Genomic DNA, 54,131 nt, shown 5'->3' on the forward strand with positions numbered 1-54,131 from the left:
GGATCACCGCGCCCACCCTGGTGATCGGCGGCCTCAAGGACGAACTGGTCGACCCGCGGGTGCCGGCGCAGGTGGCCAAGGCGATCCCGGACAGCCGGCTGCTGGTGCTGCCGGGCGTCGGCCACGTCGCCCAGATGGAGGTTCCGCGCCTGGTCGCGCGGGCTGTGGTGGGCATGCTCGCGGACGTCGGCTCGCCGGTCGGCTGGGGCGGCGAGCGCCGGGTGGCGCCCCCGGCGTGAGCAAGGTCGCCCGGAGCAACGGCCGGGCGGACAGCGCCGGTGGGGTGTGGCACGCTGGCTCACGATGATCGAGTCACGCCTCCCCGTTGCGGTTGTCGGACGGGGTGCACGCAGGCGCCGCTGGTGGCTCGTGGCCCTCGTCATCACCGGCCTGTTGCTGGCCGGCTGGCTGGCGCGGCCCTCCGATCCTCCGCCTCCCACCTCTGCCCCGTCGTCGGCGATGCCCTCGGCTGTCGTCTCGACGCCGGTTGCGCCGGCACCTTCCGTCTCAGCGACCTCGGTGGCGGTGCCGCAGGACCTGCTCGCGCTGGCCGGCGCGGTGCCGACCAGGGGCACGGGCAAGTTCACGTACGCGACCGGACGCGGCCGGGTGCTGGGCACCAAGGGCGAGCTGCGGCGCTTCCGGGTCGCGGTCGAGCGGGGCAGCAACGAGGACGTGGCGGCCTTCGCGGCGCAGGTGGAGGCGACGCTGGGGGACCGGCGCAGCTGGATCGGTGACGGCGGGCTGCGGCTGCAACGGGTGTCCGGCAGTGAGAAGGCGACCTTCACGGTCTTCCTGGCCACCCGCGACACCGCTGGGCGGATGTGCCGGATCGGTGGGGTCAACATCACGGTGAACGGGCGGCCGTACACGTCGTGCCGGTCCACCGGGCGCGTGATCATCAACCTGGACCGCTGGCGGCTGTCGGCCAAGCCGTACCGCGACGCGAAGGTGCCGATCACGGTCTACCGGCAGTACGTGATCAACCACGAGACCGGCCACGAGCTGGGCCACAGCCACGAGGGCTGCCCGAAGCGCGGCGGACCGGCGCCGGTCATGGTGCAACAGAGCCTGACCGTACGGGGGTGCGTGCCGTACGCGTGGCCCCGCCGCAACGGTCACCGCTTCACGGGCCCGTCCCTCTGAGGAGTCACGCCAAACGCCTGTGACGGGCCACTGCCTCTGGCAACGTGGCACCTGTCATGCCCATCGCGCCTCGCTACTCCACGCCGGCCGCCAGGATGCTGGCGCGCCGCCGCCGTGCTGTCGTCCTGTTCTTCCTGCTCCTCACCGTCATCGTCCTCGTGATAGGCCAGGCCATGCGTGACGAGACCGCCGACGCCGGTGCTGTGCCGGCCCCCGCCCCACCGCCGCCGGCCGCCGATCGGCAGAAGCCGGTAGCTGCCGCGGTGACCACTCCCGCGCGTGCTGAGGAGCCGCCCGACGCCGCCGACCAGGCGCCGAGCAGGCCGACCGCGGCCAGGTTCGCCTTCGCCGGTGGCTACGGGCCCGTGCTCGGCAGCTCCGGGACGTTGCGGCGGTTCAAGGTGGCGGTGGAGAAGCGGCTCGCGTCCGGTGACGGCGGGAACTTCGCCGAGGAGATCGATCGGATATTGGGTGATCCGCGGAGCTGGATCGCCGGGCGGCAGTTCCGGCTGCAGCGGGTGCCTGCCCCGGCCGCCGCCGAGTTCACCGTCTATCTGGCCTCGGCGGCCACCTCCGAGAAGATGTGCGCCGACGGCGGCCTGCGTACCGAGGGCTTCACCTCGTGCCGGCTGCCCGGTCAGGTGGTCATCAACAACGACCGCTGGCAGGCTGCGGTGCCCGGCTACGGTGCACCGCTGGCGGCGTACCGGGCGTACGCGATCAACCATGAGGTCGGCCATCAGCTGGGCCATGGTCATGAGCTCTGTCCCGGCGAGGGGAAGCTCGCGCCGGTCATGATGCAGCAGACCTACGGGCTCAAGGGGTGCGTGGCCAACCCCTGGCCGTACGTGGACGGCGAACGGTACGCCGGTAACCCCGTCGACTGATCCCGCATTCCCCCGTCCCGCATGTCGGGCCGGTGTTCCACGTCATGTCCATTCCGGCAGCCAACGAGCAACAATGGGGTCCGATCCTTACCGTCGATCCCGGGGAGTTCACCGTGTCACTGCCCCCGCTCGTCGAGCCGGCCGCCGAGCTGAGCATCGACGAGATCCGCCGCTACTCGCGTCACCTGATCATCCCCGACGTCGGGATGGACGGGCAGAAGCGGCTGAAGAACGCCAAGGTCCTGGCCGTCGGCGCGGGTGGTCTCGGCTCTCCCGCCCTGCTCTACCTGGCCGCCGCCGGGGTGGGCACGCTCGGCATCATCGACTTCGACACCGTCGACGAGTCCAATCTCCAGCGCCAGATCATCCACGGCATGTCCGACCTGGGCCGGCCCAAGGCCGAGTCCGCCGCGGACAGCATCCGGGAGATCAACCCGCTGGTGAACGTGGTCATCCACAACACCGCGCTGGACCGCGACAACGTCAAGGAGATCTTCAGCCAGTACGACCTGATCGTCGACGGCACCGACAACTTCGCGACCCGTTACATGGTCAACGACGCGGCGGTCCTGCTCGGCAAGCCGTACGTCTGGGGTTCGATCTACCGCTTCGACGGCCAGGCGTCGGTGTTCTGGGAGGAGCACGGTCCCTGCTACCGCTGCCTCTACCCGGAGCCGCCCCCGCCCGGCATGGTTCCGTCCTGCGCCGAGGGTGGCGTGCTGGGCGTGCTATGCGCGTCGATCGGTTCCATCCAGGTCAACGAGGCGATCAAGCTGATCACCGGCATCGGTGAGCCGCTGGTCGGCAAGCTGATGGTCTACGACGCCCTGGAGATGGAATACCGCAAGATCAAGGTGCGCAAGGACCCGAACTGCGCGCTCTGCGGGGAGAATCCGACCGTCACCGACCTGCTCGAGGACTACGACGACTTCTGCGGCGCGGTCTCCGAGGAGGCGCAGGAGGCCACCCTCAACGCGACGATCACGGCGCGCGAGCTCAAGGAATGGCAGGACTCCGGCAAGGACATGTTCCTGGTCGACGTCCGCGAGCCCGCCGAGTACGAGATCGTCAGCATCCCGGGGGCGACCCTGATCCCCAAGGGCGACATCCTGTCCGGTGAGGCGCTGGCGCGCTTCCCGCAGGACCGGCAGATCGTGCTGCACTGCAAGTCGGGTGTCCGCTCGGCCGAGGCGCTCGCCGCGCTGAAGGCGGCCGGGTTCAAGGACGCCGTGCACGTCCAGGGCGGCATCGTGTCCTGGGTCAACACCGTGGACCCGTCTCTCCCGTCGTACTGAGTCATCCGTCAGCGTGACGGCCGTCGATCCCTCCCGGGGTCGGCGGCCGTCGCTCTGTATACGCCGCGTCACGGAAACCGGATCGGGGCCTGCGGTTACTCCTCCTGACGGTCACTCTGCGTCAATTGAATGTGACCAAGGCGGACGGAGCGGACCTATTAGACAGTTACCGAGACACCGCAGCGGAACGAGGGGTCGAGCTGTAGCGTCACCGTCGTGGTCGACATCGATGCGGCGATCGGATACGTCGTAGCGCACGGCGACCCGGTGGAACGGGCCCGGTTGTCCTACCTGCGTACGGGCACGCCGCCGCCGGCCTCGGCGCTGGAACGGATCGAGATCGAGCAGACCCCGGCGGGCGGCTGGCCCGCGGCCGGGGACGGTTCCGTGCCCTCGGTCGACGCCACCTGCTTCCGCCTGGCCGAGCTCGACGACCTCGGTGGGCTGCACGGGCCCCCGGTCGAGCGCGCGCTGGCCTGGCTGGCCTCCGTCCAGCGCCAGGACGGCACCTGGCAGGAGGACGAGTCGCTGGCCGCCGAGGCGCCGGCCTGGGCGATGCCCGGTGACCCGGAGGCGACCCTCTACCTGACGGCGGTGGCCGGCTTCTGGCTCACCGTCGCCGAGGTCGAGGCGCACCCGCACCACGAGGCCCCGGCCCGCTATGCCGCGACGCTGCAGGCCGCCGCCCGGTTCGTGGTCGCCCAGCTGCGCCCGGACGGCACCTGGCCGTCCTTCCTGGCGACCGGCTGGCACGCCGCCGGGCTGCTGCACGAGCAGCAGTTCTTCTACGAGTCGGCGCGGGTGCAGCTGGTGCTCGGCGACCGGCTGCCCGACATGTCCCCGGCGGACGCGGCGAACATGGCGGCCGCCCTGCGCCGGGTCAATCTCGGTGACGACTGGCTGTTGCAGAGCGCCCGCAAGCGGCTGAGCGAGACGCAGCGCACGGACGGCGGCTGGGACAGCGACGAAGGGCCGCTGTTCGACGTGAACACCACGCTGACCGCCATCCGCGCGTGCCGGACCTGGTCCACCGCCCGGCGCTGAGCCTCCGCGTCAGCGGGTGTGGCCGTTGCCCGTGACGATGTACTTGGTCGAGGTCAGCTCGGGCAGGCCCATCGGGCCGCGGGCGTGCAGCTTCTGGGTGCTGATGCCGATCTCCGCGCCGAAGCCGAACTCGCCGCCGTCGGTGAAACGGGTCGAGGCGTTGATCATCACGGCGGCCGCGTCCACCCGGGCCGCGAAGCGCCGGGCCGCCACCAGGCTCTCGGTCACGATCGCCTCGGTGTGGCCGGTGCCGTAGCGGCGGATGTGGTCCAGCGCGTCGTCCAGGGAGTCGACCACCGCGACGGCGATGTCCGCCGACAGGTATTCCTTGCCCCAGTCCTCCGACGTCGCCGGCACCACGCCCTCGAAGCCGGCCACCCGGGGGTCGCCGTGCACGGTCACGCCGGCCGCCACCAGCTCCTCGATCACCAGCGGCAGGAACGACTCGGCCAGCGCGGAGTGCACCAGCAGCGACTCCGCCGTGTTGCAGGTGGACAGCCGCTGGGTCTTCGAGTTGAGCACCACGCCGAGGGCCTTCTCCAGGTCCGCACCCTCGTCGACGTACACGTGGCAGTTGCCGACGCCGGTCTCGATCACCGGGACCGTCGACTCCTCCACCACGGTCTTGATCAGCGAGGCGCCGCCGCGCGGGATCAGCACGTCGACCAGGCCGCGGGCGCGCATCAGCTCCTTGACCGAGTCGCGGGTCGTGGCGTCGAGCAGCTGGATGGTGTTGGCCGGCAGGTGCGCGTCGGCGACGGCCTTGCGCAGCACCGAGACGATCGCCGCGTTCGAGCTCTGCGCCGAGCCGGAACCGCGCAGCAGCACCGCGTTGCCGGACTTCAGGCAGATGCCCGCCGCGTCCGCCGTCACGTTGGGCCGGCCCTCGTAGATGATGCCGACCACGCCGAACGGCACCCGGACCTGACGCAGCTCCAGGCCGTTGGCCAGGGTCGAGCCGCGCACCACGTCGCCGACCGGGTCGGGCAGGGCGGCCAGCTGCCGCAGGCCGTCGGCCATCGCGGCGACCCGCTCGGCGGTCAGCGTCAGCCGGTCGATCATGGCCTCGGACAGCCCACCGGTACGGGCGTTCTGCACGTCCACCGCGTTGGCGGCGACGATGTCCTCGGTGCGCTCGACCAGCCGGTCCGCCATCAGCAGCAGCGCGGCGTCCTTCTCGGCGCGGGTGGCGGCGGCCAGCTCGATGCCGGCCACCCGGGCCTCGGCGGCCTGCTGAAGCACAGTCATGAAGACTCCTCGTTCGTTGCGCCGTGACGGACGGCGACCGCTCAATCCTGCACCGTCGGGCCCGCTAAGTCATGTCCCTGAGCGCTCACAGCAGCACGAGGTCGTCGCGGTGGACGACCTCGCGTTCGTAGCCGGGACCCAGCGCGGCGGCCAGCTCCGGGGTCGAACGGCCCAGCAGCGCCGGCAGCTCGACCGCGTCGTAGTTGACCAGGCCGCGGGCGACCGACGTGCCGGAGCCCGCGTCCACCAGGTCCACCGGGTCGCCGGAGACGAAGGAACCGTCCACTGCGGTGATCCCGGCCGGCAGCAGTGACTTCCGCCGGGCCACGACCGCGGTCACCGCGCCCGGGTCCAGGTGCAGACGCCCGCGCGGCGACGTGGCGTGGGCCAGCCAGAACAGCCGGGCCGCCGGGCGGTGCTCGACCGCGTAGAACAGCGTGCCCACCTCGTCGCCGGACAGGGCGGCGGCGGCCAGCGACGCGGCGGTCAGCACCACCGGGATGCCGAAGCCGGTGGCGATCCGGGCCGCCTCGACCTTGGTCACCATCCCGCCGGTGCCGACGCCGGACCGGCCGGCCGTGCCGACCGAGACGTCGGCCAGGTCGGCCTCGTCGCGGACCACCGTGATGCGGCGGGCGGCCGGCGACGCCGGGTCACCGGTGTAGAGCGCGTCCACGTCGGAGAGCAGCACCAGCAGATCGGCCTGGACGAGGGCGGCCACCAGGGCGGCCAGCCGGTCGTTGTCACCGAAACGGATCTCCTCGGTGGCCACCGTGTCGTTCTCGTTGACGATCGGCAGGGCGCCGAGGTCGAGCAGCTTGCGGAGCGTCCGGTACGCATTGCGGTAGTGCGCGCGCCGGGTGACGTCGTCGACGGTGAGCAGGATCTGTCCCACGGTCAGCCCGTGCCGGGCGAAGCCGGCCGCGTACCGTCCGATCAGCAGCCCTTGGCCCACGGACGCCGCGGCCTGCTGGGTGGCCAGGTCGCGCGGACGCCGGCGCAGTTTCAGCGGGGCCAGGCCGGCGGCGATGGCGCCGCTGGAGACCAGCACCATTTCCCGGCCCTGCGTGGCGAGACCGCCGATGGCGTCGACGAGGGCGTCCACCCGCTGCTCGTCTATCCCGCCGGCCGCCGTGGTCAGCGAGGACGAGCCCACCTTGACCACGATCCGTCGCGCACCCGTCACCTGTTCCCGCACCCGCCCATTCTGCGCGCCAGGCCCTGCGGCACCGAGCGGAGATCCCATATCGTGGCGTCGGTGACACCGCAGGAGTACGTCGAAGAGGTCCTCCGGCTCGTGGAGAGCATCCCGGAGGGTCACGTCATGTCCTACGGGGCTGTCGCGGACGCGCTCGCGGACATCTCGGGTCGCAACTCGGCGCGGCAGGTCGGCACGATCATGGCCCGGCACGGCGGCGGCGTGCCCTGGCACCGGGTCGTCACCAGCGCCGGCCGGATGCCGCCCGGGCACGAGCAGGAGGCACGGCAACGGCTGCTCAGCGAGGGCGTGCCGCTGAAGGGGGAGTACGTGGACATGGCCCGAGCGAGCTGGACGCCCTGATGGAGACCGGACAGCCGAGCCGCACCGCGTTCAGCGCGGCCCGTTACCGGGCGGCCCACCAGCTCATCGAGGGCGGCGAGATCTTCACCGACCCGCTGGCCGTACGCATCCTCGGGGTGCCGCCGGACGCCGAGGAGGCGCCGGGCCGCCGGGCGATGCGCCTGTTCATCGCCGCCCGCACCCGGTTCGCCGAGGACGCTCTGGCCGCGGCGGTGCGTGGCGGCACCCGTCAGGTTGTCGTGCTGGGCGCGGGGCTGGACACGTTCGCGTACCGCAACCCGTGGCCGGAGCTGCGGGTCGTCGAGGTCGACCACCCGGACACCCAGGCGTTCAAGCGGGAACGGCTGGCCGTGGCGGGCATCACGGTGCCGGAGTCGCTGACGTACCTACCGGTGGACTTCGAACGGGAGTCGCTCGCCGACCGGCTAGTTCCGGAGGAGGCGGCGTTCTTCCTGTGGCTGGGGGTGGTGCCGTATCTGAGTCGCGCGGGCTTCGACGAGACGCTCTCGCTAATCGCGGCCACGCCGAGGTCCCAGGTCGTGTTCGACTACGCGATGCCGCCCACGTCGATGTCACCCGAGCGGCAGGCCGCCCTCGAGGCGCGCGCGGCCCGGGTCGCGAGCATCGGTGAGCCCTGGCGGACGTACTTCCTGCCGGACGAGCTGGCCGCCGAACTGCGCGGGCGTGGCTTCGACGAGCTGGAGGACCTGGGGCCGGCCCAGCTGGCGGCCCGCTGGTTCGGCCGTCCCGACGTGCCGCCGGACACCCCGGGTGGTCACGTGATCCACGCCCGGCGGCGTTAGAGCGGGCGGCTGATCATGGCCGCGGCGCCGCGCATCTGGAGCTCGAAGAACTCGCGGCGGGCCTCGATCGTGTTGTTGAGCCGCCCGAAGAGCTCTGCACTGACCGCGCCGCAGAGGTGGATCCAGGCTCCGATGGCCCGGGCGACCAGCTGCGGCGGGGTGCCCGGTGCGGCCTGCTCGGCCACGTACGCCAGGTCGTCGCCGAGCTTGCCGGTGATCGGCTCGCCGGCTGCGGCCTCGCCCGCGGCGGACGCCTCGCCCACGATCCGGCCGATCACGAGGATGACCCGGATGGCCGGGCCGACCGTGTCGCGGGGCGCCTGGTAGCCCGGGACCGGGCTGCCGTAGATCAGCGCCCACTCGTGCGGATTGGCCAGCGCCCAGTCCCGGACCGAGTGACACACGCTCAGGAACCGGTCGGTGAAGCCGCTGCCGCTCACCGCTGCCTCGGCGGTAGCGCCCAGGGCGTCGTACGCGTCGATGATCATGGCCGTGAGCAGCTCGTCCCGGCTGGCGAAGTAGCGGTAGACGGCGGACGAGGCCATGCCCAGGTCCCGGGCGACCGCGCGCAGCGACAGGTTCGCCCCGTCGGTGGCGAGGTGTCTCCGGGCCACAGCTTTGATCTCGTCGGTCATCTCGGCGCGTACGCGGGCCCGGATCGATGCGGCGGTCATGCCGGCAAGTCTGCCACAAAAGAGAGCACTGCTCTTGCCAAGGTAGGGATGGAGTGAGATTGTTGTTCTCAACGGAGAGCAGTGCTCACAAAGGAGATCGCAATGTCGAGGCACGTGATCGTCGGTTCCGGCCCGGTCGGTTCCTCGGTGGCCCGCCTGCTCGCCGAGCGCGGCGAGTCCGTACGCGTCGTCACCCGCAGCGGCACCGGCCCCGCGCACCCGCTGATCGAGCGGATCGCCGCCGACGCCACCGACGCGGACCGGCTCACCGAGCTCACCCGCGACGCGGTTGCCCTCTACAACTGCGCCAACCCGACGTACACCCGGTGGGAGGCGCTCTGGCCGCCGCTGGCCGGAGCCATGCTGACCGCCGCCCAGCGCACCGGCGCGGTCCTCGCCATCACCGGCAACCTGTACGTCTACGGCCCGGTCCCCGGCGGCCGGATGACCGAGGACAGCCCGCTGGCCGCGACCGGTCGCAAGGGCCGGGTGCGGATCAAGATGTGGCAGGACGCCCTGGCCGGCGGGGTCCGCACGGTCGAGGTCCGCGGGTCCGACTACATCGGGGCCGGTGCGTCGTCGATCTTCTCCCAGGTGCTGCTGCCGGCGATCGCCAAGGGCCGGACGGCGTGGATGCCGGGCGACGTCGACGCGCCGCACACCTTCACCTACACCGGCGACATGGCCCGGGCCCTGGTGGCGCTGGCCGCCGACGACCGGGCGTACGGCCGGGCGTGGCACGTGCCGTCCGTCCCGGCGATCAGCGTCCGCGCCCTGGCCGACCGCTACTTCACGCTGACCGGCACCAGGCCCGTCGCGATCCGGCAGCTGCCCCGCTTCGTGATGCGCACCGCGGGCCTGGCGGTGCCGATGGCCCGCGAGCTGGCCGAGATGGACTACCAGTTCTACGCGCCGTTCATCATGGACAGCGCGCTGACCGAGCGCACCTTCGGCCTCACCGCCACCGACCTGGACGTGTCGCTGGCCGAGGTCGCGGCCCACTCGGAGGCCACCCTGGCCCGCACGATGTGACGCCGGTCAGAGCAGCAACCCGACGCCGTCGCGGCGGGGGTCGCCGGCCGCACCGCCGACACCCACCGCCGTGACGCCGCCGAAGTAGTGGTTCAGCTCCGGCCATTCATTGATCCGCCAGCCCGCCCCGGCCAGCGCGGCCAGCTCGTCGCGCGGATAGCCCGGCTCGGCGTGGACCGTGTCGTCCACGACGTGGAAGCGCGGCCGGGCGATCGCGGTGGGCATGTCCACCCCGTCGACCAGCACCCCGAGCAGCGTGTCGACCAGCGCCGTACGGATCCTTGAGGCACCCGCCGAGCCGGCCGCGACCGCCAGCGCGCCCTCGTCGTCGATGACCACCAGCGGGCACATGTTGGAGGACATCCGTACGCCGGGCCCGAGGTCCTCGGTGATCAGCTCACCCTCGCCGAGCATGGAGTTGAGGTTGACGCCCAGCCCGGGCAGCCACACCGCGGCGCCCAGCCCCATCGTCGTGGTGATCACGCAGGCGTTGCCGTCGCGGTCGACCACCGAGACGTTGGTGGTGTCGCCGATCTTCTGCCGCCCCCGGTCACGCAGGGCCGCGGCCACCGCCACCGCGCGGGCCGGCCGGGGCAGCACGGCCAGGTCCGGGGGCAGAGCCGCGATGGTGTCGACGGTCCGGTTGAGATCGTGCCGGGCCCGGACCTGGTGCCCGGCGAGCGTGGCCCGATCGACCGGCGTCTCCAGCACCCGGTAGTCGGCCAGGTCGCGCGGGCCGAGCGCCCCGCCGGCCGCGCGGACCGTCTCGACCAGCAGCGGCGCGTAGGAACCGGTGTGGAACAGCCCGGGCCCCTCGGCCGCGAGCACCGCCATCGCCGTCGCCAGCCCGGGGTGGAAGAGCAGGTCCCCGCCCTGCAGCAGCTTGCCCTGCGGTGCGTAGATGGCCGCACCCTCGCCGTGGGCCAGCGCCGGGGCGCAGGATTCGAGAGTCCGGGAGTGGGCGGCCGGCAGCGGGACCCCGGCGCGGGCCAGTTCCAACGCCGGCGCGACCAGTTCCGCCCAGGGCAGCCGGCCCCAGCGCCGGTGCACCTCGCCGCAGCCGACCGGCACACCCGGCACGGCCACGCTGGCCCCGCCGATCGAGTACACCTGCGGCACCCCGCCGAAGAACACGTCGACCGCGAGCATCGGCCCGGCCACCCGGTCGCCGTCCGTGCCGGGCACCGAGACGAAGAAGTCCAGGCAGGTCACCGAGCCGGTGGCGGCGTCGAAGTAGGTGGCGAAACCGCCCCCGCCCAGCCCGGTGTAGACCGTCTCGGCGACACAGGTGGCGAGCACGGCGGCGACGGCGGCATCGGCGGCCGTACCTCCGGCGCGCAGCACCCGCAGGCCGGCCTCGGCCGTCGCGGGATGGCTCGCTGCGACCCCGGCGGCGACCCGGGACGGCGGTGCGGAAATCTCCATTCGGCGAAGCGTAGGCGCAGCGGCCCACCGATGGTTACCATCCGCGTCCATGACGGTCGCCGGTCCCTCGCACGACGTACGGCTCTCCCGCCGCGTCGTCGCCGGATATTCGCTGGGCTCACTGGTGACCGGACCTTTCGGGACAGTGCCCGGTTTGCTCCTGCTGCCCTATCTGACCGACACGCTCGGCGTCGCGGCCGGCGTGGCGGGACTGCTGGTGCTGCTGCCGAAGGCCTGGGACGTGCTGGTGAACCCGGTCGCGGGCCGGATCTCCGACCGCAGCGGTGACCGGCGCGGCTTCCTGCTCGGCGCCGGCCTGGCACTGGGCGTGCTGTTCGCGGCCATCTTCGCCGGGCCGTTCGCCGCCGGCGCGGCGGCGGGCGCCTACGTCGCGGTCGCCTTCCTGGCCGCGGCCACCGCGTTCGCGTTCTTCCAGGTGCCCTACGTCGCCATGCCGGCCGAGCTGACCTCCGGCCGGGCCGAGCGCACCCGCCTGATGACCTGGCGGGTCGCGGTCCTGGCCCTGGCCATCCTGATCTCCGGCGCGCTGGCCCCGCTGGTCGTCGACCTGGGCGGCGGCGGCCTGACCGGCCACCGATGGTCCGGCGCGTTCGTCGGCGCGCTCATCGTCGTGGGCACCCTGGGTGCCTTTTTCGGTACGCGCACAGCGGAGTCCCGCACCGCAGCCGACCAGGAGCCGAGCCTGCGCGCCCAGTTGCGGATCGCGGCGGCCAACGCGTCGTTCCGCTCCCTGCTGCTCTGCTACGTGATCCAGGCGGCCGGCATCGGCACGATGCTCGCCGGCGTGCAGTACTTCGCCGACCACGTCATCGGCCAGAAGTCCGGCGCGACCTTCCTGTTCGCCGCCTTCGTCGGCCCGGCGCTGCTGGTCATGCCGCTGTGGAGCCGGGTCGGCGCCCGCCACGGCAAGCTCCGCGGCCTGATCGCCGCCTCCCTGCTCTTCGCGACCGGTGCCCTGGTCCTGCTGGCCTCACCCACGCTGCCCGCGGTGGTGATCTACCTGGTCGTGGCCCTGATCGGCTGCGGGTACGCCGGCCAGCAGGTCTTCGCCCTGGCGATGCTTCCCGACCTGATCGAGCGCGACACCGTCCGCACCGGGCGCCGTCAGGCCGGCGTGTTCACCGGATTGTGGACCGCGGGGGAGACGCTGGGCCTGGCCCTGGGCCCGGGCATCTACGCGCTGATCCTGCAGCTCTTCGGCTACGCGTCGTCGTCGACCGGCGAGGCGGCGGCCCAGGACCCGACGGCCCGCCTCGGCGTCCTGCTGGGCTTCACCGTGGTCCCGGCCCTGCTGGTCGGGGCGGCGGTCGCCCTGCTGCGCCGCTACCAGGATTAGCGTGGGGGCCATGATCGAGGCGTTGCCGGGCACCGGCGTTCCGGGTGAGCAGGTGCTTGCCGAGTTGCGTGAGTTGCGGGCCGCGGACCTGCCCACGCACGGCGGGCGGCTGTTCGCCTATGTCTATGACCCGGCCGTCGCCGGGCTCGACGAGCTCGCCCGGGCCGCGTACGCGATCTCCGCGCACGTCAACGGCCTGGACCCGACCGCCTTCCCGTCGCTGCTGGCGATGGAGAACGCGCTGGTCGCCGCGGCCGGCAGGCTGCTCGGCGGTGGCCCCGGCACGGACGCGCCGGAGGTGGTCGGCAGCGTCACGAGCGGCGGCACCGAGTCGCTGATCCTGGCCGTGAAGGCGGCCCGGGACGCGCATCCGGAGATCGAGCGGCCGCGGCTGGTGGTCCCGTCCACCGCGCACGCCGCGTTCGCCAAGGCGGCGCACTACCTGCGGGTCGCTCTTGATGTCGTGCCGGTCGGTCCGGACCTGCGCGCCGACCCCGCCGCCACGGCAGCGGCGATCGGGCCGGAGACGGTGCTGGTGGTGGCCTCGGCGCCGAGCTACGCGCACGGTGTCGTCGACCCGATCACCGAGCTCGCCGCCCTGGCCGCCGAGCGCGGCGTGCGGTTCCACGTCGACGCGTGCTTCGGTGGCTGGGTGCTGCCCTACCTGCGGCGGCTCGGCGCCGGCCTGCCGGCCTTCGACTTCACCGTGCCCGGCGTCACCAGCATCTCGGTCGACCTGCACAAATACGCGTACGCGCCGAAGGGCGTCTCCGTGCTGCTGCACCGGGACGCGGGCCTGCGGCTGCCGCAGTTCTTCGCGTACGCGGACTGGCCCGGCTACACGATGGTCAACCCGGTGATCTCGTCCACCCGGTCCGGCGGCCCGATCGCGGCGGCCCTGGCCACGCTGCGGCACCTGGGCGACGACGGTTACCTGCGCCTGGCCGGGCATACCCGGGACGCGGTCGCCGTGCTCGCCGCTGCGGTCGAGGCCACTGCCGGCGTTCGCCTGTTCGCCCCGCCCGAGACCACCGTCGTGTGCCTGGCCGCCGAGCCGGACGTCGACCTTTTCGTGCTCGCCGACGAGCTGGCCGCGCGGGGCTGGCACACCCAGCCTCAGCTCGCGTACGCGGAGCTGCCCGCGACCATCCACCTCACGGTGACCGCCGCGGTCGCCGGGACCGCCGCCGAGTTCGAGCCCGACCTCGCCGCCGCGGTGGCCGCGACCCGCGCCCGCGGCCCGGTCGAGCTGCCGCCCGCGTTGCTCGAGGCCGCCGGCGCGCTGACCCCGCAGATGGTGACGCCGGAGCTGATCGAGGGGCTGGCCGCCGGCCTCGGGCTGGGCGAGGACATCGGTAAGAGCATGGCCGCGGTCAACTCGCTGCTGAACGTGGCCCCGCCCGCCCTGCGCGAGGCTCTGCTGGCCGGCTTCCTGAGCCAGCTCCAGCGTCCCGCGTGGTGAGGGGTAGGTTGACGACTGTGTCCGCCTTGCCAGGAGTCCTCGGGGATCCCATCAAGTTTGTGCTGAACTGGGGTCGTCGCTACTCGCTGTGGGTCTTCAACTTCGGCCTGGCCTGCTGCGCGATCGAGTTCATCGCGACCAGCATGGGCCGGCACGACTTCATGCGGCTCGGCGTGATCCCGTTCGCGCACGGCCCGCGCCAGGCCGACCTGATGGTGGTCTCCGGCACGGTCACCGACAAGATGGCCCCCGCGATCCGCCGGCTGTACGACCAGATGCCCGAGCCCAAGTACGTGATCTCGTTCGGCTCCTGCTCCAACTGCGGCGGGCCGTACTGGGACTCGTACTCGGTGACCAAGGGCGTCGACCAGCTCATCCCCGTCGACGTCTACGTGCCCGGCTGCCCGCCGCGGCCGGAGGCGCTGCTGCACGGCATCCTGCGCCTGCAGGAGCAGATCGCCGCCGAGCAGTCCGGCCCCGGCGGGGTGTCACGGCCCGACCCGCTGGTCCCGGGCCCGCCCCCGGCGCGACCCCGGGACGCCGGCTCGCTGACCGCGCCGACGGTCAAGCGCCCCGTTTGATGGTGCGGTCCAGCTAGTCTGCCCATCATGAGCGAGCAGTCCCGGGCGGACTTCATCATCGACGTATTGACCAGGGAGTTCGGCGACCTGATGGCGCTGGACCCGGCTGCCTTCCGGCGCAAGTTCCGCAAGATGGCCGCGTCGCCGTTCGCGTTCTACCGGGGCAGCGCCTCGCTGTTCTACGCCGACCAGACCGGTGCCTACCGCGACGACGCGTTCCTCGACGAGCGGACCAGCCGGGTGTGGATCCACGGCGACCTGCACGCGGAGAACTTCGGCACCTACATGAACTCGTCCGGCCAGCTCGTCTTCAACGTCAACGACTTCGACGAGGCGTACGTCGGCCCGTTCATCTGGGACCTCAAGCGGTTCTGCGCCAGCGTGGCCCTGATCGGCTACAGCAAGGCCCTGTCCGACAGGGTCATCAGCGACCTCGTCGGCGCGTTCGCCCGGGGCTACCTGACCGAACTGCGGGCGATCGCAGCCGGTGGCGACGACGCGATCGGCTCGATCACCCTGGACAACGCCGACGGGGTGCTGCGGCGGGTGCTCCAGGAGGCCCGGCTCAACACCCGGGTCGACCTGCTGGCGGGGCAGACCACGATCGACGATTACGAGCGGCGCTTCTCCCTCGGCGACGGCGTCTACGACGTGGACGAGCCGACCGCCGCCACCGTCCGGGCCGCCTTCTCCGACTATCTGGACACGCTGCCCTCGCACGGTCACGGCATCTCCACCGGGATCAAGGACATCAAGCTGCGCAAGGGCGTGGGCATCGGCTCGGCCGGTCTGCCGTCGTACAACCTGCTGCTGGAGGGGCACACCCAGGCGCTGGAGAACGACGTCATCATCTACATGAAGCAGGCCCAGGTGCCGGCCGTCGCCCGGTGGATCGACGACGAGCGGGTCCGGTCCTACTTCCGGCACCAGGGACACCGCACGGCCGAGTCGCAGCGGGCCCTGCAGGCGCACGCCGACCCGTGGCTGGGCTACACCGAGCTCAACGGCGTCGGCCAGCTCGTCGCCGAGGTGTCGCCGTACGCGGCCGACCTGGACTGGGCCGACGTGAACGAGTCCGAGGAGCTCAGCGGTGTCGTCGCCGACCTGGGCCGCGCGGTGGCCCGGATGCACTCGGTGGCCGACGACGAGTCCAGCCACGACCTGGTCGACTTCTCCACCGAGGAGGCCATCGTGGCCGCGGTCGACAAGGACGAGGCGGGCTTCCTCACGCTGCTGGTCAACTTCGCCCACCAGTACGGCGACCAGGCCCGCGAGGACCACCAGGACTTCGTCGACCTGTTCCGCAACGGCCGCCTCCCCGGTCTCTGATCAGCGCGGCAGGAACTGGTACGCGGCGTCCCCGGGCGCCGGTGACGTGCTCTCGTAGCTCAGCGACAGATCGACCTGCCGGTTGCGGATGACACCGACAACGAGGTCCTGCCGCCGCGGCGGATACTGGCACGGCGCCGTCCAGGTCTTCGTCGCGAGCACCGTGCCCTCCGGATCGGCGGCGCTGCGGGCCTGCCGGAGCCGGATCCGCAACGTGCCGGTGCCGGCGCAGGCCACAGCCAGCCGGAAGTCGCCGTCCAGCCGTTGCCAGTCGACGTGGATCCGCCGGCCCCCCACCTCGCCACCACCGCCCCAGCCCGAGCCCGGCGGCAGGTCCTGGGGCAGGACGCCGTTCGGATTGTTCGCCTCGCTCCGGGCCGCGGGCTGGCCGGTGTCGCTGGTCGCCCGGTAGGCGAAGCCCGCCCGCCCGCGCGCGCTCTCGGCGTCCACCAGCTCGACCGTGATGTCGATGAACTGGCCCAGCACGAAGGTGGTGCCCGCGGGCACCGGCGCGGCCGAGCACCGGGCGGTGATCCGGGCCACCTCCACCGGTGCGGTCGAACCGCTCTCGCTGCCGGGCCTGCCCCGGACCAGCAGGGTCACCGAACCGGTGCCCGCGCAGGCGATCTGCAGATCGATCTCGCCCAGATAGATCTGCTGGGTCGCGGACATGATGCCGGCGACCGGTCCCCGGCGGGAGAACACGGCGGCCCCGGGATTACCGGCCGTCACCGCCCGGTCCGCCACGCCGGTGAGGCGGTCCAGCTCGGCCTGCGTCAGCGAGTCACGGTTGGCGGGGGTGGTGGGCCGGGACGGGAAACCGAGCAGGGCCACGGTGCCGCTCAGCGCCAGAAGCAGGACACCGGCAAAGGCTGCGGTGGCGGTGCGGCGGCGTCGCACGGTACGGCGTACGCGATCAGCCCCGGGCGGCCGTACCTGCCACACGGTGTCGGCGCGGAACTCCGCGAAGAGGTCCTCGAATTTCTCAGCCACCGTGCACCTCCGCGGAATCGGCGCCGAGCTGGACGGCGAGTGCGGCCCGGCCCCGGTGCAGCCAGGACTTGACCGTGCCCTCGGCGACGCCCTCCCGGTCGGCGATCTCGGCGACGCTCAGGTCGGCCAGGTGCCGCAGCACCACGGCCCGCCGATGGGTGGCCGGCAACGTGGCCAGGGCGGCGACCAGCGCTACCCGGTCCGGGCCGGGCCCATCGAGCTGAGCCTCGTCGCGCCGCTGTTTGCGCAGGAAGTTCAGCGCCGTACGGGAACGGCGCCAGCGGCTGACGGCCAGATTCCAGGCCACCCGCCGGATCCAGGCCACCGGGTCGTCGTACCGGCTTACTGTCTTCCACCGGCTGTAGGCGCGGCAGAAGGCTTCCTGAACGACGTCCTGCGCCTCCTGGCGGTCCCCGAAGTAGGCGTAGAGCTGGACAGTCAGATCCCCGAAGTGCACGGCGTACACCTCGTCGAAGGTCGGCGGGTCGTCGGGCACGGCTGCTGGCGTCTCCGGTCGGGATCTGGCGCCCAGGGTGATTGCCTGCGCTGTCACGGGCACTACACGTGCCACCGGGGCGATGGGTTGCGGCGCACCCTGCCACAGATCGGCGTGGGTCGTTGCCCCGGACAACCGGCGACTCCCAAGATCACTCAAGAGGATTAGACCGTCCGGGGTACGGTGCCCGCCCGCCGGTGATGCGCATTGTTCCGTTCGTCGACACGGGCGCACACAACGGCTGTCGCTCTTTCAGGAGCTGCCCGAAGCCGCGAATTCCAATTAAGGTTCTGCGGTGTCCGGGGTTTTTGCGTGCCACTGAGGAGTTTGTTTTGCCGACCATTTCCCGACGACCTGCCACCGTGGCCCGGGCCGCTGCGACCGTCGCTGCTCTCGCCGCGTCGATGCTGGCCGCAGTGGCCTCGCCGGCCCTGGCTGACAATGCGCACATGAACTGGCCCACCTCCGGTCCCATTACCGGAATTGTCGGTGACAAGCGCACGGGCCATAGCCATCAGGGCGTCGACGTCGGCGCGCCGACGGGCTCGCCGGTCTATGCCACCTACGACGGAAAGGTCACCAACGCCTTCAAGGACTCCTGCGGCGGGCAGACCATTTATATTGCGCACGCCTACGGTTACCAGTCCCGTTATCTGCACCTGAGCAGCTTCTCGGTCGGCGTCGGCCAGCAGGTCAGCCAGGGGCAGAAGATCGCGGTCTCCGGCAACACGGGCACTTGCACCACGGGTGCCCACCTGCACTTCGAGATCCGGCAGAACGGCTCGTCGGTCTCCTTCGCCCCGGCGACCGCCCGCAACTCCCGGGTGTCTGCCGGCGCGGCGATCAGCTATGCGTTCGCCGGACTGGGCAACGGCGGCCCGGCGGCGGCACCACCGGACGTCGCGATCGCCCGGACGGCTGCCGGACAGGGCTACTGGCTCGCGGCCGCGGACGGCGGCGTCTTCTCATACGGTGACGCCCAGTTCTACGGCAGCATGGGCGGCAAGCCACTCGCCGCGCCAGTGGTCGGTATCGCGGCGACCCCGTCCGGCAAGGGCTACTGGCTTGTCGCGAAGGACGGTGGCATCTTCGCGTTCGGTGATGCGCAGTTCTACGGCAGCATGGGTGGCAAGCCGCTGAACGCCGCGATGGTCGGCATCACGCCGACGGCGACCGGGCGCGGGTACTGGACGGTGGCCCGCGACGGCGGGATCTTCGCGTTCGGTGATGCGCAGTTCTACGGCAGCATGGGTGGCAAGCCGCTGAACGCCCCGGTGGTCGGCCTGGCGGCGACCCCGTCCGGCAAGGGCTACTGGATGGTGGCGGCTGACGGCGGCATCTTCGCCTTCGGTGACGCGCCGTTCTACGGCAGCATGGGCGGCAAGCCGCTGAACGCGCCGATGGTCGGCATCACGCCCACCGCGAACGGCAAGGGGTACCGGCTGGTGGCGGCTGACGGCGGGATCTTCGCTTTCGGTGACGCGCCGTTCTACGGCAGCATGGGCGGCAAGCCGCTGAACGCGCCGATGGTCGGCATCGCCTCGACCACCACCGGCGCCGGCTACTGGATGGTCGCCAGGGACGGCGGAGTGTTCACCTTCGGGGACGCGACGTTCTTCGGCGGCGGACAGGACTGACCGAGCTCATTGAGCTCAGCTGGGTGAGACGCCGTCGATCCACCGGCGTCTCACCCAGCGTCTGTTTGCCGGCCGCGGCTTTCCGGGCGCGGGCCGGGAACGGAACCAGGCCGGATCATAGGATGTGCGGCATGACCCCCGAAGAGGTCGGCGAGCGGATGATCGCCCTGCTGACGGCAGACGCGGACGACGCCCCCGCCGAGGGCACGATCGTCGCCGGAGTCTCCGGTGGCGGTCCCGGCCACGAGCGGGCCGTGATCGACGTGCCGGCCGCGCTGTGGTGGACCGCGGTCGGCGCCGCCCGCGACCCCGGCGCGCTGGGCTGCGACTTCTTCGACTGGCTGTCAGCGGTCGACGAGCTGGACGAGGGCTTCACGGTCGTCGCGCACCTGTGGTCCACCCGCCGCAAGTACGGGCTGCTGCTGCGCGCCCGGGTGACCCGGGACAACCCGGTGGTCGAATCGGTGATCGACCTGTTCCCGGGCGCGGCGTGGCACGAGCGGGAGACCCACGAGATGTTCGGGATCGGCTTCACCCGCCACCCGGACCTGCGGCCGCTGCTGCTGCCGCCGGGCTTCGAGGGCAACCCGCTGCGCAAGGAGTTCGTGCTGGCGTCCCGGGTGGCCAAGGCCTGGCCGGGCGCGAAGGAGCCGGGGGAGTCGGAGGCGGGCACGGCCAAGCGGGCCCCGATGCGGCCGCCGGGCGTACCTGATCCGAACGAGTGGGGTCCGATGAAGGGCAAGGTCCCGCCGCCGGAGACCCCGGCCCGTCGCGCCCCGGGCGACCGGCCCGTGCGCGCGGGCGGAGCCGTCCCCGGCGGAGACCGCCCGGCCCGCCCGGCGGGAGACCGTCCGGCCCGCCCGGCGGGAGACCGTCCGGCCCGCCCGGCGGGAGACCGTCCGGCCCGCCCGGCGGGAGACCGTCCGGCCCGCCCGGCGGGAGACCGTCCGGCCCGCCCGGCAGGCGACCGTCCGGCCCGGCCGGAACGCCGGGCAGCTCCGGCGACCGAGTCGGGAACGGCCCCGCAGGCGGTCCAGGACGAGACCGGGGAGCAGGCGCCGCCCGGACCCGGCGGGCAGGCAGCGCCCGGACACGCAGCACCACCCACCGTGGATCCCGCAGCGGCCGGACCGGCTGAGACGATCGGTGCCGGCCAGGCCGACGCAGCCGAGGCCGCCGACCAGGCCGGTGCGGCAAAGGCCGCCGCGGATGCCACGCCGCCTCCGGAGACCCCCGGCACGCCGCCGGAGACGGGGACCGCGCCGGAGACCAGTGACGGGAAGGACGCCTGATGCCGCTCTGGCTCGATCTGGGAGTCCGGGTCGTCGCCGTGGTCGCCGCGTTCCTGGTGGTGCCGCTGGTCGTCGGCCAGATGGAACACAAGGTCATGGCCCACATGCAGAGCCGGCTCGGCCCGATGTACGCGGGCGCCTTCCACGGCTGGGCGCAACTCATCGCCGACGGTGTCAAGTTCGTGCAGAAGGAGGACATCACCCCGCGTGACGCCGACCGCCGGGTGTTCCAGCTGGCCCCGATCGTGGCGCTGTTCCCGTACCTCATCGTCCTGCTGGCCATCCCGCTCGGGCCCGGCGGCCTGGTCGCCCAGCCGATGGACATCGGGTTGTTCTTCGTTCTCGCCGTCCTCGGCGTCGGTGTGGTCGCCGTCCTGATGTCGGCGTGGGCGTCGGCGAACAAGTACAGCCTGCTCGGCGGCCTGCGCGGCGCGGCCCAGCTGCTCGGTTACGAGCTGCCGCTGGTGCTGTCGGCCGCGAGTGTCGCGATGGCCGCGGGCACGCTGAGCCTGCCCGGCATCGTCGAGGCCTGGTCCCCGTGGTGGTTGATCTGGCAGGCGCCGGCCGCGCTGGTCTTCTTCATCTCCGGGCTGGCCGAGATCCGCCGGCCGCCGTTCGACATGCCGATCGCCGACTCGGAGCTGGTCTTCGGCTACATGACCGAGTATTCCGGGCTGCGTTTCGCGTTCTTCCTGCTCGCCGAGTACGTCGGCATCGTCGTCATCGCGGCCCTGACCACCGTGCTGTTCCTGGGGGGCTGGCACGGCCCGGACCCGGCCCACTTCGGCTGGCTGTGGACGCTGGTGAAGGTGTTCGCGGTGTCCTTCGTGGTCATCTGGCTGCGGGTCAGCTATCCGCGGCTGCGCGAGGACCAGCTGCAGCGGCTGTGCTGGCTGGTGCTGGTCCCGGTGGCGTTGGCCCAGCTCGTGCTGACCGCGGTGGTGAAACTCGCACTGTAGGGGTGGGGCTGGCCCCACCCCCGGTTGGGTGGCTGGCCGGCTCGTCCCGGCGGGCCGTCTCCGAAAGGCTTGAGGGGTCCCAGCAACCCCAGCCGAGGAGCTCTCACCGATGTCCCTCCGTCATGTCGCAGCAGCCGTCCTGACCACCGGCGCTCTGGTCGCCGGCGTCGCCCAGCCGGTCAGTGCCACCCCGCGTGATCCGGTCCGTCACCAGTTGCAGCAGCTCGTCGGGGACGGCGGCGCCCCAGGGGCGCTGGCCGCCGTGCAGGGCCGGGACGGCACCCGTGATCTCACCGCCGGGGTGGGTGACCTGCGCACCGGCGCCCGCGTCCCGGCCGACGGCCAGGTCCGGATCGGCAGCAACACCAAGACGTTCGTGGCCGTGGCGGTCCTGCAGCTCGTGGCCGAGAAGAAGGTCGCCCTGGACTCGCCGATCGACACCTACCTGCCGGGCCTGGTGCGGGGCGAGGGGATCGACGGCCGGCACATCACCGTCCGGCAGTTGCTGCAGCACACCAGCGGTCTGCCCAACTACACGGACCACCTCGACGTGGACGGCTCGTTCGCGTTGCAGCACACCTACATGGAGCCGCGTGAGCTGCTCGACCTCGCGCTGGCGCATCCGGCCGACTTCGCGCCCGGGGCCAAGTGGGCGTACAGCAACACCAACTACGTGGTGGCCGGCCTGCTGATCCAGAAGGTGACCGGGCGCCCGCTGGCCGAGGTGCTCACCGAGCGGGTGATCCGCCGGGCCGGGCTGCGGCACACCTACTTCCCGGCCGTCGGCGAGCAGGGCATCCGGGAACGGCACCCGCAGGGCTACCACCCGGACGCGGCGGGCAAGCCGCGTGACGTCACCACGCTCGACCCGTCCTGGGGCTGGGCCGCCGGGCAGATGATCGCCACCCCGACGGACCTGAACAAGTTCTTCGGTGCGCTGCTGGCCGGCCGCCTGCTGCCGGCGGCGCAGCTGAAGGAGATGCGCAAGACCGTCCCGGCGGACATGTGGCCCGGCACCCGGTACGGCCTGGGCCTGCTGAGCTACCCGCTCAGCTGCGGCGGTCTGGCCTGGGGCCACGGTGGTGACATCCCGGGTTACGAGACCCGCGGCGGCGTCACCGAGGACGGTCGCGCGGCGACGGTGGCCGTGACCTCGATGCCGGTCGACGAGGCATCGGCCGACAAGGTGCTGAAGGCAGTGGACACCGCCCTCTGCGCATAGCCCGAGAGTGCGGCCGGGCGCCCTCAGGACGCCCGGCCGCAACCCGTCGGACAACAGAAGCGGGGGTGTGCTCGCCTACGCCGGTGGGACCGGGCAGGATATGCCCTTATGAGCGAGCAGGGAGATCGGCACATGCCGGGCCAGGGCCTGATCAACGGTCTGGCCGTCACGCTCAAGACGATGACCAAGCGCAGCAGCACCCAGCAGTATCCGGACGTCGAGCCGGACCTGCCGCCGCGCTCCCGCGGGGTCATCGCCCTGCTCGAGGAGAACTGCACGGTCTGCATGCTGTGCGCCCGCGAGTGCCCGGACTGGTGCATCTACATCGACTCGCACAAGGAGGAGGTCGTCGTTCCCGGTGCCGCCCGGGCCCGGCAGCGCAACGTCCTCGACAAGTTCGACATCGACTTCTCCCTGTGCATGTACTGCGGCATCTGCATCGAGGTCTGCCCGTTCGACGCGCTGCACTGGACCCCTGAGTTCGAGTACGCGGAGACCGACGTGCTGAACCTGCTGCACGACAAGAACCGCCTCGGCGACTGGATGCAGACGGTTCCGCCGCCGCCGGCCCACGACGTGCTCGGCGAGCCGTCGAAGGAGGAGGCCACCGCCGCGCGCAAGGCCGCCGGCCCCGGTGCGGCGACCCCGGCCAAGACCGCGCGTCCCGCCGCACGCCCGGAGCCGGAGAAGTGACGGTCGCCGACGTGCTGCTGCTCGCGCTCGGAGCTGTGGCGGTGGGTTCGGGCGCGGCGGTCGTCACCAGCACCCACCTGGTCCGTTCCGGGCTCTACCTGGTGATCAGCCTGGGCGCGGTCGCCGGGCTCTACCTGGTCCTCGGGGCCGAGCTGGTCGCCTGGGTGCAGATCCTGGTCTACGTCGGCGCGGTGGTCGTGCTGCTGCTGTTCGCGGTCATGCTGACCCGCGCGCCGATCGGCCCCTCCCGCGACCTGGATCGCCCGGCCTGGCCGGCGCTGATCGTCGGCGGCGGGGTCGGGCTGGGCCTGGCGGCGCTGCTGGCCGACGCGTTCCGCTGGACGCTCTACGACCGGCCCGCCCCGGGCACCGCGGAGCGGATGGGCACCCAGATCTTCGGCCAGTGGGTGCTGCCGTTCGAGGTGCTGTCCATCCTGCTGCTCGCCGCCCTGGTGGGTGCGATCGTGCTGTCGCGTCCGGACATCGGCGCCCGCAAGGGGGATGAGGCCTGATGCATGCCGTGATCCCGTACGTGACGGGTGCGCTGCTGTTCGGGCTCGGCGTCTACGGCGTATTGCGTCGGCGCAATGCGATCCTGGTGCTGATGGCGGTCGAGCTGATGCTCAACGCGGTCAACCTGATCTTCGTGACCGCTGACGCCGCGGTCCGGGCCTCCCTGGTCGGCGTGCAGATCGAGTCCTGGGCGTATCCCAACGGCAGGCCCGGTCACTCCGGCGGGGTGTTCGCCCTGTTCGTGATCGTGCTGGCCGCCGCCGAGGTGGGCGTGGGCCTGGCCATCGTGCTGCAGTACTACCGGATGCGCCGGGCGGTGCACGTCGACGAGGTCGCCCTGCACCACGAGGACGAGCAGGTCAGCCGGTGATCGCGGAGGTCTTCGGGACGGCGCTGTTCGGCGTACCGGTGCTGGCCGGGCTCCTGGGTCTGTTGCTGCCGGCCGGCGACGGCGGCCGCGCGCGACGCCGCCGGGCCGCCGGGCTCGGCATCGCGGGCGCCGCGCTCGCCCTTGCCGACGCGGTCTTCCTGCTGGTGGTCGCGGACGATCCGGTCGAGTTCGGGGTGCAGGCGGTGCGCTTCGGCGATCTGCCGATCACCTTCGGCGTCTCGCTCGGCCCGGCCGCCCTCTACGTCGCGCTCGCTGTCACCGTGGTCGCGCTCTTCGTGCAGATCTACTCGGTCGGCTACCTGCACGATGACCCGCGCTACGCGCCCTACGCCGCGCAGATCAGCATCTTCACCGGGGCGATGCTGCTGGTCGTGTCGGCCAATGACCTGATCATGCTGCTGGTCGGCTGGGAGGTGATGGGCGTCTGCTCGTATCTGCTCATCGGCCACGACCGGCGGCTGCCCGAGGCGCCCCGGGCCGCGGTCAAGGCGTTCCTGGTGACCCGGGTCGGCGACGTCGGCTTCCTGCTCGGCATCGCGCTGCTCGGCGTCTCGGCCGGCAGCTTCGAGATCTCCGCCGTGCTGGCGAGCTCACCGGCCCATCTGACCGTGGCGCTGCTGCTCATCCTGGCCGGCGTGGCGGGCAAGAGCGCCCAGTTCCCGCTGCACACCTGGCTGCCGGACGCGATGGCCGGCCCGACGCCGATCTCCGCCCTGATCCACGCGGCCACGATGGTCGCCGCAGGCGTGTACGTGGTCTTCCGCCTCTTCCCGCTCTTCGCCCGCTCGCCCGGCGCGCTGGCGACGCTCGGTGTCATGGCGGCGATCACCCTGCTGCTCGGCGCGCTCGCCGCGACCGCCCAGGACGACCTCAAGCGGGTGCTGGCCTGGTCCACGGTCTCGCAGATCGGCTACATGACCGGCGCCCTGGCCGTCGGCTCGCCCGCCGCGGCCCTGTTCCACCTGCTCACCCACGCCGCGTTCAAAGCGCTGCTGTTCCTCGCGGCCGGCGCGGTGATCCACGCGGTCGGCACCAACCTGATATCGCGGATGGGCGGCCTGCGCACGCATCTGCCCCGCACCTTCTGGGCGTTCGTGATCGGGCTCGGCGCGCTGGCCGGGCTGCCGCCCCTGGCCGGCTTCTGGTCCAAGGAGAACGTTCTGGTCGCCGCCGCACACGCGGCCGACGGCCAGGGCCCGGCCCCGGCCTGGGTCGGCTGGATGGTCTGGGTGGCCGGGCTGCTCGGCGTCGCGATCACCGCCTGGTACGCGACCCGCCTGCTGCTGCGCACCTTCTTCGGCCACGCCCGGTCCCGCACCGACGAGTGGCACGTCGGCTTCGACGACGCCCGCTACGAGCGTGGCCCCGGCGCCGCGCACGATCCGCCCGGCCTGATGCTGTGGCCGGTGCAGCTCCTCGCGATCCCCGCGGCGCTGCTCGGGCTGGCCGCCTTCCTGCCCGGCTTCCGCAGCGCGCTGGAGCTCGAGGCCCCGCACCTGGAGATCAGCATCGTGCTGCCGCTGGTCCTGCTCGCGCTCGGCGCCGGCAGCTCGTGGTGGCTGTGGCACACCGCGCCCGGCGTGGATCCGGCGCAGGCCCTGGGCCGGTTGCGGCCGTTGTTCGCCGCCGGCTTCCGGCTCGACGACGTGCAGGACCGCCTGGTGGTACGCCCGGTACGCGCCCTCGCCACCGCCCTGCGCCTGCTCGACGAGCGGGTGGTCGACGCGGCCGTGGAGGGCACCGGCTCATCCACCACCCGGCTCGGCGTCGTGCTGGCGAACGCCCACCGCGCGGCGCTGCCCCGGGCGGTGGTCGCGGTCTTCGCCGGCGCGCTCGTGCTCGGGGTCGTCGCGGCGATCTACGGAGCAGCCTCATGACCACGCTCGCGCAGGTGCTGCTCGTCTCGGTGCTGGCGGTGCCGGCCCTCGGTGCGGCGGTCGTCGCGCTGCTGCCGGCCCGCCACGACCGCGGCGCCCGGATCGTGGCGACCCTGTTCGCGGCGGTCACCTTCGTGCTGACCGTGCTGCTCGTGGTGCCGGATGCGGATTACGGCTTGTCCGCGTACACGGGTGGGCCGCCGGCTCTGGTGCCGTGGATCGACGTGTCCGCGTCGTGGGTGCCGTCGCTCGGGGTCGACTTCCATCTCGGCGTCGACGGGATCTCGTACCCGCTGGTGGTGCTGACCGGGCTGCTGACGTTGCTCTGCTGCGCGTACACGGTGGCCAAGGTGCCCGACGGCGGTCGCGGCCGGACGCTGGCGGCGCTGCTGCTGGTGCTCGAGGTGGGCATCCTCGGCACCTTCCTGGCCCTGGACCTCGTGCTGTTCTTCATCTTCTTCGAGGTCGTCCTCCTGCCGATGTACGCGGTCATCGCCGGCTGGGGTGGCCCGGACCGCCGCCGCGCGGCCCGCAAGTTCGTGCTCTACACCCTGTTCGGCTCGCTGCTGCTCCTGCTGGGCGTCTTCACCGTCGTCATCGCGGCCGGCACCGGCGACCTGCTGGCGTTGACCGGCGGCACCGGCCTGTCCCGCACAGTGCAGTACACAGCGTTCGCCCTGTTCGCCGTCGCGTTCGCGGTGAAGGCGCCGCTCTGGCCGCTGCACACCTGGCTGCCGGACGCGCACACCGAGGCGCCCACGGTCGGCAGCGTGATCCTCGCCGGCGTGCTGCTGAAGATGGGCACGTACGGCCTGATCCGGGTCGGCGTGGGAGTGGCCCCGCTCGGCGCGGCCTGGGCCGCCCCGGTGCTCGGGGTCCTCGCCGTTGCCGCAATCCTCGTCGGGTCGTTGGTGTGCCTGCGCCAGACCGAGCTGAAGCGGCTGATCGCCTACTCAAGCGTCGGGCACATGGGTTTCGTGCTGCTGGGCATCGCGACGCTGACCGCGACCGGCCTGCAGGCCGCGCTGGTCGGCAACGTGGCCCACGGCGTCATCACCGGCCTGTTGTTCTTCCTGGCCGGCGCGATCAAGGACCGGGCCCACACCGGCGCCCTGGCCGACCTCGGCGGGTTGCGGGAGACCGCGCCGCGGCTGGCCGGCCTGCTCGCCTTCGCGTCGATCGCTTCGCTCGGGCTGCCCGGCCTGGCCGGCTTCTGGGGCGAGGCGTTCGCCGTGGTGGCCGCCACCGAACGCGGCGGCCCCTTGTGGATCACGCTGGCCGTGCTGGCGGCGATCGGCGGTGCCCTGACCGCGGCGTACTTCCTGCGGCTGCTGCGCCGGGTCACCCACGGCCCGGCGAGCCCGGCGGTGGCCGGCTTCGCGGGCATCACCCGCCCCGAATGGCTGGCGTGGTCGCCGCTGGTGCTGCTCGCCCTGGCCATCGGGCTGGTGCCGGCGCTGGTGCTCGCCGCGACCGCCGACCCGGTGGCCGCCCTGACCGGAGCCCTGCCATGACCCAGACCGTGAACCACTTCGCCCTGCTGCCGCTCTACGCGGCGGGCGGCACCGCGCTGCTCGTCCTGGTGCTGGAGCTGGCCTTCGGCCGGTTCGTGCTGCCGGCGGGCATCGTCGGCGGGCTCGCCACGATCGGCGGGGCGGTCGCGCTCGGGCTGCGCCCGGCCTCGACCTTCTGCGGCGCCGAGCACTGCTCCTGGGTGAGCGGCCCGCAGGCGGCGGTGGTGGCGGTGCTGTTCGCGGCGCTGACGATCGGGGTGCTCGCGCTGTCGGCCCCGGCGCTGCGCGCGGGCATCGCCCCGGCCGGCGAGTTCTGCTTCCTGCTGACCAGTTCGATGGCCGGGGGAGTGGTCATCGCGTACGCGGGCGACCTGATCACCCTGATCGTCGGGCTGGAGACGCTGACCCTGCCGCTGTACGTGCTCGTGGGCCTGCGCCGCTTCGCTTGCCGCGAGCGGGTGACGACCACCGGCGCCTCGGCCGCGGTCACTTTCTTCCTGGTCAGCGTGATCTCCACGGCGATCGCCCTGCTAGGCGCGGCCCTGCTGTTCGCGTCCACCGGCGTGCTGCACCTGGCCGTGCTCACCGAGGGGTCGGGCCCGCTCGCGCCGCTGGGGGCGGTCGGCGCTGCGCTGCTGGTGATCGGTTTCGCGTTCAAGGTGGCGGCGGTCCCGTTGCACGCCTGGGCGCCGGCCACCTACGACGGCTCACCGGTGCCGGTGGCGGCGTACCTGTCGACGGCCTCGAAGCTCGGCGGCGTGGTGGCCCTGGCCGCGGTCGTGCAGCGGCTGGACACCGGGCCGCTGGTGGCGGTCCTGGCCGTGCTGACCATGACGGTGGGCAACCTGGTCGCCCTGCGCCAGACCCGGACGGTACGGCTGCTGGCCTGGTCGTCGGTGGCCCAGGCGGGCTACATCCTGGCGGCGCTGGCGGTGGGCTCGGCCGGGGTGCCGGCGGCGATCGCGTACGCGGTCTTCTTCGTCGTGCTCGAGTTCGTGGCGTTCGCCGTGGTGGTGGCCCTGCGCGGGCCGTCCGCCGACGGTGGCGAGCTGGCGGATCTTCGCGGCCTGGCTCGTCGTCAGCCCTGGCTGGGCGCGGCGCTCGTGCTGGCCCTCGCGGGTCTGGCCGGCCTGCCACCGGGCCTGGCCGGTCTGTTCGCCAAGGTGACCGTGATCGCCGCCCTGATCAACGCGGGCTGGGGCTGGCTGGCTGCGGTGGTGGCCCTGAACGCCCTCATCGCCCTGGCCTACTACGTCCGGGTGGCCGCCCTGCTCTACACCCGCCCCGCGCCGATGGGCGTCCACTTCGCCGACCTCCCCGCCGCCGAGCCGGCGGCGACCGGATCCACCGTGACCGCGATCGCCGACCCGGAGCTGCTCCAGGCGGCCACCCACCCTCGGGTGCCGGTGCCCCGCCCAGTGGCCGCGGCGGTCGCGGTGGCTGTCACGGTCACCGTCGTCCTGGGCTTCGCACCACAGTGGATCTTCGACGCCCTGCTCGGTTGACCCGGGTGTATCGATGATCACCTACAGCGAACTCACAGCTACAGCTGGATGAATCCACACCCTTCCGATGTTCCATGAGACGTGGGCCCACCGGCCCCAACGTCGAAGGAGCACCATCGTGCACAGCCATCACAACGGCCTCAAGACGGCCGCTCTGCTGGGCTTGCTCACCGCCATGATCCTGGCCGTCGGCTACTGGCTCGGAGGAAGCGGCGGGCTGGTTTTCGCCGTCGTCCTGTCGCTGGCGCTCAACGCCGGCAGCTACTTCTTCTCCGACAAGATCGCCCTACGGTCCATGCGGGCCCGCCCGGTCTCCGAGGCCGAGTTCCCCGCGCTGCACCAGATCGTGCGCGAGCTCGCCACGGAGGCGGGCCAGCCGATGCCACGCCTGTACGTGAGCCCGGCGATGCAGCCGAACGCGTTCGCGACCGGCCGCAACCCGCAGCACGCCGCCGTGGCGGTCACCGTCGGCATCACCCAGCTGCTGGACCGGCGTGAGCTGCGCGGCGTCATCGGCCACGAGCTCTCCCACGTCTACAACCGGGACATCCTGATCTCCAGCGTCGCCGCGGCGCTGGCCGGCATCATCACCATGGCCGCCCAGCTGGCGATCTTCCTGCCGTTCGGCGGCTCGGACGACGAGGACGGCCCGAACCCCGCGTCGCTGCTGCTCATGCTGATCCTCGGCCCGCTGGCCGCGTCGGTGATCCAGCTCGCCATCAGCCGCAACCGGGAGTACCAGGCCGACGCGTCCGGCGCGACCCTGACCCGGGACCCGCTGGCCCTGGCCAGCGCGCTGGAGAAGATCCAGTACGGCGCGCAGCGGCTGCCGCTGCCGGCCGACGGTCAGCTCGCCACCTCGGCGCACCTGATGATCGCCAACCCGCTGCGCGGCGGCGGCATCGCGTCGCTGTTCTCGACGCACCCGCCGATGGCCGAGCGGATCAAGCGGCTGCACCAGCTGGCCGCGATCACCGGCACCGGGCCGGTGCAGTTCCAGCGCTGACCCCGCACCACCGTCACCCCCGTCTCGCGTGCCGAGGCGGGGGTGACGTCTGTGACACCCAGCTGTATTTCACGTGTGTTAAGCGCTCGGGGCCGGTTACGTTCGGGGCTCGCGACGAAGGAGGTAGGACCTGATGACCGCACTGCGTCAGTACCTTGGCGTGTGGCAGATGCCGGGCGGCCGGGTCCTGTTGATCGTCGGCATCCTCGCCCGCCTGGGCATCGGCATGACCCCGCTCGCCCTGCTGCTGCTCGTCCAGGAGACCACCGGCCGGTACGCCGCCGCGGGCCTGGCCGGCGGCATGTACGCGCTGGCCGGCGCCGCGATCAGCCCGGTCGCCGGGCGCCTGGCCGACCGGATCGGCCCGTCCCCGGTGCTGTGGACGACCGCGGTGCTGCATCCGCTCGCCCTGGTCGGCCTGCTGCTGGTCAGCCGGGGTGGCGAGGCGGCGCTGCCGGGCATCTTCGTGGCGTCGGCGCTGGCCGGTGCGACGTACCCGCCGCTGACCGCGGCGATCCGCCGGGCCTGGACCGACGCCACCGCGGTGGGCAGCGGGCGGCACGGCCTGCGGGAGGCCGCGATGGCCGCCGAGACGTCGCTGTTCGAGCTGGTCTTCGTGCTGGGCCCGATGCTGGTCGCGGCGCTGCTCGTGGTCACCCACGACCCGGCGACCGCGCTGGCCACCTCGGCCGTGGCGACCTTCGCCGGCACCCTGTGGATCGCGTCGCTGCCGATCATGCGGCACTGGGTGCGCCACGTGGACGCCGACACGACCCGGGGCCTGGGCCCGCTCAAGGTGGGCGGTTTCGGCGCCCTGCTGGTCTGTGTCGCCGCGCTCGGTACGGCCTTCGGCGCCGCCGGCGTGATCGTGCCCGCGTACGCCGGCCAGCACGGCGGCGGTGACAGCCTCGGCGGTGTCCTGCTCGGTGTCTGGGGCGTGGGCAGCGCGATCGGCGGCATCTGGTTCGGCACCCGGCGGCCCGCGATGGCCCTGCCCCGGCAGTTCGCCTGGCTGCTCGGCGCGGTCGCCCTGAGTTTCCTGGTGCTCGCCGCCATGCCGAATCCGCTGTCTCTGGGCATCGCCCTGGTCGTGGGCGGCGCGACGATCGCCCCGGCCCTGACCGTGGAGAACAACCTGGTCGGCCGGATCGCCCCGGCCGGCATGCTGAACGAGGCGTACACCTGGGTGGTCACCGTGTCCGTGGCGGGCAGCGCGGCCGGTGGCGCGGTGGCGGGGGCCATCGTGGACCAGCCGGGCGGGCTGCCGTGGGCCTTCGTCTTCGCAGCCGCGGTGCTGGTCCTGGCCTCGCTGGTGGCCGCCGTGCCGACCGGACCCATGGCCCGGGCGGACCGGCGCGCGGCCGAGCGCCTGGAGCAGGCGATGGCGGCGGCGCACTGACGCCTGTCGGATTGTCGTCATCACCCCTTTAGCCTGATAGACGGCGGGATTGCCGCTCCGCGCCGTTACGTTCCGGTGATGGCAGCAGGTCGTTATCGGACGGTATGGCGGATTCCGTACGCCCCCACGCTCCTGGTGGCCGGGATGGTGTCGCGGCTCGGCATCGCCATGACCCCGCTCGCCCTGCTGCTGCTCGTCGAGGAGGCCACCGGCCGGTACGCCGCCGGTGGCCTCGCCGCGGGTTGCTACGCGCTCGCCGGCGCAGTGGTCAACCCGCTGACCGCACGCGTCGCCGACCGGATCGGCCCCGCACCGGTGCTGCGCCTCTGCGCGCTGGCCCACGCCCTCGTCCTGAGCGCGCTGGCCCTGCTGACCGGCGCGGCGTTACCGCTGCTGCTGGTCGTCTCGGCGATCGCGGGGGCCACCTATCCGCCGCTGACCGGGGCGATCCGCGGAGCCTGGACAACCATGACCGGAGGCCTCGTCGGGCCACGCGTACGGCAGGCCTCGCTGGCGGCCGAGACGTCGCTGTTCGAGCTGATCTACGTCATCGGCCCGCTGCTGGTCGCCGCGCTGACCGTGCTCCGGCTCGGCTACGGCCCGGCTCTGCTGGTCGCGGCGGCGGTCACGCTGCTCGGCGGCTTGGCGGTCGCCCGGGTGCCGGTGCTGCGGTTCCCCCGGCGGATGACCCGTCGCCCGATGCGCCGGACTCCCGGGTTCGGCACGCTCTTGCTCTGCACTGGGCTGCTGGGAGGCGGCTTCGGCGCGGTCACCGTCGGCGTGCCCGCCTTCGCCGCTGCCCACGGCGGTGGCGCCGGCCTCGGCGGGGTGCTGCTGGGCGTGTGGGCGCTGGGCAGCACCTGCGGCGGCGTGTACTTCGGGACCCGCCGCCCGGCCACGGAACCGAGCCGCCGGTACGCCCTCCTGCTGGCGGCGATCGGGATCGGCTTCCTGGCGCTGATCGCCGCGCCGGGACCCTGGTGGCTGGCGGTGGTGCTGGTCGTCGGCGGCATCGCGATGGCACCCGCGCTGACCGTGGAGAACAACCTGGTCAGCCGGATCGCCCCGGGCGAGGTGCTGAACGAGGCCTACACCTGGGTGATCACCATGGCGGTCACCGCCAGCGCGGTCGGCAGTGCCGCCGCGGGGACGGTCGTCGACCGGTCGGGTGACGCGCGGTGGGCGTTCGCGCTGGCCGGCGTCCTGGCTCTCGCCGCGGCCGCGGTCGCGGGCCGGCCGGGCGGCGCGCTCGGACGGGCCGACGAGATGGTCGCCGCGCGGTCCCGCGCCGCGCAGGACGTGGCCCGGCTGCTGCCGGCCATGCGGGAGCAGCCGCCCGGCCGCGGGGCGGCTGACCCCTTGGACGGCTCGACCGCGCACCTGGAGCGGCTGCCCTGAGTCGTCAGTGCTCCGCGCCGGGCTGAGGAAACGCCCGCAGGGCCAGCTCGGTCGACTGCTCCAGCTGCTCCCGGCCGATGCCGGCGGCGGCGTGCACCGCCTGGCCCTCCGCCACGATCATCACGAAGCGGGCCAGCCCAGCTGGGTCCGTGGCGGCGGGCAGGTCATGCTCGTCCACCGCGCGGGCGAAGCGGGCGGCCAGCGCGGCCTCGCCGGCGAGCCGGCTGTGGGCCAGGTACGCGGAGATGTCGGCGTTGCCGGCACCGCAGGCCGTGCCGCCCTGGATCGACAGGCAGCCGGGCGGAGTGCCCTCCCGGGTCACCGCGCGGACGTTGTCGCGCAGCAGCGCCGCCGCCACCTCGTACGCGGTCGGCTGCTCGAGGGCGTCCCGGGTGTACGCCATGTCCTGCTCCGCGTAGAGCCGGTGGGCCTGCTTGAACAGCTCTTCCTTGCTGCCGAAGGCCGCGTACAGGCTGGGCTTGCTGATGCCCATCGCCGCGGTGAGCTCGGCCATCGAGGCGCCCTCGTAGCCGTACTTCCAGAAGACCTCCTTGGCGCGCATCAAAGCGACCGCGGTGTCGAACCCGCGTGGCCGCCCGCGCTCCGGTGCAGTGCTCATCACATTACTGTACCGCTCGGTACGGAACGGTGTAGCGTTCTTTCTGTACCGAGCGGTACATTATTCGGAGGGAACATCATGGGACAGCTCGACGGCAAGACGGCCCTGGTCACCGGCGGCACCAGCGGCATCGGCCTGGCCACCGCGAAGCGCTTCGCCGCGGAGGGGGCGCGGGTCGTGATCACCGGCCGCCGCAAGCGGGAGCTCGACGACGCCGTGGCCCAGCTCGGCCCGAACGCGACCGGCGTGCAGGGCGACGCGAGCGACCCCGACGACCTGGACCGCCTCTTCGCCGGGATCACCTCGCTGGACGTGGTCTTCGCCAACGCCGGTGGCGGCGAGTTCGCCACCCTGGAGCAGACGACGCCGGAGCACCTGGCCGGCTCGTTCGACCGCAACGTCCGGGGCACGATCTTCACGGTGCAGAAGGCGCTGCCCCTGCTCAAGGACGGTTCCTCGATCATCCTGACCGGGTCCACCTCGGCCGCCGGGGGCTCGCCGGCCTTCGGCGCGTACGCCGCGGGCAAGGCCGCCATCCGTTCCTTCGGCCGCACCTGGGCCGCGGAGCTGGCCGGCCGCGGCATCCGGGTCAACACGCTGACGCCGGGCCCGACCGACACCCCCGGGCTCAGCGGGCTCGCGGCCGACGCCACCCAGGTCGCCGCCCTGCACGAGCAGCTCACGGCGGACGTGCCGATGGGCCGGATGGGTCACCCGGACGAGATCGCGAACGCCGCGCTCTTCCTCGCCTCGTCGCAGAGCAGCTTCATGACCGGCAGTGAGGTCTTTGTGGACGGCGGGCAGGTTCAGGTCTAGAGCAGGGCGTGCAGCTCCACTAACCTGCTGTCATGGCCAAGGACGTCGTGCCGCACCGTGATGCCGAGACGTTGCGGGCGGCCGACGCCGACCGGCACAAGATCGCTGACCAGCTGAAGACGGCTCTCGACGAGGGCCGTCTCTCGCTGGACGAGTACGACGACCGGGTGCGCCAGGCGTACGCCGCCCGGACCTACGCCGAGCTGCTGATCATCGTCGCCGACCTGCCGCGGCCCGGGGTGAGTGCGGCCGAGGTGAGCGCTCGCAAGGCCGCCGACGTGCGCCGCGCGGAACGCAAGCTGCCGATGGCGCTGCTCGTGCTGTGGACGATCTGGGGCGCGGTCGCCGCCGTCAACCTGATGGTCTGGTTCCTGGTCGCGGTCACCGTCGACGGGTACGTCTATCCGTGGCCGATCTGGCTGCTGGTGCCGGGGGCGGCCCTGGGCGCCTCCACTGTCGGCGTGCAGGCGATCCGGCGGCAGCAGCGCCGGCGCTGACCCTGGCGGGTGTGGCGCAGTTCATGCACCGAGTGCAAGTTGCACCGAGTGCAACCGGCGTACGGTCGGGATTGTGGTCCTTTCCAGTCCCGTCCGCGAGCGTAAGAAACGCGAGACCTGGCGTCTCGTGCACGCGGTCGCGCTGCGGCTGATGACCGAGCGCGGCTTCGACGCCGTGTCGGTCGACGACATCGTGGCCGCCGCCGGCATCTCCCGGCGCACGTTCTTCAACTACTTCGCGGGCAAGGAGTCGGTCGTCTTCGACCCGGACCCCGACGACCCCGCCCTCTGGGCCATGCTGCTGGCCGAGCGCCCGGCCGGCGAGCCGCTCTGGTCGTCGCTGCGCGAGGTCCTGATCGGCTACACCACGGCCGTGGCCGACCGGATGCTGCTGCAGCGCCGGGTCCGGCTCGCCTCGCCCGAGCTGGCCGGCTGCTCCCGGGAACTGGCCGACCAGTTCTGGGTCGCGGTCCGGGACTGGGCCGCCGGCCACGCCGACCTGGACAACCTGCGGCTCGACCTGACCATCAACGCCGCCCGCACGGTGCTGAACACCTCCTGCCCGCACTGGGACGCCGACACCGGCATCACCGGCCTGCACGAGCTGGTCCGCGCCGGTTTCGCCTTCGTCACCCCATCTCTTCCGGAACGGATCACCTCATGAGTCGCGTACCCCTGTCCGTGCTCGATCTCGCCACCGTCCGCGAGGGTCACGACAGCACCGACGCCCTGCGCGGGACCACCGAGATCGCCCAGGCCGCCGACGACCTCGGCTACTCGCGGTTCTGGGTCGCCGAGCACCACAACATGCCGGCCGTCGCGTCCACCTCGCCGCCGGTGCTGATCGCCCATCTCGCGGCGAACACCCGGCGGATCAAGGTCGGCTCCGGCGGCGTCATGCTGCCCAACCACATGCCGTTCGTGGTGGCCGAGCAGTTCGCGCTGCTGGAGGCCCTGCACCCGAACCGCATCGACCTCGGCATCGGCCGCGCGCCCGGCACCGACCAGGCCACGGCGGCCGCCCTGCGCGGGGTGTCGCCGCACCTGACCGTCGAGCAGTTCCCCGACCACCTCGGCATGGTGCTCGCGCTGCTCGGCGACGACCGGGTCGCCCCCGAGCGGATCGAGAGGCTGCGGGCGACGCCGGCCCCGACGACCTACCCCGAGGTGTGGATGCTCGGCTCGTCGACGTACGGCGCCCAGGTGGCGGCGGCGCTCGGGCTGCCGTTCTGTTACGCGTACCACTTCGCCATGAGTTCCGACGTGGACACCGCCGCCCGGCTGTACATCGACGGTTTCAAGCCGTCGCCGCGCTTCCCCGAGCCACACCTGATGGTCAGCGCCTCGGTGATCGCTGCCGAGACGCACGAGGAGGCGCAGTTCCTGGCCGGCCCCAGCCGGATCATGGCGCTGAGCCTGCGCACCGGCCGGCTCGGCCCGATCGTCTCGCCCGAGCAGGCCGCGACCCGCGAGCTGTCCGACCTCGACCGCCAGGTGCTCGACCAGCTCCCCGGCACCCAGTACGCGGGCACCGCCGAGGAAGTGGTGCAGGCGCTGGACGAGCTGGTCGAGCGGACCGCGGCCAAGGAGCTCATCCTGGCCGGCACGGTCTACGACCCGGCGACGCGGCGGGATTCGCTGGCTCGTATCGCGAAGGCGTGGGGCCTGCCGAATTAGGGATGCGCCGGGCTCCGGCGGGGCCGAGGATGACGGCATGGCCTGGCACATCACCAACAACGTGGACGAGTTCCTGAGCGGGGCGGGGGAGTTCCTGCGCGCCCGCCCGGTGGAGAACACCGTGCTGCTGACGATCACCGGGACGCTGCGGGACCGCGGGCCGCACGCCTTCGGCGACGGCGCGGCGGTGTTCGGCTGGTGTGGGGACGGGGCTTTTTTGCGTACGCCGCCGCGCGGTGCTCTGCTCTCCGAGATGTCCCCGGCGGCCGCCGCTGAGCTGGCCGTCAGCCTCGCCGGGACGGACCTGCCGGGCATCGCGGGGCCGGAGAAGGTGGTGGAGGCGTTCGCCACCGAATGGCAGCGCCTCACCGGCGTCGCCCCGCGGGTCACCGGCCGCCAGCGGTTGTACCGGCTCGCCGACCTGACCCCGCCCGACCCGTCGGCTCCCGGCGCCGGCCGGGTCGCCGAGGCCCGCGACCGCGACCTGCTGATCGACTGGATGATCGCGTTCCAGGAAGACCTCGGCGAGGATGCGGACCCCTCGGCCGAGTTCGTCGACGACAAGCTCTCGCACGGTGGCCTGCTGCTCTGGGAGGTCGACGGCCGCCCGGTCTCGATGGCCGGGATCACCAGGCCGGCCGCCGGCATGGTGCGGGTGCAGGCGGTCTACACGCCCCCCGAGCACCGCGCCCAGGGCTACGCGGGTGCCGCTACGGTGGCAGTCACCCGGGCCGCGCTGGCCGCCGGTGCCACCGACGTGGTCCTCTTCACGGACCTGGGCAACCCGACCAGCAACGCCCTCTACCAACGCCTCGGCTACACCCCGATCGAGGACCGCCGCACCGTGGAGTTCCCCGCATGAGCAGAGCCACCGTCCTGCAGGTCAACCTGGCCGTCCCCGAGAAGAGCGATGCCAAGAACGTCGGCATCACCGGCATCAACAAGCAGCCGGTCGACCACCCGGTCCCGGTGCGCGCCCCCGGCCCGAAACGGACCGGCCTGCACAGCGGCCTGGTCGGCGACCAGATCTTCGACATCGACAACCACGGCGGCGACGACCAGGCGGTCTACGCGTACGCCCGGGAGGACTACGACTGGTGGGAGCAGCAGCTCGGCCGCAGTCTGCCGGGCGGCATCTTCGGCGAGAACCTGACCACCGAAGGCCTCGACGTCAACGGCGCGGTCCTCGGCGAGACCTGGGCCATCGGCGACGAGCTGGTGCTGCAGACGACGTTCGGACGCATCCCGTGCGCGACGTTCCAGTGGAAGATGGGCGAGCCCCGCTGGGTGAAGCGGTTCGCGGCGGAACGCCGGCCGGGCGCGTACCTGCGGGTCGTGCGGCCGGGCGACGTCCGGGCCGGTGACGAGGTACGGATCCTGAACCGTCCCGCGCACGGGGTGACGATCGGCGACAGCTATCACGCGTGGATGCACGACTCGGGCCGGCTGCGGGAGTATCTGGAGCTCGACGACCTGCCCGAGGGTCTGCGGGCGGACATCCGCCGCAAGCTCAAGCTCTGATGGAGCCGCTCCAGGTGGCCGGCGTGGTCGTGGCCCACGTGGCGATGATCGCGCTGGTGGTTGTAGTGGTGGCGCTCGTCCGCCGCCGGCCGCGGCGCGACGACGACGCCCCGCCGGGCGAAGGTCCACGGCTCGGCAACCGACCGGACTGAAACTCGGCCCGGCAGACCGGGCCGGCTCGGCGGATCGGGCCGGCTCGGCGGATCGGGTCGGCTTGGCGGATCGGATCGGGTCGGCTTGGCGGATCGGGTCGGCTTGGCGGACCGGGTCTGGCTTGGCGGACCGGGCGGGGCTCGGCGGATTGGGCCGGGACTCGGCAGACTGGCCGGGTGGGTGACGCGCGGACGGTGCTGGACGAGGTCTGGCGAACCGACTCGGCCGGGATGCTCGGCGTGCTGGCCCGCCGCCTCGGCGACCTCGACCGGGCCGAGGAGGCCCTCCAGGACGCCGTCGCCGAGGCCCTGAACCGCTGGCCGGCCGACGGCGTACCGGACAACCCGGCCGGCTGGCTGGTCACCACTGCCTGGCGCAAGGCCGTCGACCGGCTCCGCCGCGAGGCCACCGGCCGCGACAAACTCGCCGCTCTGGCGAGCACCCCGCCACCGGAACCGACCGGCGACGACCGGCTCGCCCTGATCTTCGCCTGCTGCCATCCGGCGCTCGCCGAACCGGCCCAGCTCGCGCTGACCCTGAACGCGGTGGCCGGCCTGCCGGCGGAGACGATCGCCGCGGCGTTCCTGCTGCCGGCGACGACCATGGCGCAACGCCTGACCCGGGCGAAACGCCGGCTGCGGGACAGCGGCGTCCGCTTCGAGCCACCCCCGCCCCAGGAGTGCGCCGCCCGGCTGCCGGCCGTGCTCGCTGTCGTCTACCTGATCTACAACGAGGGCTACCTGGCCTCGTCCCGCGACGCTCACGAACGCCGCGACCTGGCCCGCGAAGGCCTGGAACTGGCCCGGCAGCTGAGCGTTCTGATGCCTGCCGAGCCGGAAGCGGCCGGCCTCGTCGCGCTGCTCGAACTCCACGAGGCCCGCTCCGGCACCCGCTTCGACGCCGAGGGGCGGCTGGTGCTGCTCGAGCACCAGGACCGGTCCCGCTGGGACCAAACCTTGATCCACACCGCGGTACGGCGGCTGGCCCGTGCGGCCGGTCACGATCGCCCCGGCCCGTACCAGCTGGAAGCGGCCATCGCCGCCCAGCATGCGGCGGCCCCGTCCTACGAGCACACCGACTGGATCGCGCTTCGCAAGCTCTACGACCACCTGCGGATCATGCGTCCGTCGCCGGTGGTCCTGCTGGGCCGGGCGGTCGCCACGAGCTATGTCGACGGTCCGGCGGTCGCGCTGGCCGAGGTGGACGACCTGGCGGACCGGCTCGCGGGCTACCGCCTCTGGCACGCGACCCGGGCCGACCTGCTGAGCCGGCTGGGCCGCGAACCGGAGGCGATCGAGGCGACACGCCGAGCCCTGGCCCTGGCCACGAACCCGGCCGAACGGGAACTGCTGGCGCGCCGCCTCGACGCCCTGGTGACTACTCCACGATCGGGCGAACCTCGATCCGGTCCCCGGCCGCGATGATGCCGGGCCAGGTGGCGGCCACGGCCACCGCGTCGTCGATGTCGTCGGCGTCCAGGTGGATGAACCCGCCGACGACCTCCTTCAGCTCCAGGAACGGCCCGTCGGTGACGGTCGGCTGCCCGTCGACGCCGGGACCGACGGTCTTGGCGGTGCTGGAGGGCTGCAGCTCAGCACCGCCCCGAACGACCTTGCCGGCGTCGTGCCACTTCTGCCACCAGGCGTTGACCTCATCGAGCAGGCCGGAAGCGGCGGCCGCCCCGAACCAGTGCGACTCGTCCCCGGTGATGATCATGACGTACCGCATGACAGTGCTCCTCTCGATAGGCGTATACCGTGATGACGAACGGCATGGCCCGTACCTCGACACCCCCTAGGCTGCCGCCATGCAAATCATCAAGGGCGCGGGGGTGTGGAGGTCGCCGGCGGGGGCGGCCAACGACTGGGTGGAACACCTGACGGTGCCGGATCTGTCGGTGGGGACGTACTGCATCCCGGCCGGGGGAGCCGACGACCAGAGCCCGCACACCGAGGACGAGATCTACGTGGTCACCGCCGGGCGGGCCACCATCGTCACCCCGGACGGCCGGGCCGAGGTGGGTGCGGGCGCGGTGATCTTCGTACCGGCGGGCGAGGAGCACCGCTTCGTGGACGTGACCGAAGACCTGGCCCTGCTGGTGATCTTCGGCCCGGCCTACGGCTCGCGCGCTGTCACCGACTGACTCGTGTTCCCGCCGTTCCCCTCAGAGTGGGTCGGGCCCAGGCCGCGTTGCCGGCCGGACCAGTAGATCCGCTGAGATGTCGGGCTCCCGGAGAGCCCGCCGGTCCCGGCCGGGAAGCATCCACCCGGCCGACACGACAAGCCGGGCAACCTCGATCGCGCCACGCGCCTGCAGATGCGTGTCGTCCGCCTCGAGAAAGTAGTCCTTGGTGGCCTCCGGCCCGAGCGAACTCCACAGGGCAAAGGAAAGAGCACTGAGATCGATCAGCGGCGTACGAGTGGCGGCGGCCAGGGCCCGCATGGCGTCGGGATATTCGCCGTGCGAAAGGTACGGGACGCCGTCCTTCGTGAAACGCCGCCGCTCAACCGGGGTGACCAGCACGGGAAGCGCCCGGGTGGCCCGGGCGCCGTCGATGTAGAGCTGCAGGTAGTCCTGAAAGGTCGTCCACGGATCGGTGTGCCGGGAGGGGTTCTCGGACTGGTCGCCGTGCCCGAAGGAAATGAGTAGTACGTCCCGGGGCCGGATGACCGCAAGAATCCTGTTGAGCCGCCCGGCGGCGGAGAAGCTCTTGGAACTGGACGCGGAAACCGCCTCGTTGACGACGAGCGTCTTGGGGTCGAGGAAGACAGGAAGAGCCTGCCCCCACCCGGCCCTCGGAACCTCCGTGACGGCGTACGACAAGGCCGTGGAATCACCCACCACATAGATCGTCCGCGGCTCCCGACCATCCGCTGCTGAGCTGGCCTTGGCCGGCGCGGCGAGGGCACCCACCCAACCCGCGGCTGCAGCACGAAGCAGCGTTCTACGACCGACACCCATACGGTCATCCGATCACAAAGCGGACGCCTAAGGCGTGTTTCGTAAGTCCGCTGAGGTCTGAAGTTGCGGCGTGGCGGTGATCGATAACTGAAGAGGTCTCCGGTATCTGGTTCTGCGACCAAGCAAGAACTTCATACCGGAGACCTCGTGGCCACCTTAGCGGTGACGAGGCGGCATGACCTGACCGACAGGCAGTGGGCGGTTCTGGCCCCGCTGCTGCCTGCCGCGTCGTCGACGGGTCGGCCGCCGAAGTGGGAGAAACGGCAGCTGATCGACGGGATCCGGTGGCGGATCCGGATAGGTGCCCCATGGCGTGACGTGCCAGCCGAGTACGCGCCCTGGCCAACGATCTACGGGTTGTTCCGCCGATGGCAGCGCGACGGGACCTGGGAGCGGATCCTGTCGGCGTTGCAAGCCGCTGGCGATGCTCAGGGCCGGATCGACTGGACGGTCAGCGTGGACTCGATGACCAGCCGCGCTCACCAGCACGCCGCCGGTGCCCGCACCGACGGACATCTGCAGAAGGAACCACCCGGCGGTGTCCACGACGAGCCGGCCGATCATGGACTCGGCCGTTCCCGTGGCGGGTTGACCACCAAAACGCATCTGGCCTGTGAACAGGGCCAGAAAGTCCTGTCGATGATCGTCACCGCCGGGCACCGCGGCGACAGCCCGCAGTTCATTCCGGTCCTGCGCCGTATCCGGGTGAGCCGGCTCGGTGTCGGCCGGGCCCGCTCGCGTCCGGTCCTGGTGTTGGCCGATAAGGCCTACACCAGCCGCGCCAACCGACGATATCTGCGCTCCCGCGGGATCAAAGCGTGCATCCCGAGCAAGACCGATCAGGACGCCCACCGCAAAGCCAAAGGCTCACGCGGCGGACGCCCGCCGAAGTTCGACCCGCAGCTCTACCGGCTGCGCCACGCCGTCGAGAACGGCATCGCCCGCCTCAAACGCCACCGTGGTGTTGCCACCCGCTACGACAAGTTAGCCGTCCGCTTCCAAGCCGTCCTGACCATCACCATGATCGGCGAGTGGTTATGAAACACGCCTTAGTCGATCACTTCCGGAGTCGTCCACCAGCCTCCAGCATGCGCCGGCGCGCTGATGGACCTTCTCAGCCGGGACGGGGTCCGCTCTCGGGCTCATCTTCGCCCGACCTGAAGAAGCCGAACCCCGCCAGGACGAGAACGCCGAAGCCTCCGACCTGAGCCATAGAGTCATCCTGCTGCGCCAGGGCAATGCACGTGACCAGCACCGCCGCGCGGAACGCGACCTCAGCGGCCCTTCTCAGTCCCGTGGACTCGTCGCCGAAGAGCGCGTTCCCGACGACCCAGTACCAACAGCCCATGACGATGCCGACGCTGACCAGCAGGCAGACACCAAGAAACCAACTGCCACTCTTGAACGCGCCTCCGATGTCCCGTCGACTAACGAAGTTGACCATTGCACTCCGGGCTTCGCGTGTGGAGGTGACCAGCTCACCGAGGATCCGCCTGGCTAACGACTGCCGACCGGCCCCGGCACGCATCTTGAGCGGGATTGACGCCCCGGTGTCTGCTCGCGACGACCCGGCTCCACGGGGCCTGACCTCAACGAGAACGGCCCCGGAGCGCGTTTCCGCAGCTCTCGAGGCCGTTCTGTGTGCCTGTGGCGGGTAGAGGATTCGAACCTCTGTAGCTTTCGCGACGGATTTACAGTCCGCCGACCAGCCGTTGACTACCCAGCGAAAACGTCCCCTACTCGGGCCTGGCCTACCTAGATCCGACACGAAGGCCCGTATGTTTCGCACGAGGTCGGAGGAGTAGGGCGCTGAGCAGAGGGTGCGTCTGCCGAGTTGTCCTGTTCCCCTCCCTGCTCAACCGTGCTTGGCTTGGCGGGAACGGTCCCCGGGGGTGAGACTCGCCCCTCTGCCCGGAAATGCTCGGTTCTCAACTAGGGTCATCCGGCTCCTGATCGGACATCGACTCCAAAAGATTCATAATCTCGATAGACTCGTCGCTACGTCCAAGATGTTCGAGAATCTCGGCTTTACTCCTCATGCTCCCGACAATGTATCGAGCGATTCCATCAGAGGACTGGTCACGGATTTGCCACAGGATTGATATCGACGCATCCGCAGCTTTCAACCCACCCGTCAGGTCCGCCGCCGACTTCGTCTGAAGATACGCGTAGGTACTGAGCGTCGCAGCAAGGATCTTCGCTGTTGCAGCATTGCCGTCATCGGATTGGCGCAAAATCTCTAGGGCTTCCTGCAGAAGGTCGTGCGCTTCGCTATAGGCGCCGCCCTCGATGTGCCGGGCGGCAACGCTCCTAATGGCTTCGGCCAAAGGTAGGCTGCTGTTGTAACCTAACATCAACAAACGCCTGTACGCCTCGACCATGTTTGTTGCCTCGCGAGTGGACTCCTCAAAATGACCCTCAAATGCTAGTGCATTTGCCTTCAAAGAGTAGGCGTCTGCGATGGCCCTGCCCGTGTCGATATCGCCGAACACTGGTCTCACCAAGAGAACCTTAAGCGCCTCGTCGGCGGCGTCAATTAGTTCAGTGTATTGCTCAAGTTCGTTTAGCCAGTCGGCGAATTTAAGATAGGATCTGACGAGATCCGCCAGATGAATATCCGGATACCTGTCTGCGGAATCTTTAAGCGCGTCCAGGGCTTCGCGCTTCGCATCGATCGCCTCGTCTCTGCGTCCAAGATCCCAAAGCTTGTTTGAGAGGTTGTTTAGCGACTTATAGAGGTCGACGCTGAAAGCGTCGCTGTTTGCCTCTGTCAATCTACGGAAATGCATCGCCGATTCGGCGATATATTCTATGGCCCTCTCCCTATCGTCGAGTTCCCATCTCAATCCACCGTGATTGTCCAATGACGCGGCCAGCTCCCATGCATAAGCATCGGTTTTGGGCACCCAGAGTCTACGGAAGATCCTCACTGCTTCGCTGGACGCCTCGACGGCACTGGGTAGGTCGTCACGATGATGATAAATTATTCCGACATTATCGAGTGATGCCGCGAGGTCGGCCAGGGTCCGGACTGCGTTGTTAGCGGCCAGCTTCCGACGGATAGAAATAGCTTCCAACGCCGCATCGAGAGCACCGTCTTCATCGTCAGTATTCAAGAGAGACATGGCCAGATTGTTCAGGGCTGAACCGATTCTGTCGTCGACGGATCCTGCGTCTAGCCGGTCCAGTAGGCGATATACAGCGAGTGCTACCTTGGCAGCCTGCGCAGACTCTTCGAATCGGTCGAGCTCAGCAAGCCGGCCACTTAGGTTCCCGAGTTCAGGTGCTGCTAGCAAAAGACTGGCGCCGTTCGAGTGTTCATCGAACACTGATAACATTTTAAGAGCTTCAAGGGTGAGTCGGAGCGCGCCATCTCGATTGCCAGCGTTTCCTAGTCTTTCACTCAGGTCGGTCGCAATCTGAGCGCGCTTAATAGGATCCAGGGTCGATGCTAGCCGCGACTCATACAGCGCGGTTCCGATGACTGCGCGAGCGGCGTCAAACTCAATGAGACGCTGACGAGGTAGGGCCTTATCGATCGCCTCAAGCAGGTCCGTGTCAATCTTCTCCAGACTCACGAGGCGGATCAAGCCGGCTCCACCAAGGCTCGACGCAATCGACGCATTAGATTTAAGCGTCGGGATCAAGACTCTCTCGGCTACGTGGTCCCATCGTCTTGAAGACTCGACCAGCACGGTCAGCATTCGCCGCAAGGCATCTTCGTCTCGGTCGCTGCTGGTTTCGACTAGCCGTCCAAGCGCCGAAGTTGTCCAAGGGTCAGAAAAGTCCTCAGTCGGTCCGCCTGGGATCTTCATCGCTATAAAGTCTTCTGCAATGCGGTCGGGATACAGCGGCTGCAGCACCAAGGTGGAGTCGAATGGAGGATAGCAGGAACGATGATCTTCTAGAATCAGATCGGCTGGCTCGGTGGGTGACGAAATGCCTGCACGGTCCATCATTGTGGCGCCTTCGCCGTGTGGTGTTGGGCCCACCAAGATGGCACCAAACACTGCGCGCGACATGGTGCTGAAGCGTATGGAGATTCGACTGGCAGATTTCAGCCTCTCCCAATATGCTTGCTCGCGATCGAACAGGAATGTGGAGATACCTGCAGACTGGGTTGGTGCGGACTCTTGGTCCATGGCAGCCAAGGCCGTTGCTAGCGCAGTCATATGAATCGACAAGATGGATTCATGCCGTACGTGCTCGAACTCTGAGTAGCCCGGAAGAGCGCCAATATTCGGAACCTCTAGGACTTCAGAAAATCTTTCGAGTGCCTTTTCGAATATTGGCCCAGTTCTGAAACTAGGATCATTCTTGGTGTCCAGGTGTATTTGAGACAGCGCCCATCCTTCTCGCTGAACCCTATGACGTAAGGGGTGCCACCAAGTCGAAGAACGCGCTAGAAGTAAGACTCGTACCTTACCTAGGAATTCGCGCTGAAGGTCCATGGTGAGCAACAGAAGGTCGTTCAGTGGCCAGCGCTCAGCATAGTCCACAACTATGAGAGTACCGCCGCTATTGGCGTGGAAGTCCTCATCGGCAGAGTCGTCGCGATACGGTGTCTCGGTGATGTGATGTGCCGCGCGGACGCTCCAATTCGCCGCCTCGGTTTGGATGAAGAACTCGTGCGCAAGCCGCGTTTTTCCCTGCCCGCCTCCACCATGCAAAAGACAAATCGACAAGCGACCCTCAGACTCGATCCACGCATTGAGGGCGAATATGTGACTATCGCGGCCCGCGAAGGGTACAACACGGTTTCGAGTCGCGAGCAATTGACTAGGCGGAAGATTCTTCAAGTTTGGCAGTGGGGAAAGAAATTTGCTTGTCAAGAAATATGGCGGGCTGGCATCGGCGCCGAAGTATTGCCGATCCGCGACGAATGCGTCTCGTGCGGCGTTGATGCTCCTATGACTTCCTGTCATTCGTTCCGCCTTGAATAGCCGTCATTCTCTGCTGTCGAGGTCGGGATCAGGCCCCTTGCTCGACTCATTCCGACTGTGTCCGAAAAACATCTTTTCGGCGGTGTATGCATCACGGCCGGCCTGCACGTTGAAGCTGTTCCTTGTGCCATGACCCGGGTCCGACGAATCTATGGGCTGTGACGATCTGGTTTGGAACCAGCTCAATACGCCGAATATTAAACCGGCGATGCCAAGAAGGACGGATGCTATAGAGCCGAAAACGCTAGACCACTTGTCCGCCTTGTCCAGCCCTTGTTGGCCCAGAAACCAGGCCCAACCTGCGAGTCCTGCGCTTAAGGAAAGGCAGGTGATAGCCAAGACGATCTTGACGCGCAGACTCATGCATCCATCTTGCCAGAACTCATGTTCGGTCGGGTCGCGCTCGCTGCCCTGGCAGCCGGGCGTCCTCGGTCTTCCAAGTAACCTGCCTGCAGGCAACAACTTGCACCTGCCTGCAGGAAAACCTGCCTGTGGTCGACCCAAAGCCGTGTCGATGCCACCGCCGGTGCGAACACTCCGATCGCACGTAAACGCCCTTATAGCCGAAGGCCCGGACCATCACTGCTGGTCCGGGCCTTGCCTTGACCACGCCGGACACTATGCGGTCATCTGGGTCGTCGCCGGGAAGCCGTTCCGGGACACGTTCGCCACTCGGGCACTGGCCGACAGCTTCCGGTCAAAGCTGGTGGTTGCCCAGCGAGAGGGTGTCGCCTTCGACGAGACGTGCGGCCTGCCCGAACCGATGGCCCGCACCCGAAACACCCGTTCGTGGTACGACCACGCGATCGCCTACGTCGACGTTAAGTGGCCGCGCGCCTCGGCTAAGCACCGCAAGGGCATCGCCGAGGCGCTAGCCACCGTCACCCCCGCTCTGCTGTCGACCAGTAGGGAAGTGCCGAGCGACAAGGCCATCCGCGCCGCCCTCTACGGCTGGTCGTTCAACAAGGCTCGCCGCGACGCCGGCGACCCGCCGGCCGAATTGGCGACCGCCGTCCGGTGGCTGGAGTCCAACACCGTCGACCTGTCCGCTCTGACCGACGCCGCCCTGATCAGGAAGGCCCTCGACGCCATCGCGCTCCGCATGAAGGACGGTGGCGCGGCCAGCCCATCCCTAGCAACTCCTACGGCAAGGCGTGGCGCGACGCCCGCGAGGCAACCCTCACGCCCGCGCAACTCCGGTCCCCTCTCGCGAAGCGGCCCTACGACCTGCGGCATGCCGCCGTGTCGCTCTGGCTGAACGCAGGCGTCCCTGCGACCCAAGTCGCCGAGTGGGCCGGGCCCAGCGTCCACGTCCTCATGCGGGTGTACGCAAAGTGCATCTACGGACAAGACGAAACGGCCTAACGCCGTGTCGAAGCGGCGCTGGCCGTACCTATAAGTGCCAGCAGAAGTGAGGGGGACGGCAGTGCGAACGGAGAAGGCAACTAGCTTGAAGGCTTACTCCTCACGGCCATGCACACGTGCTGGCGCCGGAAGTCGGCGGGTTGTTCTTGCATACTTCGCGCGTGTTCGCGTGCAGAGGATGCACTGCAACGGCTACAGTCGGCGTCACAACGGAGTGTTTGACATGTGAGACACCCCGGATGCGTCCGGTCGGGAAATAAGCGAGGGACCGCGGTGGCAGCCGCGGCCCCTCATGAGAATCGACCAGACGCTAGCGCTCGCGGCGCGACATGCGAATCACAAGAGCGAGGGCCTGCGCGACCTGCGCGGCGCCCTCGTTCTGCTTGTACGCGAAGTACAGAGCACCAAGTTCGGTGACGCCCTGCAGAACCCTCCAGAAGTTGTCCGGCGGTTCCTGCTGGACTCCCTGCTTCGGGTCGTCCTTGTGATCCTGCGTGTGGTCTTTCTCTGCGTCGCCTTCCATGCGACCCCCGCCTTCGAGTTCCCGGGAGAGCCGGGATCTCTGGCGCACCAATCGGTGAGCCAGGGGTTGCTCACCGATTGAGTGCGGTGGGCAGCATGCCAACGATGCAGACACAAACGTTAGGGCTTCCGGTCAGCGTTGCGAGGGAGGCACGCCGACATGGCAGTAGGTAGTTTCCATCGCCAACCGGCTGTGTCCGGTGGTCGGATGGTGGGGACGCCCTTAAGGTGCCGACACGTATGCGACACGACCAGTGAGATCAAGCGGTCCCGAGTGAGACGCAATGAGACTGACGAAGAAGGCCCCTCCCGGCTGTTTCAGCTGGTGAGGGGCCTTCTTGTGCCTGTGGTGGCGGGTAGAGGATTCGAACCTCTGTAGCTTTCGCGACGGATTTACAGTCCGCTCCCATTGGCCGCTCGGGCAACCCGCCTGGGCATGCCGCCGCGGTCCCCCGCAGCGACGAAGAACAGGATAGCCATACCGACGGCGGGATTCACAACCGGGTACGGTCGGCATGTCGGGGGCCCGTCGCGGCCTTCCGCGGACATCGATACGTGGCCCACCAGCAGGAGTCTGATCATGGCAGCCAGCCCGTCGTTCGACATCGTCAGCAAGGTCGACGGCCAGGAGGTCGACAACGCCTTCCACCAGGCGGAGAAGGAGCTCGGGACCCGGTTCGACTTCCGGGGGACCGGCACCGTCATCGCCAAGTCGGGGGAGAACGGCGTCACCATCACCTCCGAGACCGAGGAGCGGGCCGTCGCCGCGCTCGACGTCTACAAGGAGAAGCTGGTCAAGCGGAACATCTCCTTGAAGTCTCTCGAGGCCGGCGACCCGCGGCAGTCCGGGAAGACGTACAAGATCGACTGCAAGGTCATCGAGGGGATCGAGACCGACAAGGCCAAGGCGATCAGCAAGAAGATCCGGGACGAGGGTCCCAAGGGCGTGCAGGCGCAGATCCAGGGCGACCAGCTCCGGGTCACCGGCAAGAAGCGGGACGACCTGCAGGCCGTCATCGCCCTGCTCAAGGCCGAGGACTTCGGCGTCGCGCTGCAGTTCACGAACTACCGGTAAGCGCGCCGGCGGCGGCGCAGACTGAGGGCCATGAACCTTGGTACGGCGACGCTCCTCGTCGGCGGCGTGATCGGGCTCGTCCTGGCCCTGTTCGGGGTCAGGATGCTGGTCACCGGCCGCGCACCCGCCAGCACGGCGCGAAACTTCCCCGGCGTGCGCGCCGCCGCCCTGTACCACCTGCTCTTCGGCCTGGCCCTGCTCCTCATGGTGTTGGGGCAGGCCCTGTTCACCGGCTCTGCGAGACTCGCCGCGACCGTGCTGGCCGTCGCCCTGGTCGCCGTCGCCCTGGTGCGTTTCCGGCCACGCAGGCACAGGTCCGCGGACGGCCCAAGTAAGTAGGCCCGCGGACGGCCAAGGTAAGTCAAGTAAGTAAGGAGTCAACGTGATCGATCCGGTCGTCGACCAGGCGTGGGTGCGGGAGCAGGGCGGCCGGGTCGTCCTCGCCGACGTCCGCTGGTATCTGGACGGCCGGTCGGGGCGCGCCGCGTACGACTCCGGGCACCTGCCGGGCGCGGTCTTCATCGATTTGGATCGCTGGCTGGCCCGGCACGCCTCGCCGGCCGAGGGCCGGCATCCGCTGCCGGATCCCGAGGTCTTCGCGGCGGGCATGGCCGCGGCGGGCATCGGCGACGACGACACGGTGATCGGGTACGACGACGCAGGCGGTGTCATCGCGGCGCGACTGGTCTGGATGCTGCGCGCCACCGGGCACGAGGCTGCGCTGCTCGACGGCGGGCTGACCGCGTACCGGGGTGAACTGGTCCGTGATGAGCCGGACCGGCCGCCGGCGGTCTTCACGCCGCGGCCCTGGCCGGCCGACCGCCTGGCCGGCATCGACGACGCGGCCGCGGGCTCGTCCGTGGTTCTCGACGCGCGCGACGCGGCGCGGTTCCGGGGTGACACCGAGCCGGTCGATCCGCGGCCGGGTCACATCCCGGGCGCTCGGAATCTGCCGTGCCGGGAGAATCTCGGCGCCGACGGCCGCTTCCTGCCTGTCGTTCAGCTCCGCGAGCGGTTCGCTGCCGTGGGGGTGGGGGAGGGCGCGGACGTCGTCTCCTACTGCGGCTCAGGTGTGACCGCCTGCCACAACCTGCTCGCCCTGGAGCACGCCGGCCTCGGCGTGGGCCGGCTTTACCCCGGCTCGTGGTCGCAGTACAGCGCGACCGACCGCCCGGCCGCGACGGGCGACTACGCGTAGGCCGCCGGCTCTGCAAGCGGCGGGGCCGGACGCGCTCCTAGTCCGGGCGCCCGGCCAGCCCACGGGCGTCGGAGGCCTGGTCCGGATCCAACCCCTCGAAGCCGGTCAGCTCATGCTGACGCGCCTGCTCCTCGATCCACCGGTTGTGCGCCTCCCACGCGGCCTGCTTACTCGTGCCGAGCGCGGCCCCGATCTGATTCCACGAAGCCCCACTGCCCCGCGCGGACCGCACCATCGCCTGCCGTCCATAGCCGGCCTTGCGGATGACCACCTCACTGAGGGCCAGCAACTCCAGCGCTTCCTCGCGGGACAGCGACGGGTTGTCGGCGTCCGCCGTCATCGCCGCGAGGGCATCCCGCATCCTCAGCTCGTCGTAACGCGTTGTGGCGGTGGAGAGCGTGTGCTGTTGCTCCAGTTCGTCGGGAGTAGTCATGAATCGCAGTCTTCCGTCAGGTTTCCCTGACGTCAAGCTGGCCTGACAAACCGAAGTGAATTGCGCTCACTTCTCGCGATAAATCGGGCCCAAAGGTCTCAATTTTGTGTGCCCTAACTTCATGAACACCTCAGCCGTTCAGTCAAGATTTCGGGATGTGCGGTTCCGACCCGCCGTTCGGCGGTGTCTGACGTACTCAGCGTGTGGCACCATCATGGAACCCCACCCCGAACTGACACCTTCAATACAGGAGCCATAGATGTCCGCAAAGAAGCTCGGCCGCTTCACCGCCGGCTTGTTCGTGGCCCTCGGTCTGGCGTTCGGCGGCTCGCTCTTCGCGAGCGCGGGCGGCAGTGGTGCGGTGCCCGTTGCCGCCGACACGGCGACTATCGGTGCTGCCGCGGCGCAGATGGACTTTGAGTGGGGCTGAGCGGGCCGAGGGCAGTGATGGTCCTCGCACCGCGTATGGGGTACACCGAGCGGTAGGGGCGTGGAATGGCAGGGCGGCAGTCCCCACCGCGACGATCTCCTGAGTACGTCTGGCTGATCACCGGCACCCTGACGATCATCACCGTGGTCTTCAGCGTGATCCTGGCCCACCAGCACTCCGGGTGGTACAGAGAATGGCCGGCGGCCCTCATGGCGCTGCCGTTCTTCGTCCTGGTGGGAATCGGCTACCGATACGTCCTGATCCGGCGGCACGGCTTCGTGCTGAACCTGATCGAGATCCCGCTCGTTCTCGGCTTCTACTTCGCGCCCGCCGTTCTCGTGGTGGTCGTGAGCGCCCTCGCGATGCTCATCAAAGAGCTGCGTCGTAATGCCGCACCGGACAAGTTGGCCTTCAACGTCGCGCGCGCCAGCGCCGGCGCGGCCAGCGGTGGCATAGCGCTGGCGATCCTGCCGCCCTTCGAGGGCACCGGCCCGGTCACGTGGGTCGTGCTGGGCATCGCGGTCACGATCAACACGCTGGTCAGCCTCTTCGCCGTGGTCGCCGTAATGGTGACCGTGGAGAGTCTGCAGGCGGGCCTGGAGATGCTGCGGGTCTCCTGGCTCGGGCTGCTGGCCGCCGAGGTCTGCATCGTCATCGGCCTGGTCTTCGTCATCGCCCTGGACACCACCTGGTGGTCGGCGATCCTGCTGTTCGTGATCGCCGGCGTGCTCACCCTGGCGTACACCTCCTACTCGGACTTCCTGCGCCAGCACCACACGCTCGCCGAGCTCTACGAGCTCGCCAACGCCGTGGTCGAGTCCGGTCAGGACGTCACGCTGGTCGACTCGCTCCTGGTCCGGGCCCGGGCGCTGATGCAGTCCGAGTTCGCGACGATACGGCTGCCGGCCAGCGGTCGCCATCCGGAGGTCATGCTCACCTCGAAGATCGAGGCACAGGGCCTGCTCGACGTCAGCAACACGCCGCTCGAGGTGATCCAGCGGGCGACCGCCGAGCGCCGCAGCGTCGCCGTCGGGCCGAAGATCGACGCGGACCGTGACCTCCTGCCTGTCCTGCGCGCCGCCAAGGTAAAGGACTGCATCGTGGTCCCGCTGCGCTCGGGGCAGGCGGTGATCGGCACCCTCGAGGTCATCAACCGGCTCGGTGACCTGAAGAACTTCACCCTCAGCGACGTACAGGTGGTCGAGACGATCGCCGCGCACGCCGCCGCCGCGGTCGAGAATTCTCGCCTCGTCGAGCGGCTGCGCTACGACGCGTACCACGACCGGTTGACGTCGCTGCCCAACCGCCGGCGGATCACCGACGCGCTCACCGAGTCCGTCAAGATCCGTACCCCCGGTGAGGTGGTGGCGGTCATCCTCTTCGACGTCGACGGGCTGCGTGACGTCAACGAGTCGATGGGTCACGACGCCGGCGACAAGCTGCTCACCGAGGTCGCCGTACGGCTGCGCAAGATCGCCGGCGCGGGTGCGCTCGTCGGGCGGATCGGCGGTGACGAGTTCGTGGTCACGCTGCGGGCGGAAAGCACCGAGGAGACCGTACGGCTGGCCACCGAGATGCGGGAGCAGCTCCGCGGCCCGATGGCCGTCGGCACGCTCACGCTCGACGTGGACACCGCCGCGGGCGTGGCCGTGCAGCCGGACCACGGCGACGACCCGGACGCTCTGCTGCGCCGCGCCGAGCTGGCTGCCAACGCGGCCAAGGCGCTGCCGTACGGCGTCCAGCTCTTCCACCCCGCGCTGGAGTCCCGGGCCGTGCGCCGCCTGGGCCTGGCCGCCGATCTGCGCCGGGCTCTGGACTCCGGCGAGCTCGAGGTGCACTTCCAGCCGAAGGTCACCATCCAGGACCGGCACCTGATCGGGGTCGAGTGCCTGGCCCGCTGGCAGCACCCGGCCCACGGGGAGGTCTCCCCAGAGGACTTCGTCGCGGTCGCCGAGCACACCGGTCAGTTGCACCGCCTGACCGAGGTGGTGCTCACCGCGGGCCTGCGGCACTGCCGGGAGTGGGCGGACGCCGGCCGGCCGCTCTCCATCGCGGTGAACCTGTCCGCGCGCACCCTGCTGGACCCGCGCTTCCCCGACCAGGTGCACGAGCTGCTCAAGCAATACCGGGTGCCGCCGCAGCAGGTGACCTTCGAGATCTCCGAGCCCAGCATGCTCGGCGAGATCGAACGGGCCCTGCCGACCCTGTACAGGTTGCGCGACCTCGGTGTGCGGCTCTCGGTCGACGACTTCGGCACGGGCGCCTCCTCGCTGTCCTACCTGCGTCAGCTGCCGGTGCACGAGGTGAAGATCGACGACAGTTTCGTGCAGGGCATGGCGACGGACTCCGGGGATCTGGCGATCGTCCGGGCGGTGGTCGGGCTGTCCCGCGAGTTCGGGCTCACCGTGGTCGCCGAGGGCGTGGAGAGCGAGCTCACCTTCGATCTGCTGGCCGAGATGGGCTGTGAGATCGGGCAGGGCTACTTCTTCAGCCGGCCGCTGCCGGTGGAGCGGCTGAACACCTGGCTCAGCGCCCAGACCGAGCCCGAGGAGACACCGACCGGCGAGGTGCGGCGTTTGCGGGCCGTCGGATGACAGGCCGCTGACCAGCGCTTTCGCCACACCGGGGAGGCGATTTCACCTGGGCTGGCCAGCCGTGTAAGCTTCTGTCTGCGCATCACGCGAGAGATCGCGCGCGCCCCCTTAGCTCAGTCGGCAGAGCGTCTCCATGGTAAGGAGAAGGTCTACGGTTCGATTCCGTAAGGGGGCTCCAACCGGGTTCGTCCTTCGCCCTCGCCAAGATCGGTGAGGGCGTTCGATCGTGAGCCTGGCGCGGCGGTGTAGCTCAGATGGCAGAGCAAGCGGCTCATAATCGCTGTGTCGCCGGTTCAAGTCCGGCCACCGCTACTCATCCGGGACCCCGTCCCGGATGCCGTACGAACCCGGGCATCCGTCCGCCGGTTTTGCATGTCCGCGTGACTAGCGTCTACGCTGGTATGTCGTATGTGAATCCCGTTAGCAGGAAGGCACCCCGCCGTGGCCAAGGCGACCGACGTCCGTCCCAAGATCACCTTGGCGTGTACGGAGTGCAAGGAGCGGAACTACATCACCCGTAAGAACCGCCGCAACGACCCGGACCGCATCGAGCTGAAGAAGTTCTGCCCCCGGGACGGCAAGCACAC

56 protein-coding genes, 4 tRNA genes and 1 pseudogene (2 of these 61 cut by a window edge) are annotated in these 54,131 nt (G+C 70.4%); 45 read left to right on the top strand and 16 right to left on the bottom strand.

Going from position 1 to position 54,131, the window contains the following annotated elements:
• The 5 genes from ACQP2Y_RS04115 to ACQP2Y_RS04135 form a co-directional block, all read left to right on the top strand.
• Window positions 1-239: the final stretch of an alpha/beta fold hydrolase gene (locus tag ACQP2Y_RS04115; protein ID WP_433724731.1), read on the top strand. Its footprint begins 754 nt before the window's first position; 239 of the gene's 993 nt are visible here — the last part of the coding sequence; its start codon lies off the left edge, out of view; it ends in the stop codon at window positions 237-239.
• Window positions 240-369: 130 nt separating this feature from the next.
• Window positions 370-1,146, top strand: coding sequence for a DUF3152 domain-containing protein (locus ACQP2Y_RS04120; RefSeq protein ID WP_433724733.1), 777 nt, complete (start codon window positions 370-372; stop codon window positions 1,144-1,146).
• A 56-nt stretch (window positions 1,147-1,202) separates the two neighbouring features.
• Window positions 1,203-2,033 carry a DUF3152 domain-containing protein gene (locus ACQP2Y_RS04125; RefSeq protein ID WP_433724735.1) on the top strand — a complete coding sequence of 277 codons (831 nt, stop codon included), beginning with the start codon at window positions 1,203-1,205 and terminating at the stop codon, window positions 2,031-2,033.
• A 44-nt stretch (window positions 2,034-2,077) separates the two neighbouring features.
• Window positions 2,078-3,328 carry an adenylyltransferase/sulfurtransferase MoeZ gene (moeZ, locus tag ACQP2Y_RS04130; RefSeq protein WP_433724737.1) on the top strand — a complete coding sequence of 417 codons (1,251 nt, stop codon included), beginning with the start codon at window positions 2,078-2,080 and terminating at the stop codon, window positions 3,326-3,328.
• Window positions 3,329-3,544: 216 nt separating this feature from the next.
• Window positions 3,545-4,372 carry a prenyltransferase/squalene oxidase repeat-containing protein gene (locus tag ACQP2Y_RS04135; RefSeq protein ID WP_433724739.1) on the top strand — a complete coding sequence of 276 codons (828 nt, stop codon included), beginning with the start codon at window positions 3,545-3,547 and terminating at the stop codon, window positions 4,370-4,372.
• Window positions 4,373-4,381: 9 nt separating this feature from the next.
• Here the strand turns inward: ACQP2Y_RS04135 and ACQP2Y_RS04140 are convergent, their stop codons facing one another.
• Window positions 4,382-5,620: a glutamate-5-semialdehyde dehydrogenase gene (locus ACQP2Y_RS04140; protein WP_360829466.1), complete on the bottom strand. Its 1,239-nt coding sequence runs from the start codon at window positions 5,618-5,620 to the stop codon at window positions 4,382-4,384.
• 85 nt (window positions 5,621-5,705) lie between these two features.
• Window positions 5,706-6,818 (bottom strand): glutamate 5-kinase, encoded by a 1,113-nt coding sequence (gene proB / locus ACQP2Y_RS04145; RefSeq protein ID WP_433724741.1) that lies wholly within the window; start codon window positions 6,816-6,818, stop codon window positions 5,706-5,708.
• A 60-nt stretch (window positions 6,819-6,878) separates the two neighbouring features.
• On the opposite strand from proB, the gene ACQP2Y_RS04150 reads away from it, so the two are divergent.
• Together ACQP2Y_RS04150 and ACQP2Y_RS04155 are read left to right on the top strand one after the other, a co-directional pair.
• A complete protein-coding gene (locus ACQP2Y_RS04150; RefSeq protein ID WP_360829927.1) occupies window positions 6,879-7,181 on the top strand; it encodes an MGMT family protein in 303 nt (100 codons plus the stop codon).
• On the top strand, window positions 7,181-7,984 hold the full coding sequence (locus tag ACQP2Y_RS04155) for a class I SAM-dependent methyltransferase (RefSeq protein WP_433724744.1): 804 nt from the start codon (window positions 7,181-7,183) through the stop codon (window positions 7,982-7,984). The genes ACQP2Y_RS04150 and ACQP2Y_RS04155 overlap by 1 nt, the downstream gene beginning before the upstream one ends.
• Here ACQP2Y_RS04155 and ACQP2Y_RS04160 read toward each other — a convergent pair.
• Window positions 7,981-8,658: a TetR/AcrR family transcriptional regulator gene (locus tag ACQP2Y_RS04160; protein WP_433724746.1), complete on the bottom strand. Its 678-nt coding sequence runs from the start codon at window positions 8,656-8,658 to the stop codon at window positions 7,981-7,983. The genes ACQP2Y_RS04155 and ACQP2Y_RS04160 overlap by 4 nt on opposite strands.
• 102 nt (window positions 8,659-8,760) lie before the next feature.
• Between ACQP2Y_RS04160 and ACQP2Y_RS04165 the strand changes: the two genes are divergently transcribed.
• Window positions 8,761-9,690 (top strand): NAD-dependent epimerase/dehydratase family protein, encoded by a 930-nt coding sequence (locus ACQP2Y_RS04165; RefSeq protein WP_433724748.1) that lies wholly within the window; start codon window positions 8,761-8,763, stop codon window positions 9,688-9,690.
• A gap of 6 nt (window positions 9,691-9,696) precedes the next feature.
• Here the strand turns inward: ACQP2Y_RS04165 and ACQP2Y_RS04170 are convergent, their stop codons facing one another.
• Window positions 9,697-11,115, bottom strand: a complete 1,419-nt coding sequence (locus ACQP2Y_RS04170; RefSeq protein WP_433724750.1) for a gamma-glutamyltransferase — start codon at window positions 11,113-11,115, stop codon at window positions 9,697-9,699.
• Between the two features lie 49 nt (window positions 11,116-11,164).
• Between ACQP2Y_RS04170 and ACQP2Y_RS04175 the strand changes: the two genes are divergently transcribed.
• The 4 genes from ACQP2Y_RS04175 to ACQP2Y_RS04190 are packed head-to-tail and all read left to right on the top strand — an operon-like array spanning window position 11,165 to window position 15,844.
• Window positions 11,165-12,472 (top strand): MFS transporter, encoded by a 1,308-nt coding sequence (locus tag ACQP2Y_RS04175; RefSeq protein ID WP_433724752.1) that lies wholly within the window; start codon window positions 11,165-11,167, stop codon window positions 12,470-12,472.
• A 10-nt stretch (window positions 12,473-12,482) separates the two neighbouring features.
• A complete protein-coding gene (locus ACQP2Y_RS04180; protein ID WP_433724754.1) occupies window positions 12,483-13,934 on the top strand; it encodes a pyridoxal phosphate-dependent decarboxylase family protein in 1,452 nt (483 codons plus the stop codon).
• Window positions 13,935-13,951: 17 nt separating this feature from the next.
• The gene (locus tag ACQP2Y_RS04185; RefSeq protein ID WP_433724756.1) at window positions 13,952-14,515 is read left to right on the top strand and encodes an NADH-quinone oxidoreductase subunit B; all 564 of its coding nucleotides are present in this window, start codon (window positions 13,952-13,954) and stop codon (window positions 14,513-14,515) included.
• A gap of 27 nt (window positions 14,516-14,542) precedes the next feature.
• Window positions 14,543-15,844: a DUF2252 domain-containing protein gene (locus tag ACQP2Y_RS04190; protein ID WP_433724758.1), complete on the top strand. Its 1,302-nt coding sequence runs from the start codon at window positions 14,543-14,545 to the stop codon at window positions 15,842-15,844.
• Here ACQP2Y_RS04190 and ACQP2Y_RS04195 read toward each other — a convergent pair whose 3' ends face one another.
• Window positions 15,845-16,837, bottom strand: a complete 993-nt coding sequence (locus tag ACQP2Y_RS04195; protein ID WP_433724760.1) for a hypothetical protein — start codon at window positions 16,835-16,837, stop codon at window positions 15,845-15,847.
• The gene (locus ACQP2Y_RS04200) at window positions 16,830-17,333 is read right to left on the bottom strand and encodes an RNA polymerase sigma factor (RefSeq protein WP_433731737.1); all 504 of its coding nucleotides are present in this window, start codon (window positions 17,331-17,333) and stop codon (window positions 16,830-16,832) included. Before ACQP2Y_RS04200 ends, ACQP2Y_RS04195 begins: the two co-directional genes overlap by 8 nt.
• 200 nt (window positions 17,334-17,533) lie before the next feature.
• On the opposite strand from ACQP2Y_RS04200, the gene ACQP2Y_RS04205 reads away from it, so the two are divergent.
• The 13 genes from ACQP2Y_RS04205 (at window position 17,534) to ACQP2Y_RS04265 (ending at window position 32,739) form a co-directional block, all read left to right on the top strand.
• Window positions 17,534-18,970 (top strand): peptidoglycan DD-metalloendopeptidase family protein, encoded by a 1,437-nt coding sequence (locus ACQP2Y_RS04205; protein WP_433731739.1) that lies wholly within the window; start codon window positions 17,534-17,536, stop codon window positions 18,968-18,970.
• Between the two features lie 131 nt (window positions 18,971-19,101).
• Complete coding sequence (locus tag ACQP2Y_RS04210) at window positions 19,102-20,262, top strand: NADH-quinone oxidoreductase subunit C (protein ID WP_433724762.1); 1,161 nt, start codon at window positions 19,102-19,104, stop codon at window positions 20,260-20,262.
• The gene (gene nuoH / locus ACQP2Y_RS04215) at window positions 20,262-21,221 is read left to right on the top strand and encodes an NADH-quinone oxidoreductase subunit NuoH (RefSeq protein WP_433724764.1); all 960 of its coding nucleotides are present in this window, start codon (window positions 20,262-20,264) and stop codon (window positions 21,219-21,221) included. Before ACQP2Y_RS04210 ends, nuoH begins: the two co-directional genes overlap by 1 nt.
• 109 nt (window positions 21,222-21,330) lie before the next feature.
• The gene (locus tag ACQP2Y_RS04220) at window positions 21,331-22,443 is read left to right on the top strand and encodes a serine hydrolase domain-containing protein (protein ID WP_433724766.1); all 1,113 of its coding nucleotides are present in this window, start codon (window positions 21,331-21,333) and stop codon (window positions 22,441-22,443) included.
• A gap of 108 nt (window positions 22,444-22,551) precedes the next feature.
• Complete coding sequence (locus ACQP2Y_RS04225) at window positions 22,552-23,136, top strand: NuoI/complex I 23 kDa subunit family protein (RefSeq protein ID WP_433724768.1); 585 nt, start codon at window positions 22,552-22,554, stop codon at window positions 23,134-23,136.
• Complete coding sequence (locus tag ACQP2Y_RS04230; protein WP_360830215.1) at window positions 23,133-23,648, top strand: NADH-quinone oxidoreductase subunit J family protein; 516 nt, start codon at window positions 23,133-23,135, stop codon at window positions 23,646-23,648. Before ACQP2Y_RS04225 ends, ACQP2Y_RS04230 begins: the two co-directional genes overlap by 4 nt.
• Window positions 23,648-24,019: an NADH-quinone oxidoreductase subunit NuoK gene (gene nuoK, locus ACQP2Y_RS04235; RefSeq protein WP_433724770.1), complete on the top strand. Its 372-nt coding sequence runs from the start codon at window positions 23,648-23,650 to the stop codon at window positions 24,017-24,019. The genes ACQP2Y_RS04230 and nuoK overlap by 1 nt, the downstream gene beginning before the upstream one ends.
• A complete protein-coding gene (locus tag ACQP2Y_RS04240) occupies window positions 24,016-25,917 on the top strand; it encodes an NADH-quinone oxidoreductase subunit 5 family protein (protein ID WP_433724772.1) in 1,902 nt (633 codons plus the stop codon). Before nuoK ends, ACQP2Y_RS04240 begins: the two co-directional genes overlap by 4 nt.
• The gene (locus ACQP2Y_RS04245; protein WP_433724774.1) at window positions 25,914-27,431 is read left to right on the top strand and encodes a complex I subunit 4 family protein; all 1,518 of its coding nucleotides are present in this window, start codon (window positions 25,914-25,916) and stop codon (window positions 27,429-27,431) included. The genes ACQP2Y_RS04240 and ACQP2Y_RS04245 overlap by 4 nt, the downstream gene beginning before the upstream one ends.
• Complete coding sequence (locus ACQP2Y_RS04250) at window positions 27,428-28,936, top strand: NADH-quinone oxidoreductase subunit N (protein WP_433724776.1); 1,509 nt, start codon at window positions 27,428-27,430, stop codon at window positions 28,934-28,936. The genes ACQP2Y_RS04245 and ACQP2Y_RS04250 overlap by 4 nt, the downstream gene beginning before the upstream one ends.
• Before the next feature lie 67 nt (window positions 28,937-29,003).
• Window positions 29,004-29,942: a zinc metalloprotease HtpX gene (gene htpX, locus ACQP2Y_RS04255; RefSeq protein WP_433724778.1), complete on the top strand. Its 939-nt coding sequence runs from the start codon at window positions 29,004-29,006 to the stop codon at window positions 29,940-29,942.
• Window positions 29,943-30,075: 133 nt separating this feature from the next.
• The gene (locus ACQP2Y_RS04260) at window positions 30,076-31,341 is read left to right on the top strand and encodes an MFS transporter (RefSeq protein WP_433724780.1); all 1,266 of its coding nucleotides are present in this window, start codon (window positions 30,076-30,078) and stop codon (window positions 31,339-31,341) included.
• A gap of 78 nt (window positions 31,342-31,419) precedes the next feature.
• The gene (locus ACQP2Y_RS04265) at window positions 31,420-32,739 is read left to right on the top strand and encodes an MFS transporter (protein ID WP_433724782.1); all 1,320 of its coding nucleotides are present in this window, start codon (window positions 31,420-31,422) and stop codon (window positions 32,737-32,739) included.
• A 4-nt stretch (window positions 32,740-32,743) separates the two neighbouring features.
• Here the strand turns inward: ACQP2Y_RS04265 and ACQP2Y_RS04270 are convergent, their stop codons facing one another.
• The gene (locus ACQP2Y_RS04270; RefSeq protein WP_433724784.1) at window positions 32,744-33,358 is read right to left on the bottom strand and encodes a TetR/AcrR family transcriptional regulator; all 615 of its coding nucleotides are present in this window, start codon (window positions 33,356-33,358) and stop codon (window positions 32,744-32,746) included.
• 78 nt (window positions 33,359-33,436) lie between these two features.
• Between ACQP2Y_RS04270 and ACQP2Y_RS04275 the strand changes: the two genes are divergently transcribed.
• The 8 genes from ACQP2Y_RS04275 to ACQP2Y_RS04310 all read left to right on the top strand — a co-directional run bounded on the left by ACQP2Y_RS04275 (window position 33,437) and on the right by ACQP2Y_RS04310 (window position 39,446).
• A complete protein-coding gene (locus ACQP2Y_RS04275; protein ID WP_433724786.1) occupies window positions 33,437-34,174 on the top strand; it encodes an SDR family oxidoreductase in 738 nt (245 codons plus the stop codon).
• 32 nt (window positions 34,175-34,206) lie between these two features.
• Window positions 34,207-34,671: a DUF1707 SHOCT-like domain-containing protein gene (locus tag ACQP2Y_RS04280; RefSeq protein WP_433724788.1), complete on the top strand. Its 465-nt coding sequence runs from the start codon at window positions 34,207-34,209 to the stop codon at window positions 34,669-34,671.
• A 73-nt stretch (window positions 34,672-34,744) separates the two neighbouring features.
• Window positions 34,745-35,335 (top strand): TetR family transcriptional regulator, encoded by a 591-nt coding sequence (locus ACQP2Y_RS04285; RefSeq protein ID WP_433724790.1) that lies wholly within the window; start codon window positions 34,745-34,747, stop codon window positions 35,333-35,335.
• The gene (locus tag ACQP2Y_RS04290) at window positions 35,332-36,348 is read left to right on the top strand and encodes an LLM class flavin-dependent oxidoreductase (protein ID WP_433724792.1); all 1,017 of its coding nucleotides are present in this window, start codon (window positions 35,332-35,334) and stop codon (window positions 36,346-36,348) included. Before ACQP2Y_RS04285 ends, ACQP2Y_RS04290 begins: the two co-directional genes overlap by 4 nt.
• A 37-nt stretch (window positions 36,349-36,385) precedes the next feature.
• The gene (locus ACQP2Y_RS04295) at window positions 36,386-37,210 is read left to right on the top strand and encodes a GNAT family N-acetyltransferase (RefSeq protein ID WP_433724794.1); all 825 of its coding nucleotides are present in this window, start codon (window positions 36,386-36,388) and stop codon (window positions 37,208-37,210) included.
• The gene (locus tag ACQP2Y_RS04300; protein WP_433724796.1) at window positions 37,207-37,869 is read left to right on the top strand and encodes an MOSC domain-containing protein; all 663 of its coding nucleotides are present in this window, start codon (window positions 37,207-37,209) and stop codon (window positions 37,867-37,869) included. The genes ACQP2Y_RS04295 and ACQP2Y_RS04300 overlap by 4 nt, the downstream gene beginning before the upstream one ends.
• Window positions 37,869-38,021 (top strand): hypothetical protein, encoded by a 153-nt coding sequence (locus tag ACQP2Y_RS04305; RefSeq protein WP_433724798.1) that lies wholly within the window; start codon window positions 37,869-37,871, stop codon window positions 38,019-38,021. The genes ACQP2Y_RS04300 and ACQP2Y_RS04305 overlap by 1 nt, the downstream gene beginning before the upstream one ends.
• Before the next feature lie 177 nt (window positions 38,022-38,198).
• Window positions 38,199-39,446, top strand: coding sequence for an RNA polymerase sigma factor (locus tag ACQP2Y_RS04310; protein WP_433724800.1), 1,248 nt, complete (start codon window positions 38,199-38,201; stop codon window positions 39,444-39,446).
• Here ACQP2Y_RS04310 and ACQP2Y_RS04315 read toward each other — a convergent pair.
• Window positions 39,400-39,750 (bottom strand): YciI family protein, encoded by a 351-nt coding sequence (locus tag ACQP2Y_RS04315; RefSeq protein WP_433724802.1) that lies wholly within the window; start codon window positions 39,748-39,750, stop codon window positions 39,400-39,402. The genes ACQP2Y_RS04310 and ACQP2Y_RS04315 overlap by 47 nt on opposite strands.
• Window positions 39,751-39,829: 79 nt before the next feature.
• Here ACQP2Y_RS04315 and ACQP2Y_RS04320 point away from each other — a divergent pair, with 79 nt between their 5' ends.
• Window positions 39,830-40,165 carry a cupin domain-containing protein gene (locus ACQP2Y_RS04320; RefSeq protein ID WP_433724804.1) on the top strand — a complete coding sequence of 112 codons (336 nt, stop codon included), beginning with the start codon at window positions 39,830-39,832 and terminating at the stop codon, window positions 40,163-40,165.
• Window positions 40,166-40,186: 21 nt separating this feature from the next.
• Here the strand turns inward: ACQP2Y_RS04320 and ACQP2Y_RS04325 are convergent, their stop codons facing one another.
• Complete coding sequence (locus ACQP2Y_RS04325) at window positions 40,187-40,936, bottom strand: rhamnogalacturonan acetylesterase (RefSeq protein WP_433724806.1); 750 nt, start codon at window positions 40,934-40,936, stop codon at window positions 40,187-40,189.
• Between the two features lie 195 nt (window positions 40,937-41,131).
• Between ACQP2Y_RS04325 and ACQP2Y_RS04330 the strand changes: the two genes are divergently transcribed.
• Window positions 41,132-42,025: an IS5 family transposase gene (locus ACQP2Y_RS04330; protein WP_433724808.1), complete on the top strand. Its 894-nt coding sequence runs from the start codon at window positions 41,132-41,134 to the stop codon at window positions 42,023-42,025.
• 73 nt (window positions 42,026-42,098) lie between these two features.
• Here the strand turns inward: ACQP2Y_RS04330 and ACQP2Y_RS04335 are convergent, their stop codons facing one another.
• The 3 genes from ACQP2Y_RS04335 to ACQP2Y_RS04345 all read right to left on the bottom strand — a co-directional run bounded on the left by ACQP2Y_RS04335 (window position 42,099) and on the right by ACQP2Y_RS04345 (window position 45,483).
• A complete protein-coding gene (locus tag ACQP2Y_RS04335; RefSeq protein WP_433724810.1) occupies window positions 42,099-42,428 on the bottom strand; it encodes a hypothetical protein in 330 nt (109 codons plus the stop codon).
• 204 nt (window positions 42,429-42,632) lie between these two features.
• Window positions 42,633-42,706 (bottom strand) — tRNA-Tyr (locus ACQP2Y_RS04340).
• A 206-nt stretch (window positions 42,707-42,912) separates the two neighbouring features.
• Window positions 42,913-45,483 carry a tetratricopeptide repeat protein gene (locus tag ACQP2Y_RS04345; protein WP_433724812.1) on the bottom strand — a complete coding sequence of 857 codons (2,571 nt, stop codon included), beginning with the start codon at window positions 45,481-45,483 and terminating at the stop codon, window positions 42,913-42,915.
• 27 nt (window positions 45,484-45,510) lie between these two features.
• Between ACQP2Y_RS04345 and ACQP2Y_RS04350 the strand changes: the two genes are divergently transcribed.
• Window positions 45,511-45,927 (top strand): hypothetical protein, encoded by a 417-nt coding sequence (locus ACQP2Y_RS04350; RefSeq protein WP_433724814.1) that lies wholly within the window; start codon window positions 45,511-45,513, stop codon window positions 45,925-45,927.
• 3 nt (window positions 45,928-45,930) lie between these two features.
• Here the strand turns inward: ACQP2Y_RS04350 and ACQP2Y_RS04355 are convergent, their stop codons facing one another.
• The gene (locus ACQP2Y_RS04355) at window positions 45,931-46,290 is read right to left on the bottom strand and encodes a hypothetical protein (protein ID WP_433724816.1); all 360 of its coding nucleotides are present in this window, start codon (window positions 46,288-46,290) and stop codon (window positions 45,931-45,933) included.
• Window positions 46,291-46,546: 256 nt separating this feature from the next.
• Here ACQP2Y_RS04355 and ACQP2Y_RS04360 point away from each other — a divergent pair.
• Window positions 46,547-47,376, top strand: a pseudogene (locus ACQP2Y_RS04360) (integrase); the annotation flags it as partial.
• A gap of 226 nt (window positions 47,377-47,602) precedes the next feature.
• On the opposite strand, the gene ACQP2Y_RS04365 reads toward ACQP2Y_RS04360, so the two are convergent.
• On the bottom strand, window positions 47,603-47,815 hold the full coding sequence (locus ACQP2Y_RS04365) for a hypothetical protein (protein WP_433724818.1): 213 nt from the start codon (window positions 47,813-47,815) through the stop codon (window positions 47,603-47,605).
• A 346-nt stretch (window positions 47,816-48,161) separates the two neighbouring features.
• A tRNA-Tyr gene (locus ACQP2Y_RS04370) sits at window positions 48,162-48,245 on the bottom strand.
• 149 nt (window positions 48,246-48,394) lie between these two features.
• Between ACQP2Y_RS04370 and ACQP2Y_RS04375 the strand changes: the two genes are divergently transcribed.
• Genes ACQP2Y_RS04375 through ACQP2Y_RS04385 form a run of 3 tightly spaced genes read left to right on the top strand, consistent with a single transcriptional unit; the run spans window position 48,395 to window position 50,087 of the window.
• Window positions 48,395-48,889: a YajQ family cyclic di-GMP-binding protein gene (locus ACQP2Y_RS04375; protein WP_360833289.1), complete on the top strand. Its 495-nt coding sequence runs from the start codon at window positions 48,395-48,397 to the stop codon at window positions 48,887-48,889.
• A gap of 30 nt (window positions 48,890-48,919) precedes the next feature.
• Window positions 48,920-49,228 (top strand): hypothetical protein, encoded by a 309-nt coding sequence (locus ACQP2Y_RS04380; RefSeq protein WP_433724820.1) that lies wholly within the window; start codon window positions 48,920-48,922, stop codon window positions 49,226-49,228.
• Between the two features lie 43 nt (window positions 49,229-49,271).
• A complete protein-coding gene (locus ACQP2Y_RS04385) occupies window positions 49,272-50,087 on the top strand; it encodes a sulfurtransferase (RefSeq protein ID WP_433724822.1) in 816 nt (271 codons plus the stop codon).
• 37 nt (window positions 50,088-50,124) lie between these two features.
• Here the strand turns inward: ACQP2Y_RS04385 and ACQP2Y_RS04390 are convergent, their stop codons facing one another.
• Window positions 50,125-50,520: a hypothetical protein gene (locus tag ACQP2Y_RS04390; RefSeq protein WP_433724824.1), complete on the bottom strand. Its 396-nt coding sequence runs from the start codon at window positions 50,518-50,520 to the stop codon at window positions 50,125-50,127.
• A 259-nt stretch (window positions 50,521-50,779) separates the two neighbouring features.
• Between ACQP2Y_RS04390 and ACQP2Y_RS04395 the strand changes: the two genes are divergently transcribed.
• The 5 genes from ACQP2Y_RS04395 to rpmG form a co-directional block, all read left to right on the top strand.
• On the top strand, window positions 50,780-50,950 hold the full coding sequence (locus ACQP2Y_RS04395) for a hypothetical protein (protein ID WP_433724826.1): 171 nt from the start codon (window positions 50,780-50,782) through the stop codon (window positions 50,948-50,950).
• 65 nt (window positions 50,951-51,015) lie between these two features.
• Window positions 51,016-53,544: an EAL domain-containing protein gene (locus tag ACQP2Y_RS04400; protein WP_433724828.1), complete on the top strand. Its 2,529-nt coding sequence runs from the start codon at window positions 51,016-51,018 to the stop codon at window positions 53,542-53,544.
• Between the two features lie 102 nt (window positions 53,545-53,646).
• Window positions 53,647-53,722, top strand: a tRNA-Thr gene (locus tag ACQP2Y_RS04405).
• A 61-nt stretch (window positions 53,723-53,783) separates the two neighbouring features.
• A tRNA-Met gene (locus ACQP2Y_RS04410) sits at window positions 53,784-53,856 on the top strand.
• 129 nt (window positions 53,857-53,985) lie between these two features.
• Window positions 53,986-54,131, top strand: partial view of a 50S ribosomal protein L33 gene (rpmG, locus tag ACQP2Y_RS04415; RefSeq protein ID WP_067495822.1) — the 5' portion only. The gene runs 22 nt beyond the window's last position; only the first 146 of its 168 coding nucleotides appear in the window; its start codon is at window positions 53,986-53,988; its stop codon lies off the right edge, out of view.

Source organism: Actinoplanes sp. CA-051413, assembly GCF_050955795.1.
GTDB lineage: Bacteria > Actinomycetota > Actinomycetes > Mycobacteriales > Micromonosporaceae > Actinoplanes.

What these genes read in the sequence shown, in the direction of transcription:
- ACQP2Y_RS04125 (WP_433724735.1), top strand. Translation starts at nt 1,203, where the DNA reads ATGCCCATCGCGCCTCGCTACTCCACGCCGGCCGCCAGGATGCTGGCG.
- moeZ (WP_433724737.1), top strand. Translation starts at nt 2,078, where the DNA reads ATGTCCATTCCGGCAGCCAACGAGCAACAATGGGGTCCGATCCTTACC.
- ACQP2Y_RS04140 (WP_360829466.1), bottom strand. Translation starts at nt 5,620, where the DNA reads ATGACTGTGCTTCAGCAGGCCGCCGAGGCCCGGGTGGCCGGCATCGAG.
- ACQP2Y_RS04155 (WP_433724744.1), top strand. Translation starts at nt 7,181, where the DNA reads ATGGAGACCGGACAGCCGAGCCGCACCGCGTTCAGCGCGGCCCGTTAC.
- ACQP2Y_RS04160 (WP_433724746.1), bottom strand. Translation starts at nt 8,658, where the DNA reads ATGACCGCCGCATCGATCCGGGCCCGCGTACGCGCCGAGATGACCGAC.
- ACQP2Y_RS04165 (WP_433724748.1), top strand. Translation starts at nt 8,761, where the DNA reads ATGTCGAGGCACGTGATCGTCGGTTCCGGCCCGGTCGGTTCCTCGGTG.
- ACQP2Y_RS04170 (WP_433724750.1), bottom strand. Translation starts at nt 11,115, where the DNA reads ATGGAGATTTCCGCACCGCCGTCCCGGGTCGCCGCCGGGGTCGCAGCG.
- ACQP2Y_RS04175 (WP_433724752.1), top strand. Translation starts at nt 11,165, where the DNA reads ATGACGGTCGCCGGTCCCTCGCACGACGTACGGCTCTCCCGCCGCGTC.
- ACQP2Y_RS04180 (WP_433724754.1), top strand. Translation starts at nt 12,483, where the DNA reads ATGATCGAGGCGTTGCCGGGCACCGGCGTTCCGGGTGAGCAGGTGCTT.
- ACQP2Y_RS04190 (WP_433724758.1), top strand. Translation starts at nt 14,543, where the DNA reads ATGAGCGAGCAGTCCCGGGCGGACTTCATCATCGACGTATTGACCAGG.
- ACQP2Y_RS04205 (WP_433731739.1), top strand. Translation starts at nt 17,534, where the DNA reads ATGCGCATTGTTCCGTTCGTCGACACGGGCGCACACAACGGCTGTCGC.
- ACQP2Y_RS04210 (WP_433724762.1), top strand. Translation starts at nt 19,102, where the DNA reads ATGACCCCCGAAGAGGTCGGCGAGCGGATGATCGCCCTGCTGACGGCA.
- nuoH (WP_433724764.1), top strand. Translation starts at nt 20,262, where the DNA reads ATGCCGCTCTGGCTCGATCTGGGAGTCCGGGTCGTCGCCGTGGTCGCC.
- ACQP2Y_RS04220 (WP_433724766.1), top strand. Translation starts at nt 21,331, where the DNA reads ATGTCCCTCCGTCATGTCGCAGCAGCCGTCCTGACCACCGGCGCTCTG.
- ACQP2Y_RS04225 (WP_433724768.1), top strand. Translation starts at nt 22,552, where the DNA reads ATGAGCGAGCAGGGAGATCGGCACATGCCGGGCCAGGGCCTGATCAAC.
- nuoK (WP_433724770.1), top strand. Translation starts at nt 23,648, where the DNA reads ATGCATGCCGTGATCCCGTACGTGACGGGTGCGCTGCTGTTCGGGCTC.
- ACQP2Y_RS04245 (WP_433724774.1), top strand. Translation starts at nt 25,914, where the DNA reads ATGACCACGCTCGCGCAGGTGCTGCTCGTCTCGGTGCTGGCGGTGCCG.
- ACQP2Y_RS04250 (WP_433724776.1), top strand. Translation starts at nt 27,428, where the DNA reads ATGACCCAGACCGTGAACCACTTCGCCCTGCTGCCGCTCTACGCGGCG.
- htpX (WP_433724778.1), top strand. Translation starts at nt 29,004, where the DNA reads ATGTTCCATGAGACGTGGGCCCACCGGCCCCAACGTCGAAGGAGCACC.
- ACQP2Y_RS04260 (WP_433724780.1), top strand. Translation starts at nt 30,076, where the DNA reads ATGACCGCACTGCGTCAGTACCTTGGCGTGTGGCAGATGCCGGGCGGC.
- ACQP2Y_RS04265 (WP_433724782.1), top strand. Translation starts at nt 31,420, where the DNA reads ATGGCAGCAGGTCGTTATCGGACGGTATGGCGGATTCCGTACGCCCCC.
- ACQP2Y_RS04270 (WP_433724784.1), bottom strand. Translation starts at nt 33,358, where the DNA reads ATGAGCACTGCACCGGAGCGCGGGCGGCCACGCGGGTTCGACACCGCG.
- ACQP2Y_RS04275 (WP_433724786.1), top strand. Translation starts at nt 33,437, where the DNA reads ATGGGACAGCTCGACGGCAAGACGGCCCTGGTCACCGGCGGCACCAGC.
- ACQP2Y_RS04280 (WP_433724788.1), top strand. Translation starts at nt 34,207, where the DNA reads ATGGCCAAGGACGTCGTGCCGCACCGTGATGCCGAGACGTTGCGGGCG.
- ACQP2Y_RS04290 (WP_433724792.1), top strand. Translation starts at nt 35,332, where the DNA reads ATGAGTCGCGTACCCCTGTCCGTGCTCGATCTCGCCACCGTCCGCGAG.
- ACQP2Y_RS04295 (WP_433724794.1), top strand. Translation starts at nt 36,386, where the DNA reads ATGGCCTGGCACATCACCAACAACGTGGACGAGTTCCTGAGCGGGGCG.
- ACQP2Y_RS04300 (WP_433724796.1), top strand. Translation starts at nt 37,207, where the DNA reads ATGAGCAGAGCCACCGTCCTGCAGGTCAACCTGGCCGTCCCCGAGAAG.
- ACQP2Y_RS04305 (WP_433724798.1), top strand. Translation starts at nt 37,869, where the DNA reads ATGGAGCCGCTCCAGGTGGCCGGCGTGGTCGTGGCCCACGTGGCGATG.
- ACQP2Y_RS04315 (WP_433724802.1), bottom strand. Translation starts at nt 39,750, where the DNA reads ATGCGGTACGTCATGATCATCACCGGGGACGAGTCGCACTGGTTCGGG.
- ACQP2Y_RS04320 (WP_433724804.1), top strand. Translation starts at nt 39,830, where the DNA reads ATGCAAATCATCAAGGGCGCGGGGGTGTGGAGGTCGCCGGCGGGGGCG.
- ACQP2Y_RS04335 (WP_433724810.1), bottom strand. Translation starts at nt 42,428, where the DNA reads ATGGTCAACTTCGTTAGTCGACGGGACATCGGAGGCGCGTTCAAGAGT.
- ACQP2Y_RS04355 (WP_433724816.1), bottom strand. Translation starts at nt 46,290, where the DNA reads ATGAGTCTGCGCGTCAAGATCGTCTTGGCTATCACCTGCCTTTCCTTA.
- ACQP2Y_RS04365 (WP_433724818.1), bottom strand. Translation starts at nt 47,815, where the DNA reads ATGGAAGGCGACGCAGAGAAAGACCACACGCAGGATCACAAGGACGAC.
- ACQP2Y_RS04375 (WP_360833289.1), top strand. Translation starts at nt 48,395, where the DNA reads ATGGCAGCCAGCCCGTCGTTCGACATCGTCAGCAAGGTCGACGGCCAG.
- ACQP2Y_RS04380 (WP_433724820.1), top strand. Translation starts at nt 48,920, where the DNA reads ATGAACCTTGGTACGGCGACGCTCCTCGTCGGCGGCGTGATCGGGCTC.
- ACQP2Y_RS04390 (WP_433724824.1), bottom strand. Translation starts at nt 50,520, where the DNA reads ATGACTACTCCCGACGAACTGGAGCAACAGCACACGCTCTCCACCGCC.
- ACQP2Y_RS04395 (WP_433724826.1), top strand. Translation starts at nt 50,780, where the DNA reads ATGTCCGCAAAGAAGCTCGGCCGCTTCACCGCCGGCTTGTTCGTGGCC.
- ACQP2Y_RS04400 (WP_433724828.1), top strand. Translation starts at nt 51,016, where the DNA reads ATGGCAGGGCGGCAGTCCCCACCGCGACGATCTCCTGAGTACGTCTGG.